Genomic DNA, 55,949 nt, shown 5'->3' with positions numbered 1-55,949 from the left:
CCTTCCAACATTACGGCAATTCGCCCACTAAAAGACGGTGTGATTGCTGACTTTGAAGTGACCCAAAAGATGCTTAAGCATTTTATCATGAAGGTAAAAGCCAAGCGTTTTATGGCGCAGCCTAACGTGGTCGTTTGCGTACCTTGTAAGTCTACTTTAGTTGAGCGTAAAGCAATTCGTGAGGCAGTATCATCAGCAGGCGCTAGTAAAGTATTGTTACTAGAGGAGCCAATGGCGGCAGCGATTGGGGCGGGGATGCCAGTTCATGAAGCCAGTGGTTCTATGGTGGTTGATATCGGTGGTGGCACGACTGAGATTGCTGTTATCGCTCTGTCTGGTTGCGTCTATGCTGAATCTATCCGTATTGGTGGCGATATGTTTGATGAGGCGATCATTACCCATGTACGCCGTACGCACGGCTGTGTCATCGGTGAGACAACAGCTGAACGCATCAAAAAAGAAGTAGGCTCTGCACTGAATGAAGAGGGCCAGTTAGAAGTGGAAGTCCGTGGTCGTAGCATGGCAGAAGGCGTGCCAAAAACGTTCATAGTCAATTCAGAAGAAGTACAAAAAGCATTGAGTGATCCATTGAGTGGTATCGTTAGTGCAGTAAAAGCAGCGCTCGAGCAAACCCCACCTGAGCTGTCATCGGATATCGCAGAGCGCGGTATTGTGTTGACGGGTGGCGGCGCTTTATTACGTGATTTAGACAAGTTGATTTCAAGAGAAACAGGTCTACCTGTGACAGTTGCCGAAGATCCACTGACTTGTGTCAGCCGTGGCGGCGGTATTGCTCTTGACTTTATTAACAACAAAAGCTTGAACATGATTTTTGTTTAAGTTGTATTAACTAAGTCCTATCATTTTTGATAGTACACAGTGCTTAGTTATCGCTAAGATGAAGCAACAGGTTCTAAAGATATAAAATTAAAGGTAGCCCGCTGCGCTACCTTTAATCACATTATTCAATGCTAGAATTCCGTACTGGCCACCGCTTATTTTATCACCTCTGAGTTAGGCAACTTATGATTCCAAGTATTTTTGCGCGCCAGCCATTAGCACTTCGCAAGACTGCCATCGTATTGATAGTAGCCTTAGTGTTGATGTGGTTCGATAGCAAAAACTCAGAATGGTTTAAGCCAATACGTAATACCAGCCATGCCGCTATGCAGCCTATTTATGAGTTATCGTTATTACCGAGCTATGCCAAGCATTGGGCGAGTGGAAGCTTGCAATCTAAAGAAGCGCTACGCCGCGAAAACATACAGCTAAAGTCTCAATTGATACACGCGCAAGCCAAGCTCCAGCAGCAAGATTATATTCTGGCACAAAACGCGCGCCTGCAAGGTATTCTCTCGACCACCGAGCCTGAGCAGTTTGATCTTAATCTTGCACAAGTTATCGGCACGGATACCAATTTGCTCAGACAGATTGTGATGCTCAATAAAGGCGCACAAGATGGTGTGCAAGTAGGGCAAACGGTTATTGACGAAAAAGGTATCTTAGGGCAAATTATTAATGTTTATCCTAATACCAGTCGATTACTACTGATTACTGACGAACAACAATCAGTTGCCGTTACTGTCAAGCGCACAGGCCAACGTGCTATCGTTACGGGAAAAGGGATACCAACGTCATTGAGTCTCGATTACGTATTCAAAACCTCAGACGTGCGTGTGGGAGACGAGTTGGTTTCGTCAGGGCTCGGCGGTCGTATTCCAGCGGGTTACCGTGTTGGCCGTGTTGCTCATGTCAAAGATGGACAAGCGGACAACTTTAGAAGCATAGAAGTCACGCCAGCAGCTAACTTTATTGACAATGCGTATGTTCTCATTCTGCAAGACAAACGAGCCAACAGCAATGATATTGTTCTCGATGAGCGCTAGATAAGCATCATTTATCTACTCACTCATTGATACCCACCGAATAGCCTATGTATCGGTATATTCTCAATCACAGTGTTCATCCCATTAATGCCTAGCTATGCTCTAATAGCCACCGCTAACACCCGCTAAGGTAAGTACTCATGTCGTATCCTGATTCTGAGAATGCAACGGTAGTACTCATTGTTACGATTATTCTAAGCTTCGTCGTTGCTTCATCACTTAATGTATATCCATTGAGCCCTAGTATGGCCACGCTGCGTCCTATGGTCATGATTATGGTGCTGATTTTTTGGTTGTTGTTTCAACCGCGCTATGTTGGCATCTTTACGGCATTTACCATCGGTATTATTGCTGATCTACTGATGGATACCCACTTGGGAGAGCAGGCCTTTGCTGCAGTAGTAGTCGCTCTCTTCATCAAAATTACCAGTGTATATATCAGACAAATGAACACCGCTAGCGCATGGCTAGTAGCCAGCTTTGGATTGATTGTTTTTCAATTGAACTTGTGGATGCTACAGATGTTCATCCAAAATATTTTTGTCACTCAAGCCACCCTATCATTATTAATGAGCATCCTGAGCTGGCCGCTGGTTCTATTCACGCTACGTAAGTTTGCACGTTAATCACTACGTTTATGAATAACAGTGCTTATGAACAATAATACCTATGAATAGTAATGCTCGTTCATGACTCATGGAGCGATAGCAATAAGGTTTGTTTAGGCCGATTCTGACATGATAACCAATAAGATTTTTCAATATTAAACACACATGAATTTATATAAAGAGAGTTGCGATGGATATCGTTTTAGCATCTGGTTCGCCGCGTCGTCGTGAGCTATTAGAAAGAGCGCAACTGGATTTTAGTATCTTGAGCGTGGATATTGATGAAACGCACTATGATAACGAATCGCCAAAAGACTATATCGAGCGTATGGTCGTCACCAAAGCCGAGGCTGCGATACAAAAGCTAAATGAGACGGGCAATGCAACTAAGAGCGACCTTGCTGAGCAGATTCTCATTTTAACGTCTGACACCATTGGTGTACTGCCAGACGGTAAAACGGTTTTGGTCAAACCAATTGACCGCGAGCACGCTTATAGTATGTGGCAGAAAATGTCTGATAGTGTTCATGAAGTATGGACAGCGGTTCAAGCAACCCACATACAGCTGTTGCCCACAGCATCAGAGCACGATGTATCAACGCATAATGTATCAACGCATAATGTATCAACGCACAATCCAACTTTCCAGATTATCAAGCAGCAGCAAATCACTGAACGTACAGAAGTGAGTTTTATTCCACTGACAGTACAGATGATGAGCGACTACTGGGACAGTGGTGAGCCTGCTGATAAAGCAGGTGGTTATGGTATACAAGGCTTAGGTGCGGCATGGGTCAGCCGTATCAATGGCAGTTATACCAATGTTGTTGGTTTACCGCTTTCGCAAACGCTGGCATTAATTAAAACGCTTACCGATGCGAGTGTTGACTAAATAGATAAGATAAAATTTGTAGAGACGGCTTATTCATGAGAAGTCAGTTGTTACCTCTCTGCACATAATGACACGTGAGAGTAATGGGCGAGAGCAAGTCGCATTTGTTACACTATAAAGATAATAGGCGATGAACGTCTAACAAGAAAGCTGAGAGATAAGAGAAAACATTATGTCCGAAGAGCTGCTGATTAATATTAGTCCAATGGAGTCCCGTGTCGCAGTACTAGACAACGGCATCTTGGGCGAGATTTATATTGAACGTCATCATAAACTGGGGTTGGTGGGTAATATTTACCTAGGTACAGTCGTACGTGTCCTACCTGGAATGCAGGCAGCATTCGTTGATATCGGGCAGTCGCGCACAGCATTCTTACATGTCAATGATATGCAGCGTGAGCCTCGTGCAGTAAAGAAAGCGACTGACACTGCCAAAAATCAAACCAATGGCGCGATAGAAAGTGCTACTGATGACTTGGACGTCACACTACCGATAGTCAACACTCAGAATACGGAAGTCATACCGACTTCTAAAACACTCATTCAGCATCGTTTGCACGAAAGCCAACGTATCTTAGTACAGGTGACAAAAGATCAATTGGGCAGCAAAGGCGCTCGTTTAACCACCAATGTATCACTACCGTCACGCTACTTGGTTTATCTGCCATCAAGCGAACATATCGGTATATCTCAGCGCATCGATGGTGAAGAGGAACGTACTCGTCTAAAGACTGAGCTGACTAGCTTGATGCAGACGGTCAACCTAAAAGGCGGATTGATTGCTCGTACTGCTGCTGAACGTGTCCCTGTTGATAAGCTCGAAGAAGACATTTATTACCTATTGCAGCTTTGGCGTACTATCTGTGCCCGTCGCCAAGAAATCAATCATCATCAAAGCTCAGAGCTGATTTATCAAGAGCTAGCGTTACCATTGCGCTCGATCCGAGACTTGGTACATGCTGATACCGAAAAAGTTATCATTGATAATGCGCAAATCTATGAGCAAGTCAGATACTTTGCCAAAGAGTTTGTTCCTTTTGTGTATGACCGAATCGTACATTATACCGCTGAGCAATCACTCTTTGATGTACACCGTGTTGAAGATGACTTAAAGGATGCTTTGAAGCGCCGTGTCGACCTAAAGTCGGGTGGCTATCTCATTATCGACCAGACTGAAGCAATGACGACGATAGATGTCAATACAGGGTCTTTCGTTGGTGGCCGCTCTTTAGAAGACACCGTTTATAAAACCAATCTAGAGGCCACTCATGCCATTGCCCGTCAGTTGCGCCTACGAAATCTAGGTGGCATTATCATCTTGGACTTTATTGATATGCTTGAACAGCAGCATAAAGATGATGTGCTCGAGAGCTTACAATCACAGCTCACGCAAGATTATGCCAAAACTAAGATTACTCAAGTCAGTGAGCTTGGCTTGGTAGAGATGACCCGTAAACGCACACGGGAATCACTAGGGCAGCAGCTTTGTGAGCCATGTTCAACCTGTCAAGGTCGTGGGTTTGTAAAAACTGCCGAGACGGTCTGTTTTGAGATATTCCGTGAAATTATGCGTTGTGCCCGTACTTATAATTCTCCCAAAAAGTTCACCGTGGTGGCACATGCAGCCGTTATTGACTTGCTATTAACTTCAGAATCGGACACCGTCGCAGATTTAGAGTATTTATTAGGTAGAGTTATCACTTTTGATGTAGAAAATCTTTACACTCAAGAGCAATACGACATCGTTTTGGATTGATACCCTTGCTACTGCTGACAGAGATAAAGGTAATTATTAGAAATAGATAGCTTTGTTTATAAAGCGTAATATCTGGATTCGCTATAGATATAGCCCTTGCAATGAACGAAATACTATGTATAATATACACCACTGAATTATATATGCGCAGCCAATCAAACAGCTGGCGCTATGACAGCTAGAGCATCGTTTCTAGCACTATTTCATTATGCCTCTACTAACATCCGATAATGGAAGGGTTGGTGGGGCTTTAAACTATTTTGCTTTTAGCAGGCTATAAGTTCCAATAAAGAACTCATTCTGGTTAAGAACAGAAGGCAGCTTTAAGTAAATATTTAACCAAACGGCTTTTGATCATATCTTTGCAAAGCAAGAATGACAAAAGCACATATTAGGAGCTTGCTGGCATGGCTAACCAGAGAATCCGTATCCGTCTTAAGTCTTTTGATCATCGTCTGATTGATCAATCTGCACAAGAGATTGTTGATACTGCAAAGCGCACCGGTGCGCAAGTTTGTGGTCCTGTACCGTTGCCGACTCGCATTGAGCGCTTCAACGTTCTAACTTCACCACACGTAAACAAAGACGCTCGTGATCAGTACGAAATCCGTACTCATAAGCGTATGGTTGATATCGTTCAACCTACCGATAAAACTGTGGATGCGCTAATGAAGCTTGATTTAGCGGCGGGTGTTGACGTTCAAATTGCTTTGGGTTAATGCACATAAACACCCAACCCATTAATATAAGATATAAAGAGGTCTAAAATGGCGATCGGTTTAGTCGGTAAAAAATGCGGCATGACCCGTGTCTTCACTGAAGCAGGCGCATCTATCCCTGTAACAGTGGTTGAGATCAGTGCTAACCGCATTACTCAAGTAAAAAATACTGATGTAGATGGCTATCAAGCCATCCAAGTCACCACAGGTACTCGTCGTGACAGCCGCGTAACAGCAGCTCAAAAAGGTCACTTCGCTAAAGCTGGCGTTGCCGCTGGTCGTGGTGTTTGGGAATTTCGTGCCAACGAAAGCGATCTTGAAGGTCGTGAAATTGGTGGCGAGATTCTAGCTGACTTATTCGAACAAGGTCAGATGGTTGATGTTACAGGAAACAGTAAAGGTAAAGGTTTTCAGGGTCCTGTAAAGCGTCACAACTTTAGTATGCAAGATGCGACTCATGGTAACTCAGTATCTCATCGTGCACATGGTTCAACTGGTCAGAACCAGTCACCAGGTAAAGTATTCAAAGGCAAAAAGATGGCGGGTCAGATGGGTAACAAACGCGTTACCGTTCAAGGCCTAGAAGTGATTTCGGTTGATGCCGAAAAAGGGTTACTTGTCATCAAGGGTGCTATCCCAGGTGCCACCGGTGGCGATGTTATCGTACGTCCGTCAGTCAAAGCCTAAGCAAGGGGATTAACGTGGATTTAAAAACAGTTACAGGTGCTGCGGTTGAGCTTTCTGATACGGCATTTGGTCGTGAATTCAACGAAGCACTAGTGCATCAAGTCGTCACCGCTTATTTAGCTGGTGCTCGCCAAGGTACACGCGCACAAAAAACCCGTGCCGAAGTTTCTGGCGGTGGTATTAAGCCATGGCGCCAAAAAGGTACTGGTCGCGCTCGTGCGGGTTCTATTCGTAGCCCAATCTGGCGTGGGGGCGGACGTGCATTTGCGGCCAAACCACAAGATTGGTCACAGAAAGTAAACCGTAAGATGTATCGTGGTGCGATGCAGTGCATCCTAGCCGAATTGATTCGCCAAGAGCGTCTGATTTTGGTAGAAGAGTTGAGCGTTTCTGGTCCTAAGACCAAAGAGCTGATCGCAAAGTTAAATGAGCTTGGTGCACCTCGTGCATTGATCGTCACTAAAGAAGTTGACGAAAACTTATACTTAGCCGCTCGCAACATTCCACATGTCAACGTACTTGATACAAGTGAAGTTGACCCAGTGAGCTTGATTGCTTTTGACAAAGTAATCATGTCAGTTGAAGCTGCGAAACAATTTGAGGAAGCACTAGCATGAATAACGCAAGACTTTATCAGATCCTAAGAGGACCTGTATTCTCAGAGAAATCTCAAATGCTTGGCGACTCACTTGGTGTGCAGGTATTTAAAATTGACTCTAAGGCTACTAAGCTTGAAGTTAAAAAAGCAGTTGAGATGATGTTTGAAGGTGTTGAAGTTTTAAAAGTAAACACTTTGAACGTTAAAGGTAAGACAAAGCGTTTTGGTAAAAGCATTGGCCGTCGTAATGACTACAAAAAAGCCTATGTTACCTTAAAAGCTGGTCAAGATGTACAAATGGCTGATGCTGGTGAAGAGGTCGCGAACACGACTGCTTCTACTAGTGAAACAGCGAATAACGAATAAGGATTACACTCATGCCTATCGTAAGAGCAAAGCCAACATCACCAGGCCGTCGTTTTGTTGAAAAAGTAGTGCATCCACACCTTTATAAAGGTCGTCCGTTTGCAGCGCTTCTAGAATCAAAAAGCAAGACCGGTGGTCGTAACAATAATGGCCGCATTACTACTCGTCACATTGGCGGTGGTCATAAGCAACATTATCGTATTATCGATTTCAAACGTACTAAAGACAATATCCCAGCCACGGTAGAGCGTATTGAATACGATCCTAACCGTACTGCACATATTGCATTACTTAAGTACGCTGATGGCGAACGCCGTTACATCATCGCTGCTAAAAAACAAGCAGTTGGTGATACAGTAATGTCAGGTGAAACTTCACCAATCCGTCCAGGTAACTGTTTACCACTGAAAAACATCCCATTGGGTACTGTGATTCACAATATCGAACTTAAAATCGGTAAAGGTGCACAGATGGCTCGCGCAGCGGGTGCTAGTGTTCAGTTATTAGGTCGTGACGGTATTTATGCTATTCTACGTTTGCGTTCTGGCGAAACTCGTCGCGTACATGTGAATTGCCGTGCTGTTATCGGTGAAGTTTCTAACACTGAAAACAACTTGAAATCACTTGGTAAAGCTGGTGCTTCACGTTGGCGTGGTGTTCGTCCTTCAGTTCGTGGTGTCGCTATGAACCCGGTTGATCACCCACATGGTGGTGGTGAAGGTCGTAACAAAGGTCGCCATCCAACTAGCCCTTGGGGTCAGAAGTCTAAAGGACTTAAAACGCGTAGCAATAAGCGTACTGACAACATGATCATCCGCCGTCGCGCCAAGAAGAAATAAAGGAAGAATTTCATGCCTCGTTCATTGAAAAAAGGTCCATTCATAGACGCGCATTTGTTTGCTAAAGTTGAGAATGCATTAGACACCAACTCACGCAAGCCAATTAAGACTTGGTCGCGCCGCTCGATGATTTTGCCACAAATGGTTGGCCTAACTTTATCTGTTCACAACGGCCGTACTCATGTACCGGTTATCGTGAGCGAACAGATGGTTGGTCATAAACTAGGTGAATTTGCCCCGACTCGTACGTATCGTGGTCATGGCATTGACAGAAAAGCTAAGAAATAAGGTGCTTATCATGGAAGTAACTGCAAAATTACGCGGTGCCGCCATATCGGCACAAAAAGTTAGACTCGTTGCTGATGAAGTTCGTGGCAAATCTATCGAGCGTGCTTTGGATATCCTAACGTATAGTAATAAAAAAGGCGCTGTGTTTGTTAAGAAATGTCTTAACTCAGCCATCGCCAATGCCGAAAACAACAACGGTCTAGATATCGATACGCTTAAAGTATCAACTATCTACGTTGATGAAGGCATTACGCTAAAACGTATCCTACCACGTGCCAAAGGCCGCGCTGATCGTATCAGTAAGCGTACCTGTCACATCACTATTAAGGTAGGGGAATAAGTTATGGGTCAAAAAGTACATCCAATCGGAATTCGTCTTGGTGTTGTAAAAAAGCATAACGCAAACTGGTATGCTAGCCCTAAACAATACTCAGAATACCTAATCAACGACATTAGAGTTCGTGAATATCTACGCAAAAAGCTAGACAACGCTATGATCAGCAACATCATGATCGAGCGTCCTACTGGCGCTGCTAAGATTACCATCGCCACTGCGCGTCCTGGTATTGTTATCGGTAAAAAAGGCGAAGATATCGAAAGACTTCAAAAAGAATTGACCAAAATCATGGGCGTACCTGCTCAGGTTAACATTGAAGAAATCACGTCACCTGATCTTGATGCACGTTTGGTAGCAGACGGTATCAGTAGCCAGCTTGAGCGTCGTGTTATGTTCCGTCGTGCGATGAAACGCGCTGTACAGAACAGCATGCGTTCTGGTGCTAAAGGTATTAAAGTTGAGTTGTCTGGCCGTCTTGGCGGTGCTGAGATTGCTCGTACTGAATGGTACCGTGAAGGTCGTGTGCCACTGCATACACTCCGCGCTGATATTGACTATTCGTCAGTACGTGCAGAGACAACTTACGGCACTATCGGTGTTAAAGTTTGGATTTTCCGTGGCGAAATCCTTGACGGTATGAACAGTGTATATAATCCCGTTAAAGAAGAGCAGGCCCGTGCGCCAAAACGCCGTGGTCGTGGAAACGGAAATCGTCGAAACTCAGACAGAGGTTAAACTATGTTACAGCCAAAACGTACCAAGTTTCGTAAAATGCACAAAGGTCGTAACACTGGGCTAGCTCATCGTGGAAGCACCGTTGCATTCGGACAAATTGGTCTAAAATCTTTGACTCGTGGTCGTATGACTGCCCGTCAAATTGAAGCAGCACGTCGTACCATCACTCGTAAAATTAAGCGTGGTGGTAAGATTTGGATTCGTGTATTCCCTGACAAACCGATTACCAATAAGCCATTAGAAGTACGTATGGGTAAAGGTAAAGGTCCAGTCGAATATTGGGTATGCGAAATCAAACCTGGTAAAGTGTTATATGAAATCGAAGGGGTCTCAGAAGAGCTTGCTCGCGAAGCATTTATACTTGCTGCAGCAAAATTGCCCTTTAAAACTACCATTGTTAAGCGGACGATAATGTAATGAAGATCAGTGAATTACGTGATAAATCATTAGAAGAACTGACCCAGTTACTTGATGAAAAGCAACTTGATGCTTTCCGTATTCGTATGGCTAAAGCAACTGGTCAGTTGGGTAATACCCATGAAGTACGTGGCAATCGTCGTACGATTGCACAGCTTCAGACTTTGATTAACGAGAAACAACGAGGCGACTCATGAGCGATAACAATCAAACAGCTACCAATGCTAGCGTATTGACAGGACGAGTTGTCAGCGACAAGATGGACAAGTCCATCACAGTTTTGATTGAGCGTCTGGTTCGTCATCCTCTATATGGCAAACAGCTTCGTCGTTCTACGAAAATCAAAGCACACGATGAGAACAACGTTTGCCAACAAGGCGACCTTGTCCGTATCAAAGAAACGCGTCCAATCTCAAAAACCAAGTCTTGGACTTTGGTTGATGTGGTTGAAAAAGTAGAAAAAATCTAAGTAAATTGCATTAAAAGCCAGAAGCTGTTAAAATATCCGCCTTTTTAAGGATGCTGATTGCGCCGAGCGTATATCACTCACATTAAGAGTAAGTCGCGGTTATTTATATTACAATGCCGTCTACTCATACTGTGCTAGCGGCAGCAACTGGTTTTTATTGCTCATACGTGTGGAGTAACGCTATGATTCAGGTTGAGTCAATGCTGGAAGTTGCAGACAATAGCGGTGCAAGACGAGTTCAGTGCATTAAAGTACTGGGTGGTTCTCATCGTCGTTATGCATCAGTTGGCGACATTATTAAAGTAACGGTTAAAGAAGCCATTCCGCGTGGTCGTGTTAAAAAAGGCGACGTGATGAATGCTGTAGTTGTACGTACCAAAAAAGGCGTTCGTCGTCCTGATGGTTCTGTGTTACGTTTTGACGACAATGCTGCGGTATTGTTGAACCAAAACAAAGCACCGATTGCAACTCGTATTTTTGGACCGGTAACTCGTGAACTACGTGGTGATCAGTTTATGAAAATTGTATCACTAGCACCAGAAGTATTGTGAGGTAATCCATGTCAAAATTACGTAAAGGCGATACAGTTATCGTGATTGCTGGTAAAGATAAAGGCAAGCAAGGTACTGTACAAGCTGTAAAAAATGATCGTATTAAAGTAGAAGGCATTAACATTGTCACTAAACATCAGAAGCCAAATCAGGCAGCTGGCGTTGAAGGCGGCATTCTTAAGCAAGAAGCTTTCCTACATATTTCAAATGTCGCAATATTAAATGCGCAAACCCAAAAAGCTGATCGTATTACTTATCAGTTCAGCGAAGACGGCCAGAAACAACGCGTCTATCGTTCGAACGGTGAAGTAGTGGCGACTGCGTAAGACACTAAGGGTGTAATGGTAATGGCAAGATTAAAATCTTTATATAACGATAAATTAAAGCAGCAAATCCAAGAAGAGCTTGGTTTGGCGAATGTGATGCAAGTGCCTAAAATCACTAAAATCACACTTAACATGGGTGTAGGCGGTGCGTCTCAAGACAAGAAATTGCTTGAAGGTGCTGTAGCTGATATGACTGCAATTGCCGGTCAAAAACCTGTTGTCACCAAAGCGCGTAAATCAGTTGCTGGCTTTAAGATTCGTGAAGAATGGCCAATTGGCTGTAAAGTAACGCTACGCGGTGAGCAAATGTACGAATTTTTAGATCGTCTCGTTGCCATTGCAATTCCTCGTATTCGTGATTTCCGCGGTTTTTCACCTAAAGCCTTTGACGGACGTGGTAACTACTCATTGGGTATCAAAGAACAAATTGTATTCCCAGAAGTAGATTTTGACAAGATTGATCGTATCCGCGGTATGGATGTGACAATCACCACGTCAGCTCAATCTGATGAAGAAGGTCGTGCGTTGCTTAAAGCATTCGGCTTCCCATTTAAATAAGGTAAAGACGTTATGGCAAAGAAGAGCATGATTAACCGCGAATTGAAGCGCGAAAAAATGGTTGCTAAATACGCTGATAAGCGTATCAAGCTAAAAGAAACTATCAGTGATATGACTGCAAGTGACGAAACTCGTATGGAAGCGATGTTAGAGCTACAAGCTCTTCCACGTAACTCATCACCAGTACGTCTGCGCAATCGTTGTGCTATCACCGGTCGTCCTCACGGTTACTTCCGCAAGTTTGGCTTATCACGCAATATGCTGCGTGAGCGTGTCATGCAAGGCGATGTGCCTGGTGTTCGTAAAGCAAGCTGGTAAGGGGTAACTATATGAGTATGCAAGATACCGTTGGGGATATGCTAACCCGTATTCGTAACGCACAAATGGCTAACAAAGTATCGGTAGCAATGCCGAGCTCTAAATTACGTAAATCAATTGCTGATTTGCTAGTTAGCGAAGGTTATGTGGCTAGTGCCGTTGTTACTGAAGAAGCAAACAACAAAGCAAGCCTTACTATTGAACTAAAATACTTCGAAGGCCGTGCTGTCATCGAAACTATTCAACGTTTTAGCCGTCCTGGTTTACGCCAGTTCCGCGGTAAAGACGCTATCCCTACTGTTAAGCAAGGTATGGGTGTTGCTATCGTATCAACTAGCCAAGGTATCATGAGCGATCGTGCTGCACGCGCTGCTGGTATCGGTGGTGAAATCGTCGCATTTGTAGCGTAAGTTACACGACGATAAAGTCTATTTGACGCTGTTGGGCTTCTATCAATGTGGTAATGATGAATTATTTAACATTGGTAGGTGTCTAACGCGGTCAACTATGCTAAACTAACACGCTTTTTAGCCTGTTAGTTTTTTCGCTAATATAAAGAAGTTAATTTTTTAAGGAATATTCCTATGTCTCGTGTGGCTAAAGCCCCAGTGACGCTGCCAAATGGCGTAAGCGTTACTTTGAACGATCGGCAGGTCGAAGTTAAAGGCAAGAACGGCAATTTGTCTTTACGCCTGCATGCATTGGTCGAGCTGAAACAGGAAGATGATGCTATCATTTTCTCACCTACAGTCGATTCAAAAGAAGCTATGATGCACACTGGCACCATGCGCGCTCTGCTTAACAACTATGTTACGGGCGTGAATGAAGGCTTTGTAAAACGTCTTCAATTAATTGGTGTTGGTTACCGCGCACAAGTTACTGGCAACAAAGTAACTTTGAACGTTGGTTACTCTCATCCAGTAGAGTATACGTTACCTGAAGGTGTGTCAGCTGAAACCCCAACGCAAACTGAAATTGTTTTGAAATCAAACAATAAGCAGCAGCTTGGTCAAGCAGCGGCTAACATCCGTGGTTTCCGCCCACCTGAGCCTTATAAAGGTAAAGGTATTCGTTATAGTGACGAGCATGTGATTCGCAAAGAAGCCAAGAAAAAATAAGGTGAGTTGAAATGTTTGATAAAAAAGCAGCTCGTCTGCGTCGAGCTAAGAAAACCCGCGCGCATATCCGTTTTTTAGGCGTTCATCGCTTAACGGTTAACCGCACGCCAAAACATATGTATGCCCAGATTATCTCTCCGAACGGTGGTGAAGTGATTGCTCAGGCATCTACCTTAGACGTCAGCTTGCGCTCAGGCGCTACTGGTAATGCTGATGCAGCAACGTCTGTAGGCCAATTGATCGCAGAACGCGCAAAAGCAGCTGGTATCACTAAAGTTGCCTTTGACCGTAGTGGTTTCAAATATCATGGTCGAGTTAAAGCTTTAGCAGAAGCAGCTCGCGAGAACGGATTGGAGTTTTAATCATGGCTAGAAATGATAAAAATGATAAAAATGAACAGACTGACGGTCTAGTAGAACGCTTAGTTACCGTTGATCGTGTTGCAAAAGTTGTTAAAGGTGGTCGTATTTTCTCTTTCACTGCACTAACTGTAGTGGGTGATGGTAACGGTCGTGTTGGTTTTGGTCGCGGTAAAGCACGTGAAGTGCCAGCTGCTATCCAAAAAGCACTAGAAGCTGCCAAACGTAATATGATTACTGTTGAGCTAAATGATGCAACTTTGTATCATCCGATCAAAGCACGTCATGGTGCTAGTAAAGTTTATATGCAGCCTGCATCTGAAGGTACTGGCGTAATCGCTGGTGGCGCAATGCGTGCTGTGTTAGAAGTTGCTGGTGTCAAAGATGTTTTGACTAAATGTTATGGTTCTACCAATACTGCTAACGTTGTTCGCGCAACGTTTAACGGTTTACGTGATATGTCAACTCCAGAGAAGATGGCAGCTAAACGTGGTAAATCTGTAGACGAAATCTTGGGTTAACTTAGACTAGGTGAGTTACGATGAAAAAAATGAAAGTCACTCAATTTAAATCGGGTGCCCATCGCCTAAAGAGCCACAAAGCGAGCTTGAAAGGATTGGGTTTACGCCGTATTAACCATACTGTTGAAGTAGAAGATACTCCTTCAACTCGTGGTATGGTAAATCGCGTTAACTACATGGTAAAAGTGGAGGAAGCGTAATGGGTCTTAGATTAAATGAATTATCACCAGGTGTTGGTGCAAAGAAAACTGCACAACGTCGTGGTCGTGGTATCGGTTCAGGTCTTGGTAAGACTGGTGGTCGTGGTGTAAAAGGTCAGAAATCTCGTTCAGGTTCTAGCGTACGCTCAGGATTTGAAGGTGGTCAAATGCCTTTATATCGTCGTCTACCTAAATTTGGTTTTACCAGTAAAATGGCAATGAAGACAGCTGAAGTACGTCTGTCTGAACTAAACCAAATTGAAGGCGATGTTGTTAGCATTGAAACACTTAAAGCTGCTAACCTTATCCGTCATGATATGAAGCGTGCCCGTGTTATGTTATCAGGCGAAGTCACTAAAGCTTATACTTTTAAAGGTATCAAAGTGACTAAAGGCGCTAAGCTAGCAATCGAAGCTGCTGGTGGTAGCATCGAGGAGTAATAACGTGTCAAAACAATCAATGTCATCGACTGGTATACCGCTCAATCCATTTGCATTTATACGCAAGTATGACGAATTATGGACGCGTTTATTATTCTTAATCGGCGCATTGATTGTTTATCGTTTAGGGTCACATATTCCAGTACCGGGTATCAATCCGGTTAACTTGGCTGATCTGTTTTCGCGCAACGAAAACACCATTCTGAGCATGTTTAATATGTTCTCAGGTGGTGCACTAGAGCGTATGTCTATTATGGCACTTGGTATTATGCCATATATCTCAGCATCGATTATTGTACAGATGATGTCTGCGGTATTGCCATCGCTTGAAGCCCTCAAAAAAGAAGGTGAAGCGGGACGACGCAAGCTAAACAAGTATACCCGTCAGGGAACGCTTGCCTTAGCCCTAGTACAGTCATTAGGGATGTGTGCTGGCTTAATCAGTCAAAACCTTACCTTATCTTCTGGTCTTGCTTTCTATATTCCAGCTGTTACTTCTTTAGTAGCAGGCGCTATGTTCCTAATGTGGCTTGGTGAGCAGATTACAGAGCGTGGTGTAGGTAACGGTATCTCAATGCTCATTTTTGCAAGCATTGTGGCTGGTACGCCAGGTATGATTTCGCAATCTATCGAACAGGTCAATCAAGGTCAGATGAACTTGATTGTACTATTTATTTTTGTGTTACTAGGTATCGCGGTTACTGCTGGCATTGTTTATATTGAACGTGCTCAACGCCGTGTTCCTGTAAACTACGCACAAAAGCAGCAACAGGGTCGTAAAATTTATGCTCAGCAGCAGTCTCATCTGCCGTTGAAGCTAAACATGGCAGGGGTTATTCCCGCTATCTTTGCGAGTTCTCTATTGTTGTTTCCAGCAAGTTTAGGGCAGTGGGTTGGTCAATCAACCGATCCTACCTTTACACAAAAAATATTACAGAATATGGCGTTAGTATTGTCTCCAGGACAGCCGCTATATTTAGTATTGTTTGGTGCAATGATTATTTTCTTCTGCTATTTTTATACGGCGCTAGTATTTAGCCCACGTGAAGTAGCTGAAAACCTTAAACGTAGTGGTGCGTATATCCCAGGTATTCGCCCAGGACAACAAACTCAGCGTTACCTCGATCATGTATTAAACCGATTGACCTTTATTGGCGCGATGTATATGACGGTTATTTGTTTAATGCCAATGGTCGTCCAGTCATCGTTTGGTGTGCCGTTTCAACTCGGTGGTACGTCTTTACTGATTATGGTGGTTGTGGTAATGGACTTCATCTCGCAGATTCAAGCGCATTTGATGACCCATCAATATCATGATCAGACGTTAATTCAATCGCCCACTCAATCTTAAATGAGCGGTACGATATTTCAAGGAGCATGCTATGAAAGTTCAAGCATCAGTTAAAAAGATTTGTGGTAGCTGTAAAGTTGTGCGCCGTAAAGGCCGTGTACATATTATTTGTACAGCAGAACCTCGCCACAAGCAACGTCAGGGTTAATACTTAGTATCACAAAGCCTCAGGTTTTTGTTACTATTTAAATTAATACTTGAAAAATAACGGCGGATGCGATATCATCCGCCACTTGCCGTAGTTTATGCAAAAACTTTTATAATACTATCGAAGAATAAGTCTGTTATCAGACCAAAGCAGAGATTGAGATTACAAAGGCTTTAGTATTGACAGCAACAAATCTGAAAAGTAATGCCTTATCGTTAGATAACGCTTATTTTTCTTTAATGGAGAGAAATCAATGGCTCGTATTGCCGGCGTAAACATTCCGGATAATAAGCATGCTGTTATTTCACTAACTTACATCTTTGGTGTAGGTCGTACCACTGCTCAGAAAATCTTAGAAGCAGTTGGCATTGCCCCTACTACTAAAGTCAGTCAGTTAGATGATACACAGTTAGATGCTATCCGTGCACAAATTGCAAATTACATGACTGAAGGTGACCTTCGTCGTGAAGTTTCAATGAATATTAAGCGTTTAGTTGATCTTGGTTGTTACCGTGGCATCCGCCATCGTCGTAACCTACCAGTTAGAGGTCAGAATACCAAGAACAACGCTCGTACTCGTAAGGGTCCGACACGCCCTCTCAAAAGATAATTAACTTAGGAAGCTAAAAGATGGCAAAAGACACTCGCAGTCGCAAAAAGGTGACTCGCCGTTCAGTATCGGAGGGCGTAGCCCATATCCATGCGTCTTTTAATAACACCATTGTTACGATTACCGATCGTCAGGGTAATGCATTGGCTTGGGCCACTTCAGGTGGACAAGGCTTCCGTGGTTCACGTAAATCTACACCATTTGCAGCTCAGGTTGCAGCTGAAGTCGCTGGTAAAGCGGCCCAAGAATATGGTGTTAAGAATATCGACGTTTTGGTCAAAGGACCAGGACCGGGTCGTGAGTCTGCGGTAAGAGCACTAGGTGCATTGGGTTATAAAGTCAACAGCATCTCTGATGTAACCCCAATCCCACACAATGGTTGCCGTGCGCCGAAAAAGCGCCGCGTCTAATATTAAAGACGAAGCTTTTTATATTGAAAGCTTATAGGAGACATAACAATGGCCCGCTATATTGGACCAAAACTCAAATTATCACGTCGTGAAGGTACGGATTTAGGCCTTAAATCTGGCGTTAAACCATACGACGTAAAAACGAAAAAAGCTGGTCGTCCACCAGGTCAACATGGCGTAAGCCGTAACAAGACCTCTGAATATGCTCTACAGCTGCGTGAAAAGCAGAAAGTTAAGCGTATTTATGGTGTGCTAGAGCGTCAATTCGCTAATTACTATAAAGAATCTGCTCGTAAGCGCGGTGCTACAGGTGAAAACCTACTAGCCATGCTTGAGAGCCGTCTAGATAACGTTGTATATCGCATGGGCTTTGGCTCAACTCGCGCAGAAGCACGTCAGCTAGTCAGTCATCGTACTGTTATGGTAAAAAAAGCTGGCCGTGATGAGTTTGTTCGTGTGAACATTCCATCAATTCAGCTTCAAGATGGTGATGTCATCGCTATCCAAGAGAAGTCTCGCGAACAACTACGTATTAAAAACGCTATTGAACTAGCGACACAACGTGGTATTCCAGAATGGCTAGATGTTGATCACAGCAAACTACAAGGCACGTTTAAACATGCGCCTGATCGTATTGATCTACCTGCTGAAATCAACGAAAGCTTGATCGTTGAGCTATACTCTAAGTAAATGACGTACTGCTCGATGTCATGAAAATGGCATTGAGCAATTAACGTTAATTAAACCAGTTTAATAAATCGAGGTGACATCATGATGCTAAATGCAACTGAGTTTCTAACGCCGAATGCCATTAACGTGGATACGGTTAACGAAACGATTGCGAAAGTCACGCTCGAACCGTTAGAACGCGGCTTTGGGCATACCCTAGGTAATGCCTTACGTCGTATCTTGTTATCTTCATTACCTGGTGCTGCAGTCATTGAAGCTGAGATTGATGGTGTTGACCATGAATACTCTACGCTTGAAGGGCTACAAGAAGATGTACTTGACTTGCTTTTGAACTTAAAAGGCTTGGCAATTACGCTTCATGACCAAAATGAAGTATTTTTGACCTTGGATAAACAAGGTCCAGGCACTATTACTGCTGCAGATATCACGTTACCGCACAATGTTGACATCATCAATCCAGAATTGGTATTGGGTACATTGAGTGATCGTGGTCATCTTAAGATGCGTTTGCGCGTAGTAATGGGTCGTGGATATGAGCCAGCAAACCAGCGCCGTGAAGATGGTGATACTAAAGCAATTGGACGCTTAAAGCTTGATGCAAGTTTTAGTCCTGTGCTTCGTGTTGCTTATCAGGTTGAGAACGCTCGTGTAGAGCAGCGTACTGATCTTGATCGTCTTATCATTGAGCTTGAAACTAATGGCACTATAGATCCAGAAGAAGCAATTCGTAAAGCAGCCACTATTTTACAACAACAGATTTCTATCTTTGTTGACCTAGAAGCTGAAGAAGCGCCTGAGCCTGTGAAAGAGAAAGAAGAGGTTGATCCGGTGCTATTACGCCCTGTGGACGATCTTGAACTAACGGTTCGCTCAGCCAACTGCTTGAAAGCTGAAAACATTTACTATATCGGTGATTTGGTACAACGTTCAGAGACTGAACTTCTAAAAACCCCAAATCTTGGTAAGAAATCATTAACTGAAATCAAAGACGTTTTAGCGTCTAAAGATTTAGAGCTCGGTATGCGCCTAGATAACTGGCCACCAGCTGATTTACGTGTTGATGATCGCTTTTCTTATCGTAGCCGTTAAACTTTAAGGATTTTTGACTATGCGCCATCGTAAGAGTGGAGTCAAGCTGGGTCGTACCGGCAGTCATCGTAAGGCAATGTTTCAGAACATGACTAACTCATTATTTGAGCATGAACTGATCAAAACAACTTTACCAAAAGCTAAAGAACTACGTCGCGTTGCCGAGCCATTAATCACTATGGCTAAAGAAGACAGCGTTGCTAACCGTCGTTTAGCATTCAGCCGTATGCGTAGCAAAGCTATGGTAGGCAAATTATTTGGCACGTTAGGTCCTCGTTACCAGACTCGTCCAGGTGGTTATTTGCGTATCGTAAAATGCGGTCATCGTGATGGTGACAATGCGCCAATGGCATATGTAGAATTAGTTGATCGTGACTAGTTTTATACTGAATATATGATTCATAAAAAAGCTCCAATTAATTGGAGCTTTTTTTTATGTCTTGAATTTGGTTAATCACATTATTCATTTTATTAGAGCAGTAGTGAATCAACATCAGCAGCACCTTGCCTGACAATCTCAGGTTGGCTGCTAGTCATATCTACAATGGTGGTTAGCTTGGTTGTTTTTATACCTGCATTGATTAGACCATCAATTTGATTGCCTAAGATATCTTCAATCTCGAATGGATCGTCAAGTATGTCATCACGGTTAGGTAAGATTAGTGAGCTGGTCAATATTGGTTCATCCATAGCTTCTAAAAGTGCTTGAGCAATAGCGTTACTTGGTACTCGGATACCGATTGTTTTTTTCTTAGCGTGAGACAGCTTCTTGGGTACATCTTTTGTGGCATTTAGGATGAATGTAATAGGTGCTGGGGTATGTGCTTTTAGCTGTTTAAACTGCACATTATCTACTGTAGCGTAATTAGCAATCTCACTTAAGTCACGACATAATAAGGTAAATTGGTGTTTATCATCAAGCTCACGAATTTGTTTGAGTTTTTCTAACGCATCTTTGGCACCCAGACGACAACCAAAGGCATAGCTGGTATCGGTAGGGTAGATGATCAGTTGGTCTTTACGTAACAGGTCAGCCACTTGCTCAATCAATCGAGGCTGTGGATTGTCTGGGTGAATATAGAATACTTGCATAATGCTTCCTTATCTTATAATTATGAGGTTTTTCTTCATTTAAATAAGTGTTTCGGTGGCTGTGTTAAGTTTGTTTACTACAGAGGATAATTCATAAAGTATATTTTAAACGTTAATAAAGTTTATTGGTTTAAAATATCGATTTAATCATTAGTATAGCGCATAGCACATGTAACTTTAGTGGCAAGGCGTTATTGTTCGTATAAGATCCTTAACCATTCACGTTATAAAAATCATACCATTGAAAGTTATATTGCCATTGGTTTAGTCTAATTGGGTGTGGAAATCTCAAGTAAAGTAAGTAATAATTTTTTAGCATCACGTGGTAGTGTCTGAGGCTCAGTAATATACTGTTCTGCTTGTCGATAAACATCATGTTCGAAGGTGCTATCACTCGTATCAAACGCTGCAAATAAATTGTCCTGCGATACTTGGAAAGGTCGCCCGCAAGCTAAAGTAAATAGACATTCCAATGCTTGCGGCTTAATTTCGACGCGCTCAAAAGACTGCTGCTGAGCTGCTGATCGTCCATCTGGTGCATACCAGTAGCCAAAGTCAGACAACCTTCTACGAGCTTCTCCGGCCACACACCAATGGCTCAGCTCATGCAATGCACTGGCAAAAAAACCATGAGCAAACTCAATTCTTGCAGGTTCATTGTTTTGGGCAGGAAAGTATTCAGGTTCACCTTCACTACGAACCAATATGACCTTTTGATCAGCAAATAAAGTATTGAATAATTGAATGAGCCAGTCGGTAGCTACTCGCTCATTATTATCAGCTAATTGTTGGTCGTTATCGTCAGTTTCGGTAGTAGCTAGGCCTTGCCATTCATTTCTCAGGCGCTCTAACGCTCTATTCTTCTCAAGATATGATGAATTGGCAGAGGCGGAATTCATATTACTGACCAACTCAGTTAGGCGTTTCAGTAGAATTTTTGCTTTGGATGACGAGAGTAAGTTGGCAAAATCAATTTTATTGTTAAACGAATTCATAAGTGAAATACTGGTCAGATAAGTGGTAAAAATGAAAACTATCACCTTAGTATAAAGGCGAAGAACAGGTCATGTTAAATCGTGCCAATATCAAAAATATTAACATACTAGCGCTAGCGTCATTCAATGCTTTCCGTTAGTATGGCAGGCAATATTATACACCGTTTTGATGAATGAGGCCGCGCATGTCAAGCACTCCAGAAAGTAAACCGTCAGCAATGCATACTGATAACAAAAAAGTGCCGTTACCTACTAGCATGCCCGATTCTATTTCTTTAGATAAGTGGGCAGATACTGGTTATGAATGGTCAGGAGAAGTAGAGCCAAATACTTTCAAACGTCTGGCGCTTATTTTAGCTACCGAACACGAGCAAGAAAAAATACAGCTCAGTGCTAGCTTGTATCGCCGTAACAATGTCTTACATTTGGCATTTACATTGACTGGTCAGGTTTGGCTAACTTGTCAGCGCTGTCTGCAGCCAGTGACTATCGATTTGTCTGATGATTTTAATATTGCTTTGCTTGAAAAAGAGAGCCAAGTACGCTTAGTGAATGAAGAGCAAGATTATTTATTACTTGATGAAATCATTACAGAGCAATCACCAGAGAAGCTATTGCCATTCAAGAAATTGGTTGAAGACGAGATACTGCTTAAGACGCCAATGTCACCAAAGCATGATGACTGTGAGATGACGGTAGAGCAATTTGGTGAGATTCCAGAAGAAGAAGAAACAGAAAATCCTTTTGCCGCTTTAGCCTCGCTAAAAGGCAAGTTGTAGTTTCATTAAAAGCAATTCACATATAAATGTACTACTTAATGAATTTGTGATACCTTTCATCAGCTTTCTACAGAAGAGTGAGATGCAGGGCTTTATTAATCCATTAAACATGCGTATAATGTCCGGTTTATTGCATTCTAGCAACAAGTTGCTTGCTGATAGAAGCTGACTATGCAAATTTACTATAGATTTTAGACATAGTTAGCATTTTATGTGAGTGGCAATCTATTTAACTAATGATGCGTAAGACTTAGGTTGTTGTGATTATATGGCCTCTGTCAGTATCGATTAAAGCTGAATTTCAAGCTTATCCCTTTTAAGTATAGGAGCTATATCATGGCTGTTCAAAAAAGTCGTAAAAGCCGTTCTCGTCGTGACATGCGCCGTTCACACCATCGTATGGAAGTGGCTGAGCTGAGCATTGATGCTACTACTGGTGAAAAACATCGTCGTCATCACATGACTAAAGATGGTTTTTACCGTGGTCGTCAGTTGTTCAAGGTAAGTCAAGACGCCTAAGTTGTTTGTTAGCTAATGCAAAAGTAGTCATAGTACTGGTGACTATTATTGCTTTTGCATAGCTGTATCAAGCAATGAGTTTTGAGCTAAAGAAAGCCAAGTTATTTCGCTATCATATATTATGTGGCTAGATAACTTGGCTTTTTGCTATGGTTTTTTAAAATAAATATTTTATTTTTAGCCTTTAGCAAATATGAAAGTGAACTGATACAATCTATTATTACAATTTTAGTGATATTCTCTGCTACACCAGTTTAGGTGGCACTCACTATGATAATAGAGCCTGTCAGTGTATAGTTCACTAACAGCTAATTTTTCGAAAAATAACGAACGCAACGGCTCTGTGTCGTACCTAATAATACAACAACTCCCATTATTTTTAGGGATGTTTCCAATTGAATAAGGAATATTGGTTATGGCCTCTGTACCCGATATGGCAAAAAAGCAGCCTTCGCGGATCGCGGTAATTTTCCCTGGTCAAGGATCACAAGTCGTTGGTATGACGAGTGAGCTTGCTGAAACTTATCCAGAGATTCGTGATACTTTCGCTGAAGCAAGTGACGCACTTGGTGAAGACTTATGGGCAATCTGTCAGGATGAAGAAAAACTCAATCAAACCCACTATACTCAGCCAGCATTACTGACGGCTAGCATAGCTATCTGGCGAATCTTGAAACAGAAAGTAGTCACAGAGCCTTGTTATTTAGCAGGGCACTCTCTAGGTGAGTATAGCGCGCTCTGTGCAGCTGATGTGATATCGCTTGCTGATGCAGTAAGACTGGTTCATAAACGTGGTCAGTTAATGCAAGATGCTGTTGTAGGTATTGATACAGCGATGGCAGCAGTATTAGGTCTTGAAGACAATCGGGTCGAAAATTTATGTGAGCAAGCGACTGAGCATGTTGATGGCGCGATTGTTGGTGCAGCCAACTTTAATAGCCCAGGGCAAGTCGTTATATCAGGTAATGCCGATGGCGTTAATGCTGTTATTGATAAAGTAAAAAATACCGGTAAGAAATCTGTTCCGCTAAAGGTTAGTGTACCATCGCATTGCGCACTAATGGAGCCAGCGAGTAGTGCTTTGGCTGAAATTTTGGCAGACATCAAATTTGAGCAAGCCACGATTCCTGTTATTCAAAATCGTCATGCACGTGTCGAAACCAGTGCGTTGGGTATCAAGCAAGCATTGACTGAACAGTTAAGCCAACCTGTATTATGGTCAAAAACCATGCAAGAGCTGGCTGACAAGCAAATTAATATTTTAATCGAGTGTGGCAGTGGTAATGTATTGAGTAATTTGGCGAAGCGTCAAGCCCAGCCAATTACCAGCTATCCTACTGACAAACCTGCCCGCCTTGAGAAATTAATGGAGTTATTATCATGAGCCGTACGATTACATTAGTAACAGGCGCGAGCCGTGGCATTGGCAAAGCTGTTGCCAAACGTTTTGCTAAAGAAGGTCATTTTGTCATTGGTACAGCGACGACTGAAAAAGGCGCTGAGCTTATTGATGACTATCTTCATGACAGTGGTGGTATTGGCCGAGTCTTAGATGTACGTGATACGGCGCAAATTGATAAATTATTTGAAGAAATTGAAAGTGTCTATGGTGCGGTACAGGTACTGGTCAATAATGCTGGTATCACGCAAGATGGCTTGCTAATGCGCATGAAAGATGACGATTGGGGCAATGTCATAGACACTAACCTGACGTCAGTATATCGCATGAGCAAACGTGCTGTACGCGGTATGATGAAAGCACGCCGTGGCCGCATCATTAATATCACTTCTGTAGTCGCGCAAATGGGTAATGCAGGTCAATCTAACTACGCTGCAACCAAAGCAGGTGTGGAAGGGTTTAGCCGTACCTTAGCGCGTGAAATTGGCTCACGCCAAGTGACTATCAACTGTGTTGCTCCGGGTTTGATTGAAACAGATATGACGGATGAGCTTGATGAGCGTTTGCTAAACTCGATGTTAGATGCTGTTCCTATTAGCCGTTTAGGTCAGCCAGAAGACATTGCAGCAGCAGTGCATTTCTTGGCCAGCGATGAGGCCAGCTATATCACAGGTGCTGTGATTCCCGTCAATGGCGGCATGTATATGTAAGTGACGCACAAGTGTTACATAGTGATAATAAAAAACTGTGTGAACGAGTGTAAACTATAATAAAGGGTGCTATAATGACGGACACTTTTAGGCCAAAGCACTGTATGATAGCAGAGCTTTACCAGACATTAGTCAAAACGTATAATCCGTTATAAAGCATTCAGATAGAGATACTAATCTGAAAGTCTCACTTATATACAATGCTATAGAATCTAATAATAGAACTATAGTAGTTTGTCAAAATAATAGATCAAAAAGGAGAAATCTACATGAGTAATGATACCGAGCTAAGAGTTAAAGCTGCAGTAGCTGAGCAATTGGGCATGAACGTTGAAGAAATCAGCAACGATGCTTCATTTATGGAAGACTTAGGTGCAGATTCATTGGATCTAGTTGAATTGGTTATGTCATTCGAAAGCGATTTTGGCATCACTATTCCTGATGAAGATTCAGCAGAGCTAACGACTGTTCAAAAAGCAATTGATTACGTACAAGCACAGCTGTAATTCTATATTAGCTTAGCAAGTTTTGTATTGCCGTTTATCTTAGTTGATAGGCGGTTTTTTTATGTCTATTATTTCTTACTATCAAATATAGACTTTCAAAAGCAGTTAGTTAAAAACAGTATAGACATAAAGGAAGTGCTTGAAAGTACAAAAGAGGATAGATCGAGTAATGTGATCATTGTATTCAATTCATAAGATAAGCTATACCTTAATCTGACTTTTGGTTATTTAATTTACAATAAAGTTAACATAAACTACACCGAAACAACATGATTAAACATACCATTACTATCTACTTTATATGTGTTTGTCTACTATAATAATAGTGTATGATAATAAAGATGGTAACGATTAAATGTTTTACCATTGACAGCATAGTAATGAATAATAAAAAATAATACTTCAAGGAGTAAATATATGGGTATGTTCAGTTTCGCAAAAGACATCGGTGATAAAATTTTCAATCGTGATGAAGCCAAGCACGATGCTAAATCAGAAACCAAAGCAGATGCTAATACGCCAGTACAGAGTAGTGAGCCTTCAGCGCAGTCAGTCGCTAATATCTTGCTTCGTCGTGTTCAGCAACAAAATCTAAATATCAGCGATCTAAAGGTCAAATACAATGGCTCAACGGATACTGCTGAGATCAGTGGTAAAGCCAAAACCCAAGCAGATCGTGAAAAAGCAATCATCGCTATTGGTAACGTACAGAACGTTGCAAAAGTTATTGATAATATTGATATTGAAGAAGATGCTCCTGAGTCAACCATGTATACGGTTAAGTCTGGCGATAACTTATCTAAAATTGCCAAAGATGTTTATGGTTCAGCCAATGATTACATGAAGATTTTTGAAGCGAATAAGCCAATGCTTTCTGATCCTGATAAAATTTACCCAGGTCAAGTGTTACGTATTCCTAAGCCATAATATTGGTAATGAATAGCACAAAAATATGCGCTAACAAAAATGCCTCTTATAAATAAGAGGCATTTTTTTGTTTAGATAAATATAAGCCTAAGACTCAATTGCCTTCAACTTATCTTGCTGCTCAGCTATCGCCCAAAGGATATGTTCATCCAGCATCTCGTTGTGTAGACCTAGTTTTGATTGTAATTGAGTAATAGTATCTGTACAGACATTGGCATTTCCAAGGCCGATAGCGATATTGCGTAAAAAGCTAACATAACCTGTGCGTCTGAGTGGGCTGCCTTCGGTCTTTTTCATAAAGTCAGCTTCTTGCCACTGCCATAGCTCAAGTAGGCTACTACTATCAAGGTTATGCCGTGGCGCAAAGTCTGCTACAGGTGTGATATTAGCGTAGCGATTCCAAGGACAGATAAGCTGGCAGTCATCACAACCAAAGACGCGATTACCAATCGCTCGGCGGTACTTAGTATCAATGATACCTTTATGCTCGATAGTGAGGTAGGAGATGCAGGCTGAAGCGTTGAGCTCATAGGGTGCAACAATCGCTTGGGTAGGACAAATATCAATACAGGCGCTACAGCTGCCACAATGCTCTTTGATAGGTTGGTCATCTGGCAACTCAAGGCTAATAAATAGCTCGCCCAACACAAAAAATGAGCCTGCTTGTTTATTAATAAGTAGCGTGTGCTTACCTGTCCAGCCAAGGCCAGCAGCATCAGCGATAGGGCGCTCAAAGATAGGGGCAGAGTCGCTAAATGGCCTAAAGATAAAATCTCGCTCTGACCCAATATTGAGATGTTGCCATTCAGGAAGCATTGTTTCTATTTTTAATGCCAATTGCTTTAAACGACTACGCATTGTCTTATGATAATCACGTCCTCTGGCATAACGTGCAATGATACCTTGGTTGGGGAGGTCATTGTCAGTGACAGCACGAGGTTTCGGTGCTTGAGTCAGGTAATCCATGCGAACGCTGATGATGGTCCTTGCACCATCGACCAACTGCTCAGGATTGGCCCGTAGCTCATGATTGCTGTGCATGAACTGTAGCTGTCCCTCGTAACCTTTCTCTAACCATTGCTGCAGTTGTACAATTTGTTTAGCAAACAAAGGATGGTGCACGGATAGAAAGCCACAGTCAGCAAACCCTAGCGCCTGTGCTTGAGTCTTGATCCATTGTTTGACGTCTGCTGTGGTAGCAAATGCTATTGGCTGATTAACGACAATCTTGTCTTTATTTTTGTCGGTATGCATAGAAGATCGATGGTTACTGGATGTTTGCTCGTTTGGTTCGGTGATATTATTCATGTTTGGTAATTAGCGATAATGTGAATACCGTTATGATAAGCGAGTGAGCTAAGAGCGCAAGTATAAAAGACAATAAACTCGCATTCATATTGATACACAAGTCAAAGTTGGCTTTTGCTAATCTAGGATATGTCTTCATATTAATGAGGACTCATCAGGCTTCAGAATAATATAAAACAATCTAATAAAAAGAGTTGAGGGCAAGTCATGCAAGTACACGGTCATTCATTCATAAATAAAAAACATCCTATATCGCTATATAGCAGTAAACAGCTCTATGCAATGGAGCAAGCATGGTTTGATGAAGGTCATGATAGTTTTGGATTAATGCAACAAGCGGCTTGGCAAATGGCGAAGCATATCGAGCAGCTTTATGAGAAAAAGTACTTAGATCATCGTTCATTAACGTCGGTTAATTTCTCTCATCGTCACAACCACCAGTATCGAGTGAGTATATGGGTAGGAAAAGGTAATAATGGCGGTGATGGCTGGCTGATTGCCTATTATCTCAAGCAGGCTGGATGGCAGGTACAGATAGTCACAGTAGGTTTTGAGGATGGTGATTTTGATAATAGTGGCTTTGATGAAGTGATTTTTGATCAAGTTAGTTTTGATAAAGGTGATACAACAGCAATTTCTAATAGCAAAAGCTCAATAACGGATGCCCAAAAGGCTTTACAGGTAGCACGATCTGCTAATTGCAAGTATGAGCGCTTTGAAGATAGCCAAAATGATTTGAGAGCAACAGCGTTACAAACTGATGTCTATATCGATGCACTATTTGGTATAGGGTTGGATCGTGCACCTGAAGGTATTTATAAGCAGGCAATTGGGGCTTTTAATGAATTAACGGAGCAAAATAATGGGCTGGCCATTGCTGTTGATATTCCAAGTGGTGTGGTTGCTTCTACCGGTGAAGTATTCGACCGTATAGCGATACAGGCAGATGCAACTTTGTGTTTGATTGCGCGGAAATTCGGATTGCATACCAAAGACGGTGAAGATTATAGCGGGCAAGTGACTGATATACCGCTGATACCTTATCAGGTAGGCAATGTAGATTTTGAGCCAGTAGCCAAATTGATTACTACTGGACATGCTCTCAGTCCACGGCGCCAAAATAGCTACAAAGGGAGCTACGGCCACGTACTGGTTATCGGTGGTAATCGTGTTGATGGCTCACAAGGTATGGGCGGGGCAGCGATATTGTCTGCTTCAAGTTCGATGGCGGCAGGAGCAGGTAAAATCACCGTTGCCTGCCACGAAGCCTTTCATAACGCACTATTGACATCACTACCAGATGCTATGACTATCAATTTGTATGATACCCAAGGTGTGCAGCACTTAATCAAGGCAGCGAGTGTGGTAGCTATTGGTATGGGGTTGGGCCGTGACGATAAAGCACAAGCATTATTCGTAAATTATATACAAGCTGCTATGACAGCAGAAAAGCCAATAGTTATAGATGCTGACGGGCTTTATCACTTGGCATCGTTACAGCTGGAAAATGATAAATTAATCTCTCAACTGCGAGAGTATAGTACTGATAATGAGGTTTTTTTAACACCGCACAGTGGTGAAGCTGCTAAGTTGCTGAACAAAAAAATACAGGAGATAGAGTCAGATAGATTATTAGCCATCAAACTATGTGCGAAGACGTATGGTGGCAATTGGGTGCTCAAAGGTGCAGGGTCTTTGGTTTTAGAGTCTAATATAGATCAAGATCAGGTCTATGTTTGTGGGGTTGGTAATGCTGGTATGGCAACGGCTGGTATGGGCGATGTGTTGTCTGGTGTCATTGCTGGCTTGTTAGCACAACAGGATTTGGAGCCGGAGATGCGCAGTTTGCATCAAGCGGTTATCATACATGGGTTAGCAGGGGATATATTGGTTAATCAGACGAATCAATATAATAGTGGCCAGAGTGATCGTGGTAATCTCTTGATAGGACAACGAGGGCTACAAGCTCAAGATATGCCAGTAGCCATTCGTCATGTTATGCAGTTGCTGGTTGATTCCTATGACTAACGTTGAGACTAGGTAGTAGGATTGCCACAGTACTGGTCAATCGCTTGCTGTACGCGCTCACGCTTTAGCTCAATCTCGCGGCCATCTAGATACTGACGTTTGCCACTGGCATCCATTTCATAGATACGCCCGCCAACGTTTAGATTGGTCAAGTTGCTGCGTAATGACTGGCAACGCTGTGCGTTGGCTTGTGCATCTTGCTCTTTAATACGTGTCTCAAGTGCTGCCACTCTTTGTTCTTCTGCACTAGGGGCATTACTCTGATTGGCATCTGTTTTACCAGCTAAATTTCCTGCGTTATTCTGTCTGCCGTCACTACGGAACTCAATCAGTTCGATATTTTTGCCATTCTGCGGAGAATGTTGGCTATATTTTACTTCGCCGTGTGCACCAACAGACTTATAAACTTGAATAGCATGACTGGCATTCATAGACAGCGTTAGCATACACGCCGTACTCATACTCACAAGCAGTTTGGCAGCAGTATTTATCTTAGATGCATATGCCATTGTAGCAATCCTCTTAATTGGTAAAAAACAGATGTTTATATATGTGTCAATATAACATTTTAGTGTTTGAATGGTACTAAAAATGTACCAGCGTTTGATTTTAGCAAATAATTATTATGAATGTATATTATTTAATAACTAATAGTTAGGGATGGGCTTTAGAAGTTTTTCTTGACAATGGGTCGTAAACCGTCGAATATAATAGCAGTTGATTGGTCAGTGAGCGGCTTTTATGATATTGCCGTGGCACTTGAAAACGAGGACTACGGGTTACTTATCAGTAACTTATACAGTTCTTTTTTCTTTGTGATAATGATATAGCAACGGTAGTAGTCGTTATGAATGACAGCTATTAATAACTATATACATTGTCTCCGGACTTATCTGTCTACAATGACTAAGATAAACTTGTTATTTGAAATGCGCTAAGTATCATTTTAGCGATTGTATTAAACACGGCTCAAGATTTAGGGAAGAGATATCTTCAATCAGCCTATTGTAATATCTAATGATATTGCGATGTGTTACTGGCTATCAAAGTTATTTTTCTACCTATTTTAATGCCTAGGTATATATCAATCGAGTATAGATACTGGTTCGTGTTAATCATCAATAATAAGCCTCTTTTATAGATGCACTCGCATCTTGTCACTGTACATCGATAAACTCCTATCACAGAGCTGACCCTACATATATTGCTGTGTTTAAGTACTATGTTGTCTTATAAAACAGCATGACTGAAATATAGCGGGCACACATTCTTGATATGGATAAGTATTAGCACTCATTTTTACGAGCTGAATAACCATGTGTAAACGTCGTTGTTTTCTTTTATAAAGTACTGCTACTGCTTGCCAAAAAAAAAGGTGATGACAGTGACGCAAACCACGCAAAGTCCAAACATGACTGGACATACCCAAACGGGTAATGCCGCCAAAAATTTTGAAGAAAAGCAACAACGCCTTGCTGAAGGTAGTGCACAGCCTGTAATGCTGTCTGGTGCTGAGATGCTGGTGCAATCGCTAACGGATGAAGGTGTCAAATATATCTTTGGCTATCCAGGCGGTGCAGTTCTTCATATCTATGATGCCTTGTTCCAACAAGAAAATATTGAGCACATCTTGGTGCGTCATGAGCAAGCAGCAGGCCACATGGCAGATGCTTATTCGCGAGTGACTGGTAATACTGGCGTCGTGTTAGCCACATCAGGTCCTGGTGCGACCAATACTGTGACAGCTATTGCTACTGCCTTTATGGACTCTGTACCAATGGTTGTAATCGCAGGTCAGGTGCCAAGCAGCCTCATCGGTGAAGATGCTTTCCAAGAAACCGATATGATTGGTGTATCACGTCCTATCGTCAAGCACAGCTTTCAAGTACGCCATGCTAGCGAAATTCCAATGATTGTTAAAAAAGCCTTTCACATTGCACAGTCTGGACGTCCAGGCCCTGTGGTAATTGATGTGCCAAAAGACATGACGGCACCTAGCGAAAAATTCGCTTATGAGTATCCAAAAGAAGTATTTATACGCTCATATCAGCCATCTCTAAAAGGCCATAGTGGTCAAATTAAGAAGGCTGTAGAGACGCTACTAGCCGCACAGCGTCCTATTATCTACGCTGGTGGTGGTGTGATTTGGAGTAAGGCTCACGAAGAGCTGAGAGATATTGCTCATCGTCTAAACCTACCAGTGACCAACACATTGATGGGTCTTGGTACGTTCCCTGGTTCTGATAATCAGTTCTTGGGAATGCTTGGCATGCATGGTACCTACGAAGCCAACATGAGTATGCATCATGCTGATGTGATTTTGGCAGTGGGCGCGCGTTTCGATGATCGCGTGACCAACAACGTCAAAAAATTCTGCCCTAACGCGACTATTATCCATATTGATATCGATCCTGCGTCTATTTCAAAAACGATTCTTGCTCATATTCCTATCGTTGGTGATGTGAAGTCAGTATTGACCGATATGTTGGATATTATCGGTGAAGACAAACAACTTGAGCAACATGCATTGTTTGACTGGTGGTCGCAGATTAACGAATGGCGTAAGCGTCATGGTTTGCGTTATGACACCAGCACAGACAATGGCATTAAGCCACAAAGTGTCGTACAAGCCCTAGATAAAGTGACTAACAGTAACGCTATTATCACGAGTGACGTCGGTCAGCATCAGATGTTTGCAGCGCTTTACTATACCTATAATGAGCCACGTCAATGGCTGAACTCAGGTGGTCTTGGTACCATGGGTGTTGGTCTGCCGTATGCAATGGCTGCTAAACTTGCCAACCCTGAGCGTGATGTGGTTTGTATTACTGGCGAAGGCTCTATTCAGATGAATATCCAAGAGCTATCCACCTGCTTACAATATAACTTGCCAGTCAAAATCCTGAACATTAACAATGCTCAATTGGGTATGGTTAAGCAGTGGCAAGACATGCTATATGAAGGTCGTCACGCACAGTCATATATGAATTCACTGCCAGACTTCGTTAAATTGGCCGAAAGTTACGGTCACGTTGGTATCAAAATTACTGACCCTGCGACTATGGAAGCACAGATAGCAGAAGCGATGGCAATGAAAGACAAGCTGGTATTTATTGACGTTTATGTCGATCGTAATGAGCATGTATATCCAATGCAAATTGCTGGACAGACAATGCGTGATATGTGGTTAACAAAAGGGGAGCGTACCTAATGCAACAACAACATCTGATTTCGGTATTAATGGAAAACGAAGCGGGTTCGTTGTCGCGTTTAGTCGGTTTGTTCTCACAACGTGGTTATAATATCGAAACGCTAAACGTCGCGCCAACTGATGACCCAAGTATTTCACGTCTGACTGTGACAACTATTACTTCACCTGAAAGAATTGAGCAGATCACCAAGCAATTGCATAAATTGATTGAAGTGGTTAAAGTGCTTAACCTATCAGAAAACGTACACGTTGAACGCGAATTAATGCTAGTAAAAGTTCGAGCGTCTGGTAGTGTACGTGAAGAAATTAAACGCAGTGCAGATATTTTCCGCGCACAAATCGTTGACGTCAATTCTAACTTATATACGATTCAAATCGTCGGTGACAAAGCCAAGCTTGATGGCTTTATTGATGTGATTGGTCGCGAACGTATCATGGAAGTGGTACGCTCGGGCGTCATCGGTATTTCACGCGGTGAAAAGACGCTTAGCCTTTAATCGGTTGAGTGTCTAATAACAGAATATTTTAGTTAAATCATATTGATTTAAAATCAACAAAACGCTTATCTTAGTGACCATTTTACGATAGTGGCTATTGCATAAGCGTTTACTATCCATGGCAAACCATGATTGAGAAAAAGGACTGTATTTATGAACGTTTATTATGACAAAGATTGTGATTTATCAATTATCCAAGGTAAGAAAGTTGCCATTATTGGTTACGGTTCACAAGGCCATGCCCATGCGCTTAACCTACAAGATTCAGACGTCGATGTGACTGTTGGCCTACGTGCCAATTCAGGTTCATGGAAAAAAGCTGAAAATGCGGGTCTAAAAGTTGCTGAAGTAGAAGAAGCGGTAAAAGCTGCTGACGTTATTATGATTTTGACGCCTGATGAGTTTCAAAAAGAGCTTTATAACGATGTAATCGAGCCAAACATTAAAGAAGGCGCTACATTGGCTTTTGCTCATGGTTTTGCGATTCATTACAACCAAGTCGTGCCACGTGGTGATCTTGATGTCATCATGGTGGCACCAAAAGCACCAGGTCATACTGTACGTTCAGAGTTTGCTAAAGGCGGCGGTATTCCTGATCTTATCGCTATCTACCAAGATGCTTCAGGTCAAGCCAAAAACTTAGCATTATCATATGCTGCTGGTGTTGGTGGTGGTCGTTCAGGTATCATCGAAACAACGTTTAAAGATGAAACTGAAACGGATCTATTTGGCGAGCAAGCAGTACTTTGTGGCGGCGCAGTAGAGCTGGTTAAAATGGGCTTTGAAACGCTAACAGAAGCGGGCTATGCACCAGAAATGGCTTACTTTGAGTGTTTACATGAGCTTAAGCTTATCGTTGACTTGATGTATGAAGGCGGTATCGCTGACATGAACTACTCAATCAGTAACAACGCTGAGTACGGCGAATACGTTACAGGCCCTGAAGTCATCAACGAGCAATCACGCGAAGCCATGCGTAATGCGCTAAAACGCATCCAGTCTGGTGAATACGCGAAAATGTTTATCTCTGAAGGCGCAACCAACTATCCATCAATGACCGCACGTCGTCGTAACAATGCTGAGCACGAGATCGAAATCACTGGTGCTAAGCTGCGTGGTATGATGCCATGGATTGGTGGTAATAAAATCATCGATAAAGAAAAGAACTAAGACAGCATTAAGTTATAGAAAGACTGTTTAGTTTTAAAGAAGCCCATGTTATCGACTGATAGCATGGGTTTTTTAATGCATTCTATTTGTTTAATGCTTTTATGGTAGGCTATCTACGGGTTGAAAACCCATGGTAGTCCCCAATATAGACAGGCATTATTACATTAACTAATGGTTTGTCCGGTTAGGCGATTATTATTTCCGTTCGTCTTGAGCTATGAAACAAATCAAATAATTTCCGTTCTTCTTTTCCTATAGATTACAGGTTGTATGTTGTGCAAATATCTTATTCTGACTGGCTAACGCCGCAATTCATATATGTTCTTCTTAGTGCTGTGATCGCTGTTTTAATTTGGATAGAAGGGGAGATGCTCAAAACAACAGATGGCAAATTGCCTCAATCCAAGTTTTTTAAAATCAGTTCACTTTTGGATACCTCATGGTTCTTTATTTCCGTGGTCATGTTATACGTGATTGATCTGACACCATTGGCAGTTGCGGTACCTGCAGCCTATGGTCTCTATACTACTTTTGGTTGGGTATATGGAACGCGTCTGCTGAAACGTAAGGGTATTCCCGACTCTCCGAAAGACTTAGTAATACCGGCTAAATATATCGCTTACAGCCAGTCATTTTCATTGGTATTCTTTGCGCTATGCTTACTAGTATTAAGCTCACAATGGTTACCAATAGCTCAGTAAAGGTCAGTCTAAATTATAGCTCGCTAACAATTTTTGACCTTGCGATTTATCAACTTATCCGAATTTTTGACTTTGATTATAGATAGAAGTGAATAAAAAATATTATTTATATCAATATGTTATGTGATTAATGAATACTTGAGCTAACTTCAAAAAACTGGTTTTAATTATTTACAAAAATCATCAATTTAACCTGTTGTCATTATGAAAAGCTGCTATAATCAAGCTGTACTTACAATATTTCAGGTAAAAAATTCAAGTCATCCGAGGATGATTTAGTATATTTTACTGCCGCATTCTGCAAAAAAATATTTAGGTATATATCAATTAATCGGTGATGACACACGTCTCGCCAACAGTTAAAGAGTTAGGAAAATTTATGTCAGATAAAGTTGAAGGCACTGTAAAGTGGTTTAATGAAGCTAAAGGTTTTGGTTTTATCGCTCAAGACAATGGCGGACAAGACGTATTCGCTCACTACAGCGCTATCCAAGGTGGCGGTTTCAAGACCCTAGCTGAAGGCCAAAAAGTGTCTTTCATCTTAGGTGATGGCAAAAAAGGCCCACAAGCTGAGCAAATCGAAGCTATCTAATTTCTATTAGTGATTGAGTAGACTGTTTTTCAGTGAGCTTGATTACAATGAAATTATCAATACGCATTGATTACTTTGTTTGTTAAAACAATAAAAATACTGTTTCAACTTTAAAAAAAAGCAACCTCTCATCAGGTTGCTTTTTTTATGGGAGTTTTTTGGTATGACAAGGTGTTATTAATATCAGGTACTATTGATTTTGTTGGCTAACATCATCAGGTAATAATGAATACTGAATCAATAAAAACATAATAAATGAGGTTATATCATGAGGTGGGAGAATTGGCTTTCGATAGACTGGCAACAAGTACTTGGGATTTCTTTATCTGCAATCGGTTTTTATGCAGGGTTGATGCTGTTTACTAGACTAATGGGGCTGCGTAGTTTTTCTAAGTTATCAAGCCATGATTTTGCGATGACTGTTGGTGTTGGTAGTATATTGGCCTCGACTGTACTGTCAGATGAACCTTCCTTACTGCAAGGGTTGTTTGCAGTCGCGGTGTTGTTCTTGATTCAGGGCGTTATCTCAATCATCAGACGCAAAATAAAACCGCTAAAGTCCTTGATAGACAATCAGGCTATTATTTTAATGGCTCATAGCAAGTATTTAGAAGACAACTTAAAAGAAGCCAATCTTAGCACCAGTGATGTGCAAGAGGTTCTACGTAAAAATGGTATTAAAGCCAAAACGGAAGTGTTTGCAGTGATTATGGAGACGACAGGTGATATGAGTGTCATCAAAAATAATAACGTCGAACCTGACTGGTCCTTATTTGATGACATACGTGACAGTGAATTATTGCTTGGTTCTAGTAAAAATGGCAAGTCAGCGGTCTAGATTTGTTAACTATTCTTATCCGTTAACTTGAAAGAGATAAATAATAACAAAATATTAAGTAAGCCCAAGGCTTAGAATGCTATAAAGGTTGGAGATATTTAGAATATAGGTGAAAGTAAGTCATAAACTTGTTCGCTTATAAACTATTTGTAATAGAATAGTGATAAATTTATGACGCATTATTCACGGCGTTGTCTTGACCTTATGCTCGTGCTCACGCAAGATACATAGGTCTGATAATAACGGTTGGCTTAGCTTTAACGGATTTTGTCGATAGAGAATATGATATAAATATATTTTTTAGTATTGTTTCATTTTTTTGATTATTGACTGTCTGTTGATGCACTAACAACCTTCAATGCTATTTTGAACAACAATGAACCTTTGGTTCTTAATTGATAATTTTTAATTCATAACATTAATAAACGAGGAACGTATGAAAGCATTAGTAGCGGTCAAGCGTGTCATTGATTATAACGTAAAAGTTCGTGTAAAAGCCGATAACTCTGGCGTTGATCTATCAAACACCAAAATGTCAATCAACCCTTTTGATGAAATCGCAGTAGAAGAAGCGGTTCGTCTAAAAGAAGCTGGTGTGATTGATGAAATCATTGTTGCGTCAATCGGTCCAAAAGAATCACAAGAGCAGATTCGTGCCGCTCTAGCATTGGGTGCTGATCGTGGTGTGTTAGTTTTGACTGACGAAAAGCCATATCCACTACAAATCGCTAAGATACTAAAAAGTATCGCTGAGTCTGAAGCTACTGACATTATCCTGTTGGGTAAGCAAGCGATTGATGATGACAATAACCAAACTGGTCAGATGCTAGCAGCATTGATGGGTATCGGTCAGGGTACGTTTGCATCAGAAGTAAAAGTTGAAGGCGATAAAGTAAACGTAACGCGCGAAATCGATGGCGGCTTACAAACAGTTGCGCTTGATTTGCCAGCAGTCATCACGACTGACTTGCGTTTGAATGAGCCACGTTATGCCAAACTGCCTAACATCATGAAAGCGAAGAAAAAACCGCTTGATGAAAAGACACCAGCTGATTTCGGTGTTGATATGGCATCTAAGCAAGAGATTATTAAAGTTGTGCCACCTGCTGAACGCAAAGCTGGTATTACAGTAGGTTCAGTGGATGAGTTGGTTGATAAGCTAAAGAACGAAGCTAAAGTAATCTAAGACTTCGCTACGGTATATCATGTACAAAGTTACACGTTTAATTCGGCTGATTTAGTATTTGCCACATCAGTAACTTTGTACACAGACAACCTCATGACATGAATAGACGATACGAATAAATAAAGGATTAGAACCATGGCAATTTTGGTATATGCAGAACATGACAATGCCAGTCTAAAAAAGGCAACTTTGAACACTATCGCTGCTGCTAAGCAAATGGGCGATGATATCCATGTATTGGTCGCTGGTAGTGGTGCACAAGCAGTTGCAGACGAAGCCGCTAAAGCTGAAGGCGTTTCTAAGGTATTGCTAGCAGACAACGCAGCTTATGAGCATCAATTGGCGGGTAACGTTGCGTTACTGGTTGCTGATGTCGCTAAAGACTACAGCCATATCATCGCACCAGCGACAACGACTGGTAAGAACTTTATGCCACGTGTTGCAGCATTACTTGACGTTAGCATGTTGTCAGAAGTTTCTGCTGTAGTAGATGCTCAAACGTTTGAGCGTCCTATCTATGCAGGTAACGCGACGGCAACGGTTAAAACTTCAGAAGACAAAATAGTGTTGACTGTACGTACTACTGCATTTGATCCAGTGGCGAGTGAAGGTGGATCAGCAGCTGTTGAGACTATTGACAATGTACAAGAGACTGGTAAAGCAAGCTTCGTTAATGAAGAGATGGCTAAATCTGATCGTCCAGAGTTAACGTCAGCAAGTATCGTAGTATCTGGTGGTCGTGCGTTAGCAAACGGTGAAAACTTCACTAAATATATCGAACCATTGGCTGATAAATTGGGCGCTGCTGTTGGTGCATCACGTGCTGCAGTAGATGCAGGCTATGTGCCAAACGATATGCAGGTTGGTCAAACGGGTAAAATCGTTGCCCCAGACTTATATATCGCCGCAGGTATTTCAGGCGCGATTCAGCATTTAGCAGGTATGAAAGATTCTAAAGTTATTGTTGCTATCAACAATGACCCAGAAGCCCCTATCGCGAGCGTTGCTGATTACTTCCTAGAAGCAGATTTATTTGAGGCATTGCCTGAGCTAACCAGCAAGGTTTAATATATAGTCACAGAACTACTAAACGGCTAAGGCGTTACCCTCCTTAGATGTACGACTTGTACAATATGCAGTCGGCTACCTTGTATCCGTTTTAGATTTTTTGGACTATATCAGTAGTAGACAGATAATAAAAAACCCACTATTAAATGATAGTGGGTTTTTTTGTACTTTACAGATAAGCTTTTAATTGGAATTATAGAGGAAAACTAAGCATAATTTCTTTGACGCAAGGTTTCATATAGACATAAAGAGCCTGCAATCGCTACGTTTAAGCTTTCTTGACCGTTCGGCTGTGGTAAGGCTATGGGCGTGGCACATTGCATTAATTCATCGCTGACACCTTGACCTTCATGACCCATAATCCACGCCGTCGGAGTGGTTAGGTTGTGATCGTAAATTAAAGTGTCGGTATGTGAGCTAGTAGCTAAAAGTGGCACTTGTACATAATCTAAGATGTCTTGTGTGCTTAGACCTTCATAAATAGTGAGTGCAAACTGTGCACCCATACCTGCTCGTAGCGTCTTTGGAGACCAAGCTTGCGCAGTCGCGCTGGTGCATAGGATATTATTAATACCGACTGCTGCTGCCGTACGTAGTAACGTACCAACATTACCGCTATCTTGTACGTCATTTAGAATCAGGCAGTCCTCATTGATCATCGATAGATCCGGCATCGGCACTTTAATAACCGCCATAATGTCGATGCCCGTGCCCAAGCTTCGGATGCTCTCATAGAGCGAATCTGAAAGCGTCATAATAGGCGTATAGGTCGGCAGGCGAGACAGTACTTGCTGAACTTCAGGATGATTGTGTGCTGACTCTGCCAGTAGTATTTGCGCGAACGGATAGTCACTACGTAAGGCAGCATCGATGAGATGTATGCCTTCGATGACTGTCTGTCCATGTTTGTTACGCTGGCGAGACTGCGTCAACAGGGCTTTTACCAGTTTAACCGTTGTGTTCTTATCTGAAGTAATCAGCTCGGTGGGATTTGTTACCATAGTGGATCGCTTAGAGTAGACTGAAGGAATCGTTTGGACAGTCAGCAGAATGCTTATTATTGATTAGCATTCTGCTAGCTGTCTTTAATATGTGCTCAAATCAATTATTTTTCAGAATAATTTACGTGCAAGTTTTTAACATAATCGACTTCATTTTGGCTACCTAATACGACAGGGACACGTTGATGAATGTCAGTCGGTTCGATATCTAAGATGCGGTTGACAGCATCCGTAGCACCGCCGCCAGCACGCTCAATCAATAAGCTCATTGGATTGGCTTCATACATCAAACGCAGTTTGCCAACTTTGTGAGCGTATTTAGTATCAAACGGATAGGTAAATAGACCACCACGGCATAGGATGCGATGCACATCACCAACCATGGCAGCGACCCAGCGTGTATTAAAATCGCGACCACGTACACCAGCTTCGCCAGCGATCAGCTCGTCGATGTATTGTTGCATCGGTGCGCGCCAGTAGCGGTAGTTTGAGCTGTTGATAGCATATTCACTGGTATCAGCATCAATTTGCACATTGTCTTCTATGAGTACATAATCACCCGTATCTGGATCTAGGCTGAACATCACCACATTTTCAGTTATCGTTAATGCGAGTACAGTAGAGGTGCCATATAACAAATAGCCTGCTGCCAATTGCTGATTGCCTGCTTGCAAGAAATCACTGTTTTCGCTTGTTTGACCTTGGCGTTGGTACGGTAAGATAGAAAAAATAGTACCGACGGCCATATTGATATCGATGTTTGATGACCCATCAAGTGGATCAAACAATACCAGTAGACTGCCATCAGCGTTGGCAGGGGTAGCATTGTCTAATTCTTCTGACGCAACACCTGCACAATGCGTGTTTTTTGCTAACGCATCTAACAATAAGTCATTAGCGAGTACATCCAATTTCTTCTGATCTTCGCCTTGCACATTTTGATTACCAGCTTCGCCTAGGATGTCGGCTAAAGCCCCTTTTCTAAGTAGCTGTGAAATGGTTTTGCCAACGTTAGTAACAGTAGTAATCACGTCATTCAGTTCAGTGCTGGTTGAATGTTGGTCTAGATAACTGGTTAGAGTCGTCATAAAGCTTCCTAATAGATGGTATTGATAAGTGATATTGATAAATGGTGTTGAGAGTAAAAGAATAAGCAGTGATAAGCGCACTCTAGGCGGGCAAATTTTTAAATAGCGATACCGTGTCTTTGTCCTGACCGTAAAATCAGCTACACTATATGTATTATTATTCGTTAATATCTTTGGTAAGCTTGTTTTCGGTCATGATCGCTACACTGATATTGCACAGTCGCTATGCGAACATTGTCTAGCAGGTGGCTGAGTGTATTTATAGGACTGGTGTCATTGGGGTAAATTGTATCAAATAAGCGCCAAAATGTCCTTGTATCTATGTATATCTACGATAAATGCTCGAACAAAGATGAATAAATGATTAATATAGACACATACAAACCCACAATGAAGACTTGCCATTATGTCAAATTCTCTCGATAGCAGCTCACTACATACGATCTCGCCGACTGACTACGCAAAATTCGACCCCAGTACCATTCATCAAAGGCTCAATACATCATTGAGTCGTCCACAGCTCAATACCGATGGCAGTATCCGTCATTTTTTGGGTGTAGAAGGCCTTAATAAAGAGCAATTACAGGCGATTATCGCAAAAGCAGAAACGTTTTTTGATAAAAATGGACAATTAATCAATCGGCCTGAGCTTGAAGGCTATACGGTGATGAACTTGTTTTTTGAGCCATCAACACGTACACGTACCACATTTGAAGTGGCCGAAAAACGTCTGGGTGCCAATGTACTGAATATCGATATCGAGCGCTCTAGCGCTAAAAAGGGCGAAAGTCTACGCGATACACTGTGGAATTTGCAAGCCATGACAGCAGATATCTTTGTGGTGCGTCATTCAGCATCAGGTGCTGCGCATTTTATGGCGACAGAAGTGACGCCTAATATCGCCATTATCAACGGCGGTGATGGCTGGCATGCGCATCCGACGCAAGGCATGCTCGATATGTTGACTATTCATCGGGAAGCGCCGCGTCCTTTTGAAGAGTTATCAGTGGCTATCGTGGGTGATATTAAGCACTCACGGGTGGCACGCTCTGATATCAATGCGCTACAAACCTTAGGGGTCAAAGACATCCGTGTCTGTGCACCGCGCACTTTATTACCTAAAGGTATTGAGCGTTATGGTGTGCGAGTTTATGAAAATATGAATGAGTGTGTCACGGACTGTGATGTCATCATGGGACTAAGAATTCAAAACGAGCGTATCGGCTCGCCATTGCTAGCGTCATCGAGTGAATATTATAAACACTATGGTATTACGCCAGAGCGCGTGGCACTTGCAAAGTCTGATGCATTGGTTATGCATCCAGGACCGATGAACCGTGGTGTTGAGATTGCTTCGAGCGTGGCTGATGGCGCGCAGTCTGTTATCTTAAAGCAGGTAAATAACGGTATTGCCATTCGTATGGCTGTACTGTCTCTTGCAATGGAAGGGCAACGCGCTCATCAAGCTGCTGGTAATTAACCTGTTGCCACGCTGTTTTATTCTTCATTATTTCATTTTATTGATACGGTAATAACGCTCATGTCTAATACGATAAACACTGATGCACCGATATTTGACCATCTTCCTAAAGCCATTAAAAATACATTGCCAACCGCAGTAACAGATAAACTGGCCTCGCTTGAAGCTGGACATGAAATGTGGCTGCTACCACCACTGGTTGACTTATGCGCACGCCTACGCGAACCAGGTCAGCAGCAGCATGGTACGTTGGAATCAGAAGGACTCGCTGCTCGTGGCAATGGCTTTTTGCATGTGGTGATTCCACCTGATACCAATCCTATTCTAGAAAATGGCTCACTGCTCAAAGGGTTACGTGAGCGCGCGCTTGATGATGGTGGTATCTATTTACATGTATTGGGTGCATTGACCGCAGGGTTAGAAGGAGAGCGTCCTTCTAACATTGCGGGTTTGAAAAAAGGTGGTTGCATCGCTGTTTCGAATGCACGTAGACCTTTTCGCAATGATTTGATCTTATTGCGTACATTAGAGTACGCAGCAACTTTTGGTATGAAAGTATTCTTTTATCCTGATGAGCCAAGTCTGTCTGGAGATGGAGTAGCACATGAAGGCTATATCGCTTCTTATCATGGGCTGCAGGGCATACCATGGATTGCTGAGACGGTCGCCCTATCTACTCAGCTATTGATGGTCGAAGAAACGGGTATCGCGGCTCACTTCAGCCAGTTGTCTTGCAAGTCGTCAATCGAGCTGATGCGCTGGGCAAAAGACAAGGGTCTGCCAGTGACTTGTGATGTAGCGATGCATCAATTGTACTTAACCGATGATAACTTAGAAGGCTTTAACGCCCAAGCCTATGTGTTACCGCCACTGCGTAGTAACACTGATCAGCAGGCCATTCGCCGTGGATTGAAAGACGGTACGATTGATGCGATCTGTAGTCATCATGAGCCGCTAAACAGTACGGCCAAAAAAGCGCCGTTTGCTGAGAGTACCCCAGGTATTTCAAACTTCGATACCTTTATGGCGCTGGCCTGTCAGCTAGTACATGATGAGGTGTTAACTTTGGAGCAACTCGTTGATAAAATCTGCCTTAATCCTGCAAAAATTGCTGGTATCGGTGAGCAGTATGAAAGTATCGGCGGTGCGGTATTGGTCGATCCTAATCTAGAGTGGCAGGTGACAGCGCAATCTATGCTATCAAACGGTAAGAACACACCGTTTTTTAATCAGCAGTTGCAAGGTCGCGTTGTGGAGACATTCTTTGGCTAATTTGCCCCGACAGAATGACAGTCCGCCACCATCTACAAAAGATAATGCTATGGACTTAATTGGCCGGAAACGAAAGCCACGAAGTACTTCTAGTGAATCTATCAAAGCGGTAGCAATCTATGAGATGGTAAAAGGGTTGGGCGCATTGCTCGGTGCTGTTGCGTTATGGTCATGGCATACCAATCTTGCGCGTTGGCTGACGACGGCAACAGCCTCTTGGCAACATAGCTTTGGTCACTTGTTTGCACCGCAGTTTGATAGTGTGATACGGATTGCTCAGCAAGCCAGCAAGAACTGGCCATTGTTTTTATTATTGATTTTTGCCTATGCCAGTCTGCGCTTTCTTGAAGCATATGGCCTATGGCAAGACAGAACATGGGCGTATTGGTTTGGGGTGCTTGGCTATGGGATATTTATCCCTATAGAAATTTACTATTTAATTGCCCGCCCATTTGACTGGTTTAAATTGGGCATATTAATCTTAAATATTCTCATCGTCATTGTGGTTTATCGCAATATGAAACGAAAAGGTCTGATATAAAAGCGTACGACAAAATATATAGGTATAAAAAAAGGCCAGCATAAGACATCTTCTTATGCTGGCCTTTATGTCACTGAATACATCTACCGTTTAGATCTCTGTGGCATCCGTACGAATGCTTTTCGCCACTTTACCAACGCTCAAGCCTTGTACCAGTATAGAAAATATGACGACAGCATAAGTGAGTGCCAATAAGATATCACGCTCAGTGCCCATAGGTAGTTGCAACACTAGGGCAACGGAGATACCACCACGCAATCCGCCCCATGTGAGGACTTTCCATGCACCTGTCGGTAAATCAAGCTGACGGCTAAAGGTCTTGGTGGTCATACCCACGACAATAAACCGAGCAAGTAGGGCGATTATAATCGTCAAGCCAGCCGCGATAAACAGGTTGCCTGAGTAAGCAATCATGACGACTTCTAGACCAATCAGCACAAATAAAATAGCGTTTAAAATCTCATCGATTAATTCCCAAAATAAATCAATGTAATGACGAGTCTTATCGCTCATTGCTAATGCTCGCCCGCGATTACCAACCATTAGTCCCATCATTACCATCGCGAGTGGTCCTGATAAATGCCAATGGCTGGCCAATGCATAACCACCGATTACACCTGCAAGCGTTAACAACACTTCCTCTTGGTAGCTGTCGATGCTTTTGAGCATATAATACAAAATTGCCCCAAGTACCAAACCAAAGACAATGCCGCCACCTGCTTCCACCGCTAGGGTATGCGCCACATAATTGGCTGTCGGAATGTCGCCGCTCGATAAAATACCAAGTAGCAGCACAAAGATAACCACGCCGATACCGTCATTGAATAATGATTCACCGGCGATGACAGTTTCGATGCTCTTTGGGGCGCCCGCTGATGAGAGGATACCCATCACCGCAATGGGGTCGGTCGGCGATATTAACGCACCAAATAACAGGCACCACAGAAATGGCAAGCCAAAACCGAGCAGCGGCAACATAAAGTACAAGGCAGTGGCAATAAGCATCGCTGATACAATAGTACCGATGCAGGCAAGGATGCCAATAGGCAATTTATAGCGTTTTAAGTCGCTAATATTGACATGTAAAGCACCTGCGAATAACAGCATAGAGAGCATACCGTCTAATAATACTTCGGTAAAATCGAGCTGTGCTAATAAGCTTACTTCGTAATCAATAAGCTGATCAAAGCCTAAAAATCCCAAAAATATGGCGCCAATAGACAACAAGATGGAGATAACCATCACGCCAATCGTGGTCGGCAGACCAATAAAGCGATGATTGACGTAGGTTAGTAATGCTGTGATGGATAAAAATATCGCGCTGATTTCAAGTATGGTTAGGCTGCTTGTGGGGGCCATGAAAGAAGTCTCAAATAATGATGAAAAGTATTCTTAAACGTAGTGCTAATAAGAATTAAATGGTTTGGATTGTAGTTATATTCTTGCTTTGGCACCAGTGATGAATGTCAATTTACGAGTCTTGATATAATTATCTCGATTGTGTTTGCAGGGCTTCACGGATATGAGCGTCAAATTCACTCACGTAGTCAAAATATTGATGCTGAGCATCATCACTAAGAATAAATTGCTTGGCTTGCTTGGACATGGCGATTAAATCATCGGTCAATTCTTGATAGTTTAGGTTTTCTTCACCTGCACGCTCAATTAATGTCAGTTCATGCAATAGTGTCTGCTGCTGTGCGATATTGACTCGCGCATAGTTGAGATTGACCATTGCCTGACACAGTGCTTTTAAGACCATCAAATCAGCGGCTGCATAACGACGTATTTCGCCAAGCGATGTATTAATAAAGTCAGAAATTTTTGGAGTATGAGTGATCACGGCTAATATAGCCAGTCGTCGCTGCTGCTTAACTTCGGCATTTGATGCATCATCATTTGGTGCCGGTACATAAAAGTGATAGGGGCTGGGTGGTTGACAGCGCATCATAATACTCAAGCAGCTCGTCAGTGATTGTACGCAGTTGACCGCTGTCTTTGGGTCATTGATACCAGGAGACAGTGCTCGTACAGCGATTTCAGTCATTTGTCCTAAGCTATAAGCAATATCATTAGAGTGTACCAATCGCTGTTCGATACGGATACAGTTTGCGAAGCGTTGCCAAAAAACACCATCAGGTGCGCGCGGTACAACGGCCAACTGCGGTGTTGATGTTTTCTGTCGGTTATTTGGATGTGCTGTTGGACGCTGGTAAAAATAGCCAATGACGTTTTTATCAGTCACATAATCACCCAGATTGACATGAATCTGTATCACGCCACCATAGTCTTGTGTCAGAGTAATCAGCGACTCAAGGTAAATCTGTTGGATATAACCTGAGCGTGGTGGATAGATGGGCATTGATGACCAGTTGTGAAACTGTTCGACATCATGATGCTCGATATCACGTTGATGTTGGATGTCACAATGACTGCCATACCAATAGTGAATATTATGAATGGCATCGTTGCTCGCATTCTGGATGACATGCGATGCTTGGATGGCATGTACCATATGCTGTACGAAGTACACGAGCAATAGCGCGCAGACAATGGCCATAATAATGGCAAAGGTCACAGCCAGCTGTGGTACACCAAAAGCGACATCGTATTTATGGATAGATTTTAATACCAGCAGGCTATAGCTAAAGGTACCAATGAATGCACCCAATACCAGTTGATTGGGTGTGTCTGTCAAAAAATTGCGTAACAAGCGTGGGCCAAATTGTGATGAGGCCATCGACAATACGGCAATCGTAATTGAAAATGTCGTGCCCGCAACACCTAATACAGCACCCGCTATCGCTGTCATAATAGCGCGCGCCGCATCATCGTCACCCGTAAAGGCAAAGGTAATATCTCTGACAGTTGCACGGTCAAAGTGCTGGTCGATGGTTACTAATAAAGGCGCAAGTAATATACCTATGATGACGCAAGCTGTTGGGATAAACCAATAAGAGCCAATCAGCTGTTGCCATAAGTTTCGCAGGCGATCGGGCAGGTCAGTGAGGGTCTGCAATGACCATAACTGGGCAAACTGTTTTAGCTTGTTTTGGCTTATATCAAGTGTACGTATCCATAAGCTTTTTTTGTCATCTTTATTCACTGTCATCAGCTTTGAGGTATCCAAAAATCATCATATTAAACTTATAGTGTCATAGCTTATTCATAAATATACGACAGGGCTTTGACTGTCATATTAGGGCGTGTCCTCAATTCAAACGAGTGTTCTCTAAATGGGCTAAAAATAGCTAAATTCTGCCAAACATCGTCAAATAGTTGGTCAATATCTCGATATTATCTGCACTATTTTCCTCGTTTGACGGCAATTTATCTCATTTTTATCGCCATTTTTAAAATGAGGACACGCCCTAGTTCTTTTTATTTTGGTTAGCTCACTTTAGGGTTATCCGCTTCAGTAATAATATCGCCCTTATTATTGGTTTGAGTTTGTTTCTTATCATCGTTTATATCTTGGGGAATGATAATTTCATTATTACGGTCATCCCATTCTATATCACTGTCTTTGTCATACGACATGGGCTCAAAGTGCGGTGTATTTTGTTTATTTGAGTCATCTTTTGCCAATGGTTCCATCGTCGATGCTGAGGTCTTTCTAAATAAATGGGCATCATTATTTTTATGGCTACCTTTTTTATCAGAAGCGGCCTTTTTACGTGGTTCCGTATTGGTAAATATAGCGCTTAACGGTAGATTTAGTTGTTGTTTGGCATAAGCTTCAGTATGTTCAAAACGCTCTATCAGCAGCCTAATCCAAGGCGTTTGGTCTTCTATTCTTACCTCATCGAACTCATCTTTGATGGGTAATGGGTAAGGTAGGGTGCGATAAAAATCCCATAATGTCATCTTGCTCAAATCTCTTTTGAGTACATAGTCGTCATCTTCGGTCATGGTGATGAGGTTGCTGTCTTGTAAATAGTTAATATAGGTATACCATTTCGGCAGCTCTTTGCGTCCTAGCATGTTGCGAAGCGCTTGTTCGCTGACGGCCTCACCTTTTAAATGGTGCGTATATACTAAGTTAAGCATGTCTAGCAAGCTCAGTAATGGATGGCGTGGCTCCACTTCTTCTGTCCCAAAGATGGTCAGGGTATAGCTAATTTCAACGCCCAGTAGAATCAGATTCCACGACAAATAAATCCATAGCAAAAATATTGGTAAGGCTGCAAAGGCTCCGTAAATAGCTTCATAACTGGTAAAGTTTGCCATCACGGTACCAAAAAGATGCTTCATCATCTCAAAGACGATGGCCACAAATATGCCAGCGATGGCCGCATTTTTGGCTGGCACGCGTGCTTTTGGAATGAACCAGTACATACCGATGAAGCCTGAGACCGTGATGCCAATCGTGACGGCTTGTATCCAGATAGACCAATCAATGCCGTAACCGGCGACTTGCTGATTTAAAAAACTAATGCTTTGTATCGCACTTGAGGCGATGAAAGCTGTGCCCAATACCAATGGCCCTAAGGTCACCATCGTCCAATAGCGCAGCATGCTTTTGATGCCACCAGACCGATTCTCTACGCGCCATATTTGGTTAAAAGCTCGCTCAATGGTCGTCAATGTCATAATCGTTGTAAAAAACAGCACCATCGCACCAATAATGGTCAGGTTAGATGATTTTTCAGCGAAGTTGTTGATGTACTCACTAACCTGCATGCTAGATTGCGGTAGTAAGTTGTTATAAATGACTTCATATATTTGTGCTCTGACCGACGAAAGTGCTGGTACTGAAGACAAAATCATCAAGAGTACGGTCAGCATGGGTACGATCGATAGCATGGTCGTATAGGTCAGCGAGGCTGATTTTTGCTGGCAGTTGTCTTCAAAAAAATGCCTAACCAAAAATCGTAAAAACTGAAACCAGCGCTGGTGTAAAAACGGGATTTTCTTTGCTAACTTTTCCATATCGACCATCTAGCAGGTATTAGAGTGACAATAGTGTAACAAACATAGGCGGTTATCATCTGCCCTTTAATTGTTTCAAAATGCACAGTAGTCAACGCGATAGAGTGTTCTGACGATAATGCACAGCTAGGTTGTTTGCATGTCAGTGAATGACTCGGGCATAATGTGCAGATATATTGATAGTGTCAGCTGTTGGCTACATATTGCTATCATTAACCACGTGAATGATTTAAGGAAGTGTTGCTAATGAGTCAGACTGCCCCTTATGTATTGGTACTCTATTATTCTAATCATGGTACAACCAAGACATTGGCATACGCTATCGCGCAAGGTATCGAAGACGCTGGCATGACAGCACGTATTCGTACGGTCCCAACGGTTGCTCCTGAGACGACATCGAGCAAGCCTGCGATACCTGATGAAGGTGATCTGTATTGCACCATGGATGATCTCAAAAATTGCAGCGGTCTGGCGCTTGGTAGCCCAACGCACTTTGGTAATATGGCCGCACCCATGAAATACTTTTGGGACAATACAGTGACATTATGGCTGGCAGGTAATTTGCAAAACAAACCTGCCTCCGTATTTACGGTAACGGGTTCGATGCATGGTGGTCAAGAGACGACGTTGCTGACGATGATGTTGCCATTGATGCATCACGGTATGATTATCGTTGGTGTGCCTTATGCGGAGCCTGCGTTAAATCGCACCCAACGTGGCGGCTCACCTTATGGTGCTAGCCATGTCAGTGGGGCATCACATGATCAGCCTATCTCACCTGATGAGCGTGAGCTAGGCATCGCTCAAGGTCGCCGTTTGGCTATCAGTGCGACAGCATTGGCTCAAGCTAACTGGAGTCGCTAAGCGGCCTTTGTATCGTTGAGCCTACAATAATCATTGAGCCTAAAGTGCAACAGCGTTATTCACGCTATTAATGAGGAAGTAAATATATCTAATGGCTACAAACCGCTCCGATAGTGAGATGAATGCTGAACCACCAGTAAAGAAAACTGGTAAGCCTGCCAAAGTAAGTAAACCTATTGCGCCTATCCGTCAGCGTTTGATGGTTACGTGGTTGATTTGGCTCGTCTATAGATTGCTTGGACTGCCTATTTTTATTAATGTATTCAATCCAAGTAGTCCTGATATCGTCGGCGGTGTCGCATGGCAAATGCTGTGGCTAGTACCAGCATTTATTCTGACACCATCGATACTGCGTGGACGCTCGCCTTATGCGTTGTTAATCAGTAGTATGTTCATACTCGTATACTTAGGTGCGAGTGGCGTGGTGTTGTTTACGCGAGTTTATGGCAGTAGTTGGGCGGAGATAGTTGTCTATCTGCTTGATTTTTTACTATTGCTGCTTATCAATGTATGGTTGTTTATTTTGCTCAAACGTCTGCCTTCGATGAATAATGTCGTTAAGAAACCTCGCCAGTGATCTAAGTTGTCTGACGCTTAACTTACCAAATGCTTGGTAGGTAACTCTCAATAAGTAATGTTTGTCAGCTATCAGTATAAAACCAAAAAAAGCGGCGCTCTACATTAGAGCGCCGCTTTTTTTAATATTTTTTCAGTGGTTCAATAAATAGTTTAGTTCACCTTGGTCAATTCTAAATCCATTTTTTTACCATCATTAATCTGACTTACTTTAACTGGTAGGTAATCTAAGCTTGGTGCTAACCAGAAGCTAGTAGAGCGACTATCGTCATCATGAACACGGTCGACACGTACTGTATCAAAGGTGCCTGCTGGTACAGTTATTTTGGTGTTGCCAGATTTCTTAAATGGGGTCTTTTCGATTTTGTCTTTCTTCGCCATGTAGTAGTTGCCAGAGAATTTACCGTTCAATAAATCCTGACGAATCTGCACTTCAAGGCTTAAGTCATCAAAGGCTTGTTGCGACATGTTCATTGTCGTCGACTTGCCTCGATAGTTACTCACGACTTTTTTGCTACTTGGATTAAAATCCAGTTTGTGTGTACGGCCTACGCCTAGGAGCTTATAAGTTGTGCTGGCTTGTGTTGGCGTGACATTGTTACCGTTGATGGTAAAGGTGCTATTTTGCGAGGCACTGGCCACACCTGCAACTCGTGCATTGACATTGTATTTCCAAGTATCACCTGACTTGTTTAAGGTACGAGTAGCGGTGCCTTTATACTTGTCCTCAACCGTAAAGCTATAGCTGGCGCTCGATGGTTGGATGGTCTTTGCACTGGCGATAGTGGGTGCAGTCATACTTAATGCTCCGATAGCAGCAATACTAGCGCCTGACGTCAAGGCGGTCAAAAATTTAGACTTACTGCGTTTTGTATTATTAGAATTTTTATTCGATGATGAAAAAATCATAGATGTTCCTTAATTAATATAGTGTTGGTATATCAGATTCTATCGACCACTATTATTGTGTTTACAAGCACTATAATGGTCATACTTGGTTACATTTTCAAGAGTGTTTGCTGTCTATGGTGTGTTGCCCTTGTAGTCAATGTTGCTACAAATATGCTCCATATAAGAATAAATAATAGGCTATTAGTACAACGATGCGAAATCAGGACAGCAGTAGGCGGCTCTCTGAGATAATTCTTGTAAAATTTTGGGCTTTACACTTGAAGCGAACACATCTTGCCCCCACTTTTTGATACAAGCTTAATGCTTATCTTCGGAATATTGCTTTTGAGTAGTAGTCCTTGTAGATACTGGCATTGAGACTATTAATTCAAATAAACCCTTAATTTTAATAATCAACTTTTGGAGTCATATCGATGAACATTCGTCCTTTACATGACCGTATTGTCGTCCGCCGCATAGAAGAAGAAACAAAAACGGCTGGTGGCATCTTGCTTCCTGGTTCAGCTCAAGAAAAACCTTCACAAGGTGAAGTATTAGCTACTGGTAACGGTCAGATTCGTGACAACGGCGAAACTCGTGCGTTAGACGTAAAAGCTGGCGACAAAGTTTTGTTCGGTCAATATGCTGGTCAAACGGTAAAAGTTGACGGCGAAGAACTGCTTATTATGAAAGAATCTGATGTATTGGGTGTGTTAGAAGGCTAATTACTCACGAGGCCTGTTGGCTAAGTCAGTTGTTAGCGAAGCACATATATAACCATATTATCGAATCATTCAACCGTATTCTCATACTTATAATAGTGGAGTAATTTAACATGGCAAAAGACGTAAAATTCGGCATTGATGCCCGTAAACAAATGATGGACGGCGTAAACGTTCTAGCAAACGCAGTAAAAGTTACGCTAGGCCCTAAAGGTCGTAACGTTGTTATCGATAAATCATTTGGCGCACCTACAATCACTAAAGATGGTGTATCCGTTGCCAAAGAAATCGAACTAGAAAACAAGTTTGAAAACATGGGCGCACAGCTAGTACGTGAAGTTGCTAGCCGTACCAACGATGTCGCTGGTGATGGTACGACTACTGCGACGGTATTGGCTCAGTCAATCTTGCAAGAAGGCATGAAATCAGTGGCTGCTGGCATGAACCCAATGGATCTTAAACGTGGTATCGATAAAGCGGTACGTGCTGCTGTTGAGCAAATCCATTTGTTGTCTACACCAGCTGACGACGAAAAAGCCATTGCACAAGTAGGCTCTATCTCTGCTAACTCAGACACCAAAATCGGTGAGTTGATTTCGCAAGCGATGCAAAAAGTCGGTAAGCAAGGCGTTATTACGGTTGAAGAAGGTTCAAGCTTCGAAGATACCTTAGAAGTCGTAGAAGGTATGCAGTTTGACCGTGGTTATATCAGCCCGTATTTTGCTAACAAGCAAGACAGCTTAACGGCTGAGTTTGAAAACCCATATATCTTGCTAGTTGACAAAAAAATCAGCAATATCCGTGAAATCGTACCATTACTTGAGCAAGTAATGCAGCAAAGCAAACCATTGCTTATCATCGCTGAAGATGTTGAGAACGAAGCGCTAGCAACACTGGTTGTTAACAACATGCGTGGTGGCTTGAAAACTTGTGCGGTTAAAGCACCAGGTTTCGGTGATCGTCGTAAAGCAATGTTAGAAGACATCGCAACGCTAACTGGCGGTACGGTTATCTCTGAAGAGATTGGTCTGAGCCTTGAGACTGCTACTCTAGAGCAACTGGGTACTGCTAAGAAAGTGACTGTTGGTAAAGAAAACACAGTAATCGTCGATGGCGCTGGTAACAAAGCTGATATCGAAAACCGTGTTGAGTCTATCAACCGTCAAATCGAAGAGTCTACTTCTGACTATGACAAAGAAAAGCTACAAGAGCGTGTTGCTAAACTAGCTGGCGGCGTAGCAGTTATCAAAGTCGGCGCAGCGACTGAAACTGAAATGAAAGAGAAGAAAGACCGTGTTGACGATGCGCTACATGCGACTCGTGCAGCGGTTGAAGAAGGCGTTGTACCTGGTGGTGGTGTTGCGCTAGTACGCGCTATGAACGCATTGTCTGAACTAACAGGCGATAACGACGATCAAAATGCAGGTATCAACATCCTACGTCGTGCGATGGAAGCACCACTACGTCAAATCGTAACTAACGCAGGTGAAGAAGCGTCAGTTGTGGTCAACGAAGTGAAAAGCGGTAGCGGTAACTATGGTTACAATGCTGCTTCTGGTGAATACGGCGATATGATCGAGATGGGTATTCTTGACCCAGCTAAAGTAGCACGTTCAGCACTAGAAAACGCTGCATCTGTTGCAGGCCTAATGCTTACCACTGAAGTTATGATTACTGACTTGCCGCAAGGTGATGACGGTATGGCTGGCATGGGTGCTGGCGGTGGAATGGGCGGTATGGGTGGAATGGGCGGCATGATGTAATTTATGCCTCTTAACCTATACTAGCTTTAAATAAAAAAGCCCTAACTCATTGAGTTGGGGCTTTTTTTTATCAACATATTGAGCTCTTCAAAGTTATTACCGACTTAACTTGCTCCTTTTAAGCGCTAAGTTTTTCATCATGTTTATTTCAATCAGTCGTAAAAATATCGGTAGAACTAAGCACTAAATTGTATATAAGTTTAAAAATAATTTAAATTTTCTATTAACTAATTATTAAGCTATAGTTGTTATAGCGGTAAAATTCGCTGATAGGGATATAAACTATGGGAAATGATATAGCCTAAAAGGAATTCAAAAATGAAAAGTTTATCAATTGCGATAGCAGCGTCAGTCTTGATGTTAGCTTCTGCTAATAGTTCAGCTGATTCGAGTTTAGATAGATTTAAAATTCAAAAACCGATGGAGATGTCTAGCGTTGCCCAGTCTAAAGTTATGCAATTATCATTTGACAATAAAGAGCGTAATGGTGGTGAAAAAGCAATTTATGAAAAAGTCATGAGAGGTGCTAAGGCAAATGGCTTTGAGCTTAAAGATGAAGAAGCAATGAAAGTAGCACACATTGTTAACAGCGCTTTAGATAATCAGCCACCTGAGGCGGCTTCTATCAATATAAAAGTCACGTTAAAAATTTATTTAAAAAGACCTTTGAGGTTAGAGCTTGAGGTTGAAATAACACCTTAAGTGCTGTAACTAAGAAATACCATAGCACTACTTAACTGAAGATTATTAAGCCGCCGTGGGTTTGCTTGCGCCGGCTTTAACTCTGTAATGAATAAAAAATTCTATGGTACTGATTTAAAGTAAGCCAAAATCTTACTACTGATTTACACTATCCCGTCTAAACGTCCACGTCTTATCATCAGAAGCGGATTCACAATAATAATATCCAGCCAAATCAAACTGCTTTAGCTGCTCTGCATTGGTCAGCTTATTATCTGCAGCATACTTGACCATTAATCCACGTGCTTTTTTGGCATAAAAGCTAATCACTTTATATTGACCATTTTTTTCATCCTCAAATCGTGGTGTAATGATGTCAGCCTTCAATGTTTTTTTCTTTACAGACTTAAAATACTCATTAGAAGCGAGATTAACCAATGTTTTATCGTCGCTATCAGCCATCCGCACATTGATAACCTCAGTCACTTCCTCGCCCCAAAACTCATATAGGTTATCACCGCGCTCATTTTTCAGTTTGGTGCCCATTTCTAAGCGATATGGTTGAATCAAATCTAAAGGTTTTAACACACCATAAAGCCCTGACAAAATGCCTAAGTGCTCATTGACGTAGATAGTCGTGTCTTTATCCATGTGATACATATCAAGACCAGTATAAACATCACCATCGAACAAATACCCAGCAGGTTTTGCCGCATTAGTATTATCAGTGAAAGGTCGTTCTTTACTCCAGTGCCACTGTTGATTACGCGTCGCATTGAGCTGTGCCAAATCATTAGAAATGCCCATCAGCTCTTGTAAATCAATCGGTTCTTTAGACTTCAGTACTTGCATCAATACTTGTGAGTGTTCAATCAGTTCAGGCTGACTATAGTAGTTACCTATATTTAATGGTATAGCGTCTGTTTCGTTCAGAGATTTGGCAGGGGAGAGTAAAAAATACATCGTTATTCCTTATTATGGTGAGTCATTGACGATCCAATTACCACGTCAAGCTTACCTATTATACGACACCTATCGTTTGAACTTAACCGGCTCGTTGCTTTTTCACACGATTCTAAAATATATCAATTGTGACTGTTAGAGCTTACCTTCAGTTCAAATATAACCATCAAAACAAGAGAAACAGCACAGATAATATCGAGGGAGCTATCAGCTGTGTGTCTATTGAGGTAATGGTCTGTGATATGGGGGTGGCCTAGTGATACAAGGTTATATTTTAACTGAAGGTAAGCTCTAACAGTCACAATTGATATATTTTAGAATCGTGTGAAAAAGCAACGAGCCGGTTAAGTTCAAACGATAGGT

At 42.2% G+C, this 55,949-nt stretch carries 67 protein-coding genes (1 of these 67 running past the window's edge); 56 read left to right on the top strand and 11 right to left on the bottom strand.

Annotated elements, in window-relative coordinates:
- From ACZW67_RS04415 to rplQ, 33 genes are all read left to right on the top strand, one after another.
- Window positions 1–840, top strand: the 3' portion of a protein-coding gene (locus ACZW67_RS04415) for a rod shape-determining protein (protein WP_465182313.1). Its footprint begins 198 nt before the window's first position; 840 of the gene's 1,038 nt are visible here — the last part of the coding sequence; its start codon lies off the left edge, out of view; its stop codon occupies window positions 838–840.
- A gap of 185 nt (window positions 841–1,025) precedes the next feature.
- Complete coding sequence (mreC, locus tag ACZW67_RS04410; RefSeq protein ID WP_465182282.1) at window positions 1,026–1,886, top strand: rod shape-determining protein MreC; 861 nt, start codon at window positions 1,026–1,028, stop codon at window positions 1,884–1,886.
- 140 nt (window positions 1,887–2,026) lie between these two features.
- Entirely contained in the window at window positions 2,027–2,512 is a 486-nt protein-coding gene (mreD, locus tag ACZW67_RS04405; RefSeq protein WP_465182281.1) for a rod shape-determining protein MreD, read from the top strand.
- Between the two features lie 172 nt (window positions 2,513–2,684).
- A complete protein-coding gene (locus ACZW67_RS04400) occupies window positions 2,685–3,386 on the top strand; it encodes a Maf family protein (RefSeq protein WP_465182280.1) in 702 nt (233 codons plus the stop codon).
- Between the two features lie 172 nt (window positions 3,387–3,558).
- Window positions 3,559–5,142: a ribonuclease G gene (gene rng / locus ACZW67_RS04395; protein WP_110923940.1), complete on the top strand. Its 1,584-nt coding sequence runs from the start codon at window positions 3,559–3,561 to the stop codon at window positions 5,140–5,142.
- A gap of 407 nt (window positions 5,143–5,549) precedes the next feature.
- Window positions 5,550–5,861, top strand: a complete 312-nt coding sequence (rpsJ, locus tag ACZW67_RS04390; protein ID WP_010196670.1) for a 30S ribosomal protein S10 — start codon at window positions 5,550–5,552, stop codon at window positions 5,859–5,861.
- A 48-nt stretch (window positions 5,862–5,909) separates the two neighbouring features.
- Window positions 5,910–6,548 carry a 50S ribosomal protein L3 gene (rplC, locus tag ACZW67_RS04385; RefSeq protein ID WP_110923941.1) on the top strand — a complete coding sequence of 213 codons (639 nt, stop codon included), beginning with the start codon at window positions 5,910–5,912 and terminating at the stop codon, window positions 6,546–6,548.
- Between the two features lie 14 nt (window positions 6,549–6,562).
- A complete protein-coding gene (rplD, locus tag ACZW67_RS04380) occupies window positions 6,563–7,165 on the top strand; it encodes a 50S ribosomal protein L4 (protein WP_110923942.1) in 603 nt (200 codons plus the stop codon).
- The gene (gene rplW, locus ACZW67_RS04375; RefSeq protein ID WP_011279789.1) at window positions 7,162–7,512 is read left to right on the top strand and encodes a 50S ribosomal protein L23; all 351 of its coding nucleotides are present in this window, start codon (window positions 7,162–7,164) and stop codon (window positions 7,510–7,512) included. Before rplD ends, rplW begins: the two co-directional genes overlap by 4 nt.
- A gap of 11 nt (window positions 7,513–7,523) precedes the next feature.
- Window positions 7,524–8,351 carry a 50S ribosomal protein L2 gene (gene rplB / locus ACZW67_RS04370; protein ID WP_110923943.1) on the top strand — a complete coding sequence of 276 codons (828 nt, stop codon included), beginning with the start codon at window positions 7,524–7,526 and terminating at the stop codon, window positions 8,349–8,351.
- 12 nt (window positions 8,352–8,363) lie between these two features.
- Window positions 8,364–8,639, top strand: a complete 276-nt coding sequence (gene rpsS / locus ACZW67_RS04365) for a 30S ribosomal protein S19 (RefSeq protein ID WP_021813372.1) — start codon at window positions 8,364–8,366, stop codon at window positions 8,637–8,639.
- 10 nt (window positions 8,640–8,649) lie between these two features.
- Entirely contained in the window at window positions 8,650–8,979 is a 330-nt protein-coding gene (gene rplV, locus ACZW67_RS04360) for a 50S ribosomal protein L22 (protein WP_010196689.1), read from the top strand.
- Window positions 8,980–8,982: 3 nt separating this feature from the next.
- Window positions 8,983–9,711 (top strand): 30S ribosomal protein S3, encoded by a 729-nt coding sequence (gene rpsC / locus ACZW67_RS04355; RefSeq protein ID WP_110923944.1) that lies wholly within the window; start codon window positions 8,983–8,985, stop codon window positions 9,709–9,711.
- 3 nt (window positions 9,712–9,714) lie between these two features.
- Window positions 9,715–10,128 (top strand): 50S ribosomal protein L16, encoded by a 414-nt coding sequence (rplP, locus tag ACZW67_RS04350; protein ID WP_110923945.1) that lies wholly within the window; start codon window positions 9,715–9,717, stop codon window positions 10,126–10,128.
- Window positions 10,128–10,325 (top strand): 50S ribosomal protein L29, encoded by a 198-nt coding sequence (gene rpmC, locus ACZW67_RS04345; protein ID WP_110923946.1) that lies wholly within the window; start codon window positions 10,128–10,130, stop codon window positions 10,323–10,325. The genes rplP and rpmC overlap by 1 nt, the downstream gene beginning before the upstream one ends.
- The gene (gene rpsQ / locus ACZW67_RS04340) at window positions 10,322–10,597 is read left to right on the top strand and encodes a 30S ribosomal protein S17 (RefSeq protein WP_021813375.1); all 276 of its coding nucleotides are present in this window, start codon (window positions 10,322–10,324) and stop codon (window positions 10,595–10,597) included. The genes rpmC and rpsQ overlap by 4 nt, the downstream gene beginning before the upstream one ends.
- Window positions 10,598–10,779: 182 nt before the next feature.
- Window positions 10,780–11,148, top strand: coding sequence for a 50S ribosomal protein L14 (rplN, locus tag ACZW67_RS04335; protein ID WP_010196702.1), 369 nt, complete (start codon window positions 10,780–10,782; stop codon window positions 11,146–11,148).
- A gap of 8 nt (window positions 11,149–11,156) precedes the next feature.
- Complete coding sequence (gene rplX / locus ACZW67_RS04330) at window positions 11,157–11,474, top strand: 50S ribosomal protein L24 (protein ID WP_110923947.1); 318 nt, start codon at window positions 11,157–11,159, stop codon at window positions 11,472–11,474.
- A 21-nt stretch (window positions 11,475–11,495) separates the two neighbouring features.
- The gene (gene rplE / locus ACZW67_RS04325) at window positions 11,496–12,032 is read left to right on the top strand and encodes a 50S ribosomal protein L5 (protein ID WP_110923948.1); all 537 of its coding nucleotides are present in this window, start codon (window positions 11,496–11,498) and stop codon (window positions 12,030–12,032) included.
- Window positions 12,033–12,044: 12 nt separating this feature from the next.
- A complete protein-coding gene (gene rpsN / locus ACZW67_RS04320; protein WP_021813378.1) occupies window positions 12,045–12,350 on the top strand; it encodes a 30S ribosomal protein S14 in 306 nt (101 codons plus the stop codon).
- An 11-nt stretch (window positions 12,351–12,361) separates the two neighbouring features.
- Window positions 12,362–12,760, top strand: coding sequence for a 30S ribosomal protein S8 (gene rpsH, locus ACZW67_RS04315; RefSeq protein ID WP_110923949.1), 399 nt, complete (start codon window positions 12,362–12,364; stop codon window positions 12,758–12,760).
- 174 nt (window positions 12,761–12,934) lie between these two features.
- Complete coding sequence (gene rplF / locus ACZW67_RS04310) at window positions 12,935–13,468, top strand: 50S ribosomal protein L6 (protein ID WP_201548773.1); 534 nt, start codon at window positions 12,935–12,937, stop codon at window positions 13,466–13,468.
- An 11-nt stretch (window positions 13,469–13,479) separates the two neighbouring features.
- Window positions 13,480–13,830 (top strand): 50S ribosomal protein L18, encoded by a 351-nt coding sequence (rplR, locus tag ACZW67_RS04305; RefSeq protein ID WP_465182279.1) that lies wholly within the window; start codon window positions 13,480–13,482, stop codon window positions 13,828–13,830.
- Between the two features lie 2 nt (window positions 13,831–13,832).
- Window positions 13,833–14,348 (top strand): 30S ribosomal protein S5, encoded by a 516-nt coding sequence (gene rpsE / locus ACZW67_RS04300; RefSeq protein ID WP_010196711.1) that lies wholly within the window; start codon window positions 13,833–13,835, stop codon window positions 14,346–14,348.
- Window positions 14,349–14,368: 20 nt separating this feature from the next.
- Window positions 14,369–14,548, top strand: coding sequence for a 50S ribosomal protein L30 (rpmD, locus tag ACZW67_RS04295; protein WP_010196714.1), 180 nt, complete (start codon window positions 14,369–14,371; stop codon window positions 14,546–14,548).
- Entirely contained in the window at window positions 14,548–14,988 is a 441-nt protein-coding gene (gene rplO / locus ACZW67_RS04290; protein WP_110923952.1) for a 50S ribosomal protein L15, read from the top strand. Before rpmD ends, rplO begins: the two co-directional genes overlap by 1 nt.
- A gap of 19 nt (window positions 14,989–15,007) precedes the next feature.
- The gene (secY, locus tag ACZW67_RS04285) at window positions 15,008–16,339 is read left to right on the top strand and encodes a preprotein translocase subunit SecY (protein WP_465182312.1); all 1,332 of its coding nucleotides are present in this window, start codon (window positions 15,008–15,010) and stop codon (window positions 16,337–16,339) included.
- A 31-nt stretch (window positions 16,340–16,370) separates the two neighbouring features.
- Window positions 16,371–16,487, top strand: coding sequence for a 50S ribosomal protein L36 (rpmJ, locus tag ACZW67_RS04280; protein WP_010196721.1), 117 nt, complete (start codon window positions 16,371–16,373; stop codon window positions 16,485–16,487).
- A gap of 253 nt (window positions 16,488–16,740) precedes the next feature.
- The gene (gene rpsM / locus ACZW67_RS04275; protein ID WP_010196723.1) at window positions 16,741–17,097 is read left to right on the top strand and encodes a 30S ribosomal protein S13; all 357 of its coding nucleotides are present in this window, start codon (window positions 16,741–16,743) and stop codon (window positions 17,095–17,097) included.
- Between the two features lie 20 nt (window positions 17,098–17,117).
- Complete coding sequence (rpsK, locus tag ACZW67_RS04270; protein WP_058368279.1) at window positions 17,118–17,507, top strand: 30S ribosomal protein S11; 390 nt, start codon at window positions 17,118–17,120, stop codon at window positions 17,505–17,507.
- A gap of 48 nt (window positions 17,508–17,555) precedes the next feature.
- A complete protein-coding gene (gene rpsD / locus ACZW67_RS04265; protein ID WP_110923954.1) occupies window positions 17,556–18,197 on the top strand; it encodes a 30S ribosomal protein S4 in 642 nt (213 codons plus the stop codon).
- 81 nt (window positions 18,198–18,278) lie between these two features.
- Window positions 18,279–19,286, top strand: a complete 1,008-nt coding sequence (locus tag ACZW67_RS04260) for a DNA-directed RNA polymerase subunit alpha (protein WP_011279808.1) — start codon at window positions 18,279–18,281, stop codon at window positions 19,284–19,286.
- Between the two features lie 19 nt (window positions 19,287–19,305).
- Window positions 19,306–19,665 (top strand): 50S ribosomal protein L17, encoded by a 360-nt coding sequence (gene rplQ / locus ACZW67_RS04255; protein ID WP_010196736.1) that lies wholly within the window; start codon window positions 19,306–19,308, stop codon window positions 19,663–19,665.
- 92 nt (window positions 19,666–19,757) lie between these two features.
- On the opposite strand, the gene ACZW67_RS04250 is transcribed toward rplQ, so the two are convergent.
- Both ACZW67_RS04250 and ACZW67_RS04245 read right to left on the bottom strand, forming a co-directional pair.
- Window positions 19,758–20,378 (bottom strand): L-threonylcarbamoyladenylate synthase, encoded by a 621-nt coding sequence (locus ACZW67_RS04250; protein WP_197102320.1) that lies wholly within the window; start codon window positions 20,376–20,378, stop codon window positions 19,758–19,760.
- Window positions 20,379–20,647: 269 nt separating this feature from the next.
- Window positions 20,648–21,373 (bottom strand): elongation factor P hydroxylase, encoded by a 726-nt coding sequence (locus ACZW67_RS04245; protein ID WP_465182278.1) that lies wholly within the window; start codon window positions 21,371–21,373, stop codon window positions 20,648–20,650.
- Between the two features lie 185 nt (window positions 21,374–21,558).
- Between ACZW67_RS04245 and ACZW67_RS04240 the strand changes: the two genes are divergently transcribed.
- From ACZW67_RS04240 to lysM, 6 genes are all read left to right on the top strand, one after another.
- On the top strand, window positions 21,559–22,152 hold the full coding sequence (locus ACZW67_RS04240) for a YceD family protein (protein ID WP_465182277.1): 594 nt from the start codon (window positions 21,559–21,561) through the stop codon (window positions 22,150–22,152).
- A gap of 336 nt (window positions 22,153–22,488) precedes the next feature.
- The gene (gene rpmF / locus ACZW67_RS04235) at window positions 22,489–22,671 is read left to right on the top strand and encodes a 50S ribosomal protein L32 (protein ID WP_068408434.1); all 183 of its coding nucleotides are present in this window, start codon (window positions 22,489–22,491) and stop codon (window positions 22,669–22,671) included.
- Between the two features lie 415 nt (window positions 22,672–23,086).
- Window positions 23,087–24,055 carry an ACP S-malonyltransferase gene (fabD, locus tag ACZW67_RS04230; RefSeq protein WP_465182276.1) on the top strand — a complete coding sequence of 323 codons (969 nt, stop codon included), beginning with the start codon at window positions 23,087–23,089 and terminating at the stop codon, window positions 24,053–24,055.
- Window positions 24,046–24,780 (top strand): 3-oxoacyl-ACP reductase FabG, encoded by a 735-nt coding sequence (gene fabG / locus ACZW67_RS04225; RefSeq protein ID WP_245905717.1) that lies wholly within the window; start codon window positions 24,046–24,048, stop codon window positions 24,778–24,780. The genes fabD and fabG overlap by 10 nt, the downstream gene beginning before the upstream one ends.
- 269 nt (window positions 24,781–25,049) lie before the next feature.
- Window positions 25,050–25,286 carry an acyl carrier protein gene (gene acpP, locus ACZW67_RS04220; RefSeq protein WP_010196746.1) on the top strand — a complete coding sequence of 79 codons (237 nt, stop codon included), beginning with the start codon at window positions 25,050–25,052 and terminating at the stop codon, window positions 25,284–25,286.
- A 417-nt stretch (window positions 25,287–25,703) separates the two neighbouring features.
- On the top strand, window positions 25,704–26,213 hold the full coding sequence (gene lysM, locus ACZW67_RS04215) for a peptidoglycan-binding protein LysM (RefSeq protein ID WP_465182275.1): 510 nt from the start codon (window positions 25,704–25,706) through the stop codon (window positions 26,211–26,213).
- An 87-nt stretch (window positions 26,214–26,300) separates the two neighbouring features.
- Here the strand turns inward: lysM and queG are convergent, their stop codons facing one another.
- Window positions 26,301–27,521, bottom strand: coding sequence for a tRNA epoxyqueuosine(34) reductase QueG (gene queG / locus ACZW67_RS04210; protein WP_465182274.1), 1,221 nt, complete (start codon window positions 27,519–27,521; stop codon window positions 26,301–26,303).
- 207 nt (window positions 27,522–27,728) lie between these two features.
- On the opposite strand from queG, the gene ACZW67_RS04205 reads away from it, so the two are divergent.
- Window positions 27,729–29,549 carry an NAD(P)H-hydrate dehydratase gene (locus ACZW67_RS04205; protein WP_465182273.1) on the top strand — a complete coding sequence of 607 codons (1,821 nt, stop codon included), beginning with the start codon at window positions 27,729–27,731 and terminating at the stop codon, window positions 29,547–29,549.
- An 8-nt stretch (window positions 29,550–29,557) separates the two neighbouring features.
- Here ACZW67_RS04205 and ACZW67_RS04200 read toward each other — a convergent pair whose 3' ends face one another.
- Complete coding sequence (locus tag ACZW67_RS04200; protein ID WP_465182272.1) at window positions 29,558–30,058, bottom strand: DUF4124 domain-containing protein; 501 nt, start codon at window positions 30,056–30,058, stop codon at window positions 29,558–29,560.
- A 989-nt stretch (window positions 30,059–31,047) separates the two neighbouring features.
- On the opposite strand from ACZW67_RS04200, the gene ACZW67_RS04195 reads away from it, so the two are divergent.
- From ACZW67_RS04195 to ACZW67_RS04160, 8 genes are all read left to right on the top strand, one after another.
- The gene (locus tag ACZW67_RS04195; protein ID WP_465182311.1) at window positions 31,048–32,760 is read left to right on the top strand and encodes an acetolactate synthase 3 large subunit; all 1,713 of its coding nucleotides are present in this window, start codon (window positions 31,048–31,050) and stop codon (window positions 32,758–32,760) included.
- The gene (gene ilvN, locus ACZW67_RS04190) at window positions 32,760–33,257 is read left to right on the top strand and encodes an acetolactate synthase small subunit (RefSeq protein WP_110923965.1); all 498 of its coding nucleotides are present in this window, start codon (window positions 32,760–32,762) and stop codon (window positions 33,255–33,257) included. Before ACZW67_RS04195 ends, ilvN begins: the two co-directional genes overlap by 1 nt.
- Before the next feature lie 153 nt (window positions 33,258–33,410).
- Window positions 33,411–34,427, top strand: coding sequence for a ketol-acid reductoisomerase (gene ilvC, locus ACZW67_RS04185; RefSeq protein WP_110923966.1), 1,017 nt, complete (start codon window positions 33,411–33,413; stop codon window positions 34,425–34,427).
- 275 nt (window positions 34,428–34,702) lie between these two features.
- Window positions 34,703–35,128 carry a hypothetical protein gene (locus tag ACZW67_RS04180; protein ID WP_197217852.1) on the top strand — a complete coding sequence of 142 codons (426 nt, stop codon included), beginning with the start codon at window positions 34,703–34,705 and terminating at the stop codon, window positions 35,126–35,128.
- A 379-nt stretch (window positions 35,129–35,507) separates the two neighbouring features.
- Window positions 35,508–35,720 carry a cold-shock protein gene (locus ACZW67_RS04175; RefSeq protein ID WP_010196799.1) on the top strand — a complete coding sequence of 71 codons (213 nt, stop codon included), beginning with the start codon at window positions 35,508–35,510 and terminating at the stop codon, window positions 35,718–35,720.
- Window positions 35,721–35,988: 268 nt separating this feature from the next.
- Window positions 35,989–36,558, top strand: coding sequence for a DUF421 domain-containing protein (locus ACZW67_RS04170; protein WP_465182271.1), 570 nt, complete (start codon window positions 35,989–35,991; stop codon window positions 36,556–36,558).
- 436 nt (window positions 36,559–36,994) lie between these two features.
- On the top strand, window positions 36,995–37,744 hold the full coding sequence (locus tag ACZW67_RS04165; RefSeq protein WP_110923967.1) for an electron transfer flavoprotein subunit beta/FixA family protein: 750 nt from the start codon (window positions 36,995–36,997) through the stop codon (window positions 37,742–37,744).
- A gap of 135 nt (window positions 37,745–37,879) precedes the next feature.
- A complete protein-coding gene (locus ACZW67_RS04160; RefSeq protein WP_197217851.1) occupies window positions 37,880–38,812 on the top strand; it encodes an electron transfer flavoprotein subunit alpha/FixB family protein in 933 nt (310 codons plus the stop codon).
- A gap of 206 nt (window positions 38,813–39,018) precedes the next feature.
- Here ACZW67_RS04160 and ACZW67_RS04155 read toward each other — a convergent pair whose 3' ends face one another.
- Both ACZW67_RS04155 and ACZW67_RS04150 read right to left on the bottom strand, forming a co-directional pair.
- Complete coding sequence (locus ACZW67_RS04155; protein ID WP_465182270.1) at window positions 39,019–39,813, bottom strand: TrmH family RNA methyltransferase; 795 nt, start codon at window positions 39,811–39,813, stop codon at window positions 39,019–39,021.
- A 104-nt stretch (window positions 39,814–39,917) separates the two neighbouring features.
- Window positions 39,918–40,901, bottom strand: coding sequence for a class 1 fructose-bisphosphatase (locus ACZW67_RS04150; RefSeq protein WP_465182269.1), 984 nt, complete (start codon window positions 40,899–40,901; stop codon window positions 39,918–39,920).
- Window positions 40,902–41,307: 406 nt separating this feature from the next.
- On the opposite strand from ACZW67_RS04150, the gene ACZW67_RS04145 reads away from it, so the two are divergent.
- The 3 genes from ACZW67_RS04145 to ACZW67_RS04135 all read left to right on the top strand — a co-directional run bounded on the left by ACZW67_RS04145 (window position 41,308) and on the right by ACZW67_RS04135 (window position 44,194).
- Window positions 41,308–42,381 carry an aspartate carbamoyltransferase catalytic subunit gene (locus ACZW67_RS04145; protein ID WP_201592618.1) on the top strand — a complete coding sequence of 358 codons (1,074 nt, stop codon included), beginning with the start codon at window positions 41,308–41,310 and terminating at the stop codon, window positions 42,379–42,381.
- Between the two features lie 114 nt (window positions 42,382–42,495).
- Window positions 42,496–43,653 (top strand): dihydroorotase, encoded by a 1,158-nt coding sequence (locus tag ACZW67_RS04140; RefSeq protein WP_465182310.1) that lies wholly within the window; start codon window positions 42,496–42,498, stop codon window positions 43,651–43,653.
- Window positions 43,646–44,194 carry a DUF2127 domain-containing protein gene (locus ACZW67_RS04135; RefSeq protein ID WP_465182268.1) on the top strand — a complete coding sequence of 183 codons (549 nt, stop codon included), beginning with the start codon at window positions 43,646–43,648 and terminating at the stop codon, window positions 44,192–44,194. The genes ACZW67_RS04140 and ACZW67_RS04135 overlap by 8 nt, the downstream gene beginning before the upstream one ends.
- 90 nt (window positions 44,195–44,284) lie before the next feature.
- Here the strand turns inward: ACZW67_RS04135 and ACZW67_RS04130 are convergent, their stop codons facing one another.
- From ACZW67_RS04130 to ACZW67_RS04120, 3 genes are all read right to left on the bottom strand, one after another.
- A complete protein-coding gene (locus ACZW67_RS04130; protein WP_197217846.1) occupies window positions 44,285–45,553 on the bottom strand; it encodes a cation:proton antiporter in 1,269 nt (422 codons plus the stop codon).
- A 130-nt stretch (window positions 45,554–45,683) separates the two neighbouring features.
- On the bottom strand, window positions 45,684–47,324 hold the full coding sequence (locus ACZW67_RS04125; protein WP_465182267.1) for a DUF2254 domain-containing protein: 1,641 nt from the start codon (window positions 47,322–47,324) through the stop codon (window positions 45,684–45,686).
- Between the two features lie 260 nt (window positions 47,325–47,584).
- Window positions 47,585–49,126, bottom strand: coding sequence for a YihY/virulence factor BrkB family protein (locus tag ACZW67_RS04120; protein ID WP_465182266.1), 1,542 nt, complete (start codon window positions 49,124–49,126; stop codon window positions 47,585–47,587).
- A gap of 246 nt (window positions 49,127–49,372) precedes the next feature.
- Between ACZW67_RS04120 and wrbA the strand changes: the two genes are divergently transcribed.
- Window positions 49,373–49,990: an NAD(P)H:quinone oxidoreductase gene (gene wrbA, locus ACZW67_RS04115; RefSeq protein WP_465182265.1), complete on the top strand. Its 618-nt coding sequence runs from the start codon at window positions 49,373–49,375 to the stop codon at window positions 49,988–49,990.
- 91 nt (window positions 49,991–50,081) lie between these two features.
- Complete coding sequence (locus ACZW67_RS04110; protein ID WP_465182264.1) at window positions 50,082–50,567, top strand: hypothetical protein; 486 nt, start codon at window positions 50,082–50,084, stop codon at window positions 50,565–50,567.
- Between the two features lie 152 nt (window positions 50,568–50,719).
- Here the strand turns inward: ACZW67_RS04110 and ACZW67_RS04105 are convergent, their stop codons facing one another.
- Window positions 50,720–51,475, bottom strand: a complete 756-nt coding sequence (locus ACZW67_RS04105) for a DUF3108 domain-containing protein (protein WP_201592601.1) — start codon at window positions 51,473–51,475, stop codon at window positions 50,720–50,722.
- Between the two features lie 416 nt (window positions 51,476–51,891).
- Between ACZW67_RS04105 and ACZW67_RS04100 the strand changes: the two genes are divergently transcribed.
- The 3 genes from ACZW67_RS04100 to ACZW67_RS04090 all read left to right on the top strand — a co-directional run bounded on the left by ACZW67_RS04100 (window position 51,892) and on the right by ACZW67_RS04090 (window position 54,644).
- Window positions 51,892–52,182, top strand: coding sequence for a co-chaperone GroES (locus tag ACZW67_RS04100; protein ID WP_010196840.1), 291 nt, complete (start codon window positions 51,892–51,894; stop codon window positions 52,180–52,182).
- 110 nt (window positions 52,183–52,292) lie between these two features.
- Window positions 52,293–53,942 (top strand): chaperonin GroEL, encoded by a 1,650-nt coding sequence (groL, locus tag ACZW67_RS04095; protein WP_110923978.1) that lies wholly within the window; start codon window positions 52,293–52,295, stop codon window positions 53,940–53,942.
- Between the two features lie 318 nt (window positions 53,943–54,260).
- A complete protein-coding gene (locus tag ACZW67_RS04090; RefSeq protein WP_465182263.1) occupies window positions 54,261–54,644 on the top strand; it encodes a hypothetical protein in 384 nt (127 codons plus the stop codon).
- Between the two features lie 135 nt (window positions 54,645–54,779).
- Here ACZW67_RS04090 and yaaA read toward each other — a convergent pair whose 3' ends face one another.
- Window positions 54,780–55,586, bottom strand: coding sequence for a peroxide stress protein YaaA (gene yaaA / locus ACZW67_RS04085; RefSeq protein WP_465182262.1), 807 nt, complete (start codon window positions 55,584–55,586; stop codon window positions 54,780–54,782).
- Window positions 55,587–55,949 lie beyond the last annotated feature (363 nt).

It is taken from the genome of Psychrobacter sp. TPE 89C, from assembly GCF_055522395.1.
This window is presented reverse-complemented; position numbering and strand designations above follow the sequence as displayed.

Excerpts from the sequence above, each read along its gene's own strand:
- mreC (WP_465182282.1), top strand. The coding sequence starts at position 1,026 with ATGATTCCAAGTATTTTTGCGCGCCAGCCATTAGCACTTCGCAAGACT.
- mreD (WP_465182281.1), top strand. The coding sequence starts at position 2,027 with ATGTCGTATCCTGATTCTGAGAATGCAACGGTAGTACTCATTGTTACG.
- ACZW67_RS04400 (WP_465182280.1), top strand. The coding sequence starts at position 2,685 with ATGGATATCGTTTTAGCATCTGGTTCGCCGCGTCGTCGTGAGCTATTA.
- rng (WP_110923940.1), top strand. The coding sequence starts at position 3,559 with ATGTCCGAAGAGCTGCTGATTAATATTAGTCCAATGGAGTCCCGTGTC.
- rpsJ (WP_010196670.1), top strand. The coding sequence starts at position 5,550 with ATGGCTAACCAGAGAATCCGTATCCGTCTTAAGTCTTTTGATCATCGT.
- rplC (WP_110923941.1), top strand. The coding sequence starts at position 5,910 with ATGGCGATCGGTTTAGTCGGTAAAAAATGCGGCATGACCCGTGTCTTC.
- rplW (WP_011279789.1), top strand. The coding sequence starts at position 7,162 with ATGAATAACGCAAGACTTTATCAGATCCTAAGAGGACCTGTATTCTCA.
- rplB (WP_110923943.1), top strand. The coding sequence starts at position 7,524 with ATGCCTATCGTAAGAGCAAAGCCAACATCACCAGGCCGTCGTTTTGTT.
- rpsS (WP_021813372.1), top strand. The coding sequence starts at position 8,364 with ATGCCTCGTTCATTGAAAAAAGGTCCATTCATAGACGCGCATTTGTTT.
- rplV (WP_010196689.1), top strand. The coding sequence starts at position 8,650 with ATGGAAGTAACTGCAAAATTACGCGGTGCCGCCATATCGGCACAAAAA.
- rpsC (WP_110923944.1), top strand. The coding sequence starts at position 8,983 with ATGGGTCAAAAAGTACATCCAATCGGAATTCGTCTTGGTGTTGTAAAA.
- rplP (WP_110923945.1), top strand. The coding sequence starts at position 9,715 with ATGTTACAGCCAAAACGTACCAAGTTTCGTAAAATGCACAAAGGTCGT.
- rpmC (WP_110923946.1), top strand. The coding sequence starts at position 10,128 with ATGAAGATCAGTGAATTACGTGATAAATCATTAGAAGAACTGACCCAG.
- rpsQ (WP_021813375.1), top strand. The coding sequence starts at position 10,322 with ATGAGCGATAACAATCAAACAGCTACCAATGCTAGCGTATTGACAGGA.
- rplN (WP_010196702.1), top strand. The coding sequence starts at position 10,780 with ATGATTCAGGTTGAGTCAATGCTGGAAGTTGCAGACAATAGCGGTGCA.
- rplX (WP_110923947.1), top strand. The coding sequence starts at position 11,157 with ATGTCAAAATTACGTAAAGGCGATACAGTTATCGTGATTGCTGGTAAA.
- rplE (WP_110923948.1), top strand. The coding sequence starts at position 11,496 with ATGGCAAGATTAAAATCTTTATATAACGATAAATTAAAGCAGCAAATC.
- rpsN (WP_021813378.1), top strand. The coding sequence starts at position 12,045 with ATGGCAAAGAAGAGCATGATTAACCGCGAATTGAAGCGCGAAAAAATG.
- rpsH (WP_110923949.1), top strand. The coding sequence starts at position 12,362 with ATGAGTATGCAAGATACCGTTGGGGATATGCTAACCCGTATTCGTAAC.
- rplF (WP_201548773.1), top strand. The coding sequence starts at position 12,935 with ATGTCTCGTGTGGCTAAAGCCCCAGTGACGCTGCCAAATGGCGTAAGC.
- rplR (WP_465182279.1), top strand. The coding sequence starts at position 13,480 with ATGTTTGATAAAAAAGCAGCTCGTCTGCGTCGAGCTAAGAAAACCCGC.
- rpsE (WP_010196711.1), top strand. The coding sequence starts at position 13,833 with ATGGCTAGAAATGATAAAAATGATAAAAATGAACAGACTGACGGTCTA.
- rpmD (WP_010196714.1), top strand. The coding sequence starts at position 14,369 with ATGAAAAAAATGAAAGTCACTCAATTTAAATCGGGTGCCCATCGCCTA.
- rplO (WP_110923952.1), top strand. The coding sequence starts at position 14,548 with ATGGGTCTTAGATTAAATGAATTATCACCAGGTGTTGGTGCAAAGAAA.
- secY (WP_465182312.1), top strand. The coding sequence starts at position 15,008 with ATGTCATCGACTGGTATACCGCTCAATCCATTTGCATTTATACGCAAG.
- rpmJ (WP_010196721.1), top strand. The coding sequence starts at position 16,371 with ATGAAAGTTCAAGCATCAGTTAAAAAGATTTGTGGTAGCTGTAAAGTT.
- rpsM (WP_010196723.1), top strand. The coding sequence starts at position 16,741 with ATGGCTCGTATTGCCGGCGTAAACATTCCGGATAATAAGCATGCTGTT.
- rpsK (WP_058368279.1), top strand. The coding sequence starts at position 17,118 with ATGGCAAAAGACACTCGCAGTCGCAAAAAGGTGACTCGCCGTTCAGTA.
- rpsD (WP_110923954.1), top strand. The coding sequence starts at position 17,556 with ATGGCCCGCTATATTGGACCAAAACTCAAATTATCACGTCGTGAAGGT.
- ACZW67_RS04260 (WP_011279808.1), top strand. The coding sequence starts at position 18,279 with ATGATGCTAAATGCAACTGAGTTTCTAACGCCGAATGCCATTAACGTG.
- rplQ (WP_010196736.1), top strand. The coding sequence starts at position 19,306 with ATGCGCCATCGTAAGAGTGGAGTCAAGCTGGGTCGTACCGGCAGTCAT.
- ACZW67_RS04250 (WP_197102320.1), bottom strand. The coding sequence starts at position 20,378 with ATGCAAGTATTCTATATTCACCCAGACAATCCACAGCCTCGATTGATT.
- ACZW67_RS04245 (WP_465182278.1), bottom strand. The coding sequence starts at position 21,373 with ATGAATTCGTTTAACAATAAAATTGATTTTGCCAACTTACTCTCGTCA.
- ACZW67_RS04240 (WP_465182277.1), top strand. The coding sequence starts at position 21,559 with ATGTCAAGCACTCCAGAAAGTAAACCGTCAGCAATGCATACTGATAAC.
- rpmF (WP_068408434.1), top strand. The coding sequence starts at position 22,489 with ATGGCTGTTCAAAAAAGTCGTAAAAGCCGTTCTCGTCGTGACATGCGC.
- fabD (WP_465182276.1), top strand. The coding sequence starts at position 23,087 with ATGGCCTCTGTACCCGATATGGCAAAAAAGCAGCCTTCGCGGATCGCG.
- acpP (WP_010196746.1), top strand. The coding sequence starts at position 25,050 with ATGAGTAATGATACCGAGCTAAGAGTTAAAGCTGCAGTAGCTGAGCAA.
- lysM (WP_465182275.1), top strand. The coding sequence starts at position 25,704 with ATGGGTATGTTCAGTTTCGCAAAAGACATCGGTGATAAAATTTTCAAT.
- queG (WP_465182274.1), bottom strand. The coding sequence starts at position 27,521 with ATGAATAATATCACCGAACCAAACGAGCAAACATCCAGTAACCATCGA.
- ACZW67_RS04205 (WP_465182273.1), top strand. The coding sequence starts at position 27,729 with ATGCAAGTACACGGTCATTCATTCATAAATAAAAAACATCCTATATCG.
- ACZW67_RS04200 (WP_465182272.1), bottom strand. The coding sequence starts at position 30,058 with ATGGCATATGCATCTAAGATAAATACTGCTGCCAAACTGCTTGTGAGT.
- ACZW67_RS04195 (WP_465182311.1), top strand. The coding sequence starts at position 31,048 with ATGCTGTCTGGTGCTGAGATGCTGGTGCAATCGCTAACGGATGAAGGT.
- ilvN (WP_110923965.1), top strand. The coding sequence starts at position 32,760 with ATGCAACAACAACATCTGATTTCGGTATTAATGGAAAACGAAGCGGGT.
- ilvC (WP_110923966.1), top strand. The coding sequence starts at position 33,411 with ATGAACGTTTATTATGACAAAGATTGTGATTTATCAATTATCCAAGGT.
- ACZW67_RS04175 (WP_010196799.1), top strand. The coding sequence starts at position 35,508 with ATGTCAGATAAAGTTGAAGGCACTGTAAAGTGGTTTAATGAAGCTAAA.
- ACZW67_RS04170 (WP_465182271.1), top strand. The coding sequence starts at position 35,989 with ATGAGGTGGGAGAATTGGCTTTCGATAGACTGGCAACAAGTACTTGGG.
- ACZW67_RS04165 (WP_110923967.1), top strand. The coding sequence starts at position 36,995 with ATGAAAGCATTAGTAGCGGTCAAGCGTGTCATTGATTATAACGTAAAA.
- ACZW67_RS04160 (WP_197217851.1), top strand. The coding sequence starts at position 37,880 with ATGGCAATTTTGGTATATGCAGAACATGACAATGCCAGTCTAAAAAAG.
- ACZW67_RS04155 (WP_465182270.1), bottom strand. The coding sequence starts at position 39,813 with ATGGTAACAAATCCCACCGAGCTGATTACTTCAGATAAGAACACAACG.
- ACZW67_RS04150 (WP_465182269.1), bottom strand. The coding sequence starts at position 40,901 with ATGACGACTCTAACCAGTTATCTAGACCAACATTCAACCAGCACTGAA.
- ACZW67_RS04145 (WP_201592618.1), top strand. The coding sequence starts at position 41,308 with ATGTCAAATTCTCTCGATAGCAGCTCACTACATACGATCTCGCCGACT.
- ACZW67_RS04130 (WP_197217846.1), bottom strand. The coding sequence starts at position 45,553 with ATGGCCCCCACAAGCAGCCTAACCATACTTGAAATCAGCGCGATATTT.
- ACZW67_RS04120 (WP_465182266.1), bottom strand. The coding sequence starts at position 49,126 with ATGGAAAAGTTAGCAAAGAAAATCCCGTTTTTACACCAGCGCTGGTTT.
- wrbA (WP_465182265.1), top strand. The coding sequence starts at position 49,373 with ATGAGTCAGACTGCCCCTTATGTATTGGTACTCTATTATTCTAATCAT.
- ACZW67_RS04110 (WP_465182264.1), top strand. The coding sequence starts at position 50,082 with ATGGCTACAAACCGCTCCGATAGTGAGATGAATGCTGAACCACCAGTA.
- ACZW67_RS04105 (WP_201592601.1), bottom strand. The coding sequence starts at position 51,475 with ATGATTTTTTCATCATCGAATAAAAATTCTAATAATACAAAACGCAGT.
- ACZW67_RS04100 (WP_010196840.1), top strand. The coding sequence starts at position 51,892 with ATGAACATTCGTCCTTTACATGACCGTATTGTCGTCCGCCGCATAGAA.
- groL (WP_110923978.1), top strand. The coding sequence starts at position 52,293 with ATGGCAAAAGACGTAAAATTCGGCATTGATGCCCGTAAACAAATGATG.
- ACZW67_RS04090 (WP_465182263.1), top strand. The coding sequence starts at position 54,261 with ATGAAAAGTTTATCAATTGCGATAGCAGCGTCAGTCTTGATGTTAGCT.
- yaaA (WP_465182262.1), bottom strand. The coding sequence starts at position 55,586 with ATGTATTTTTTACTCTCCCCTGCCAAATCTCTGAACGAAACAGACGCT.